The sequence below is a fragment of the Ralstonia sp. 1B3 genome (genome assembly GCF_036631435.1).
Window position 1 is genome coordinate 1 of sequence record NZ_JAPNUG010000016.1, and the last position, 54582, is coordinate 54582.

Consider the following 54582-nt stretch of genomic DNA (forward strand, 5'->3'; position numbering starts at 1 on the left):
CCACCGCGCAAACCTGCTGACTCGCAGCACAACCTCAAGCCTGGAGTGCAACCATGCAATGGAATCGCGCCTTCACCGACCTCATCCGCAACGGCCGCGCAGCTTACTGGGGCAACTGGACGCTCGCCCCCACCATCAAACCCGGCGCCGTCGGCTTTGTGTCGCCCGACACCGGCGACTTCACGCCCGTCAAACCGGAAACGCCGGGCGTGGCGATCAACACGCGCACCGTACCGAATCAATGGAAGCTGTCGACCAACAACGTCCACCGCACCGAGACGAACGTCAAGCTCGACGGCTCGGCCACCGATCCTGAAAGCGGCACCAAGATCAACGCGGGCGTGGAAGTGAAATGGGAGTTCTCGGCGGTCGGATCGATCGCCTCGGAATTCGGCATTGCTTCGGAGTCGTACATCAGCGACCTCACGCAGCTCACCCGGCCCGAGACGATCAGGTGGCTCGCCGAGCAGGCGCAGTCCGTCAGCATGGGTTCGGGCGGGAACATCGCGCAGGGCTTCGGCGTGGTGACCAGCGTGATCCTGGCCAACAGCGGACTGAACGTGGGCTCGCAAGACAACAACTCGTCGTTCTCGATCACGGGCTCGGCGGGCGCTGTGCATGACATGCTCGGCAGCGCGACGGGCAAGGGCTCGTTCGTGTCGGTCAACCAGACCAAGAGCGTCGACCAGCATCTGTGGCCGTTCGAGCCCGGCAAGCAGGCGCCCGCGCCCATTCCGGTGGCCTACACCTTTGCGTCGTTCGACGGCAACCTGCTGATCCCGAACTGGATCACGCGCCTGGGCGGCTTCGAGATCTACTTCAACAACAAGCCGGGCTGCACCTACGTCACGCACATCAAGCTGCGTTTCAACACGCCGCAAGGCCCGCGCAGCGATGAGTTTTCGCTCAGCGGCGGCATCTCGAAAACGGTCGCGAACATCCCGCTCAACGCTACCGATATCCAGGTCGACGTGAAGTTCCAGGGCGTCGTGAACAGCGACAACTATTCGTTCCGCTGGCCCAGCCCGCTCGGCCAATGGCTGACCGGCCGGCGCGAAATCGAGATGACCGGCGTGTGGCCGGGCCCGACCCACGCCGTCGAGAAGTAACGCCCAACAGCAGAAAGCAAAGCGGCGGATCGTCCGGGAGGGGACGTCCGCCGCGCTGCATCCGTGTGCGACGTGTGTCGCGTTACGCCGCCTGTTGGCGCTTGCGTTCGATATCCGGCAGGAACACCGTGAGCAAACCGATGAGCGGCAGGAACGAGCACAGGTGATAGACGTTGTAGATGTCGGTTGCATCGGCCAGCTTGCCGAGCACCGCAGCGCCGATGCCGCCCAGCCCGAACGCAAACCCGAAGAACAGCCCCGACACCATCCCGACCTTGCCGGGAATCAGCTCCTGCGCATACACGAGGATGGCCGAGAACGCCGAGGCCAGCACCAGCCCGATAATCACCGTCAGCACAGCCGTCCAGAACAGGTTGGCGTACGGCAACAGCAACGTGAACGGCGCCACCCCGAGGATCGACACCCAGATCACGACCTTGCGGCCCACGCGATCCCCAATCGGACCACCCACGATCGTGCCCACCGCCACCGAGAACAGGAAGAGGAACAGGAACAGCTGCGACGTCTGCGCCGACAGGTGGAACTTGGTGATCAGGAAAAACGTGTAATAGCTGTTCAGGCTCGCGAGGTAAAAGTACTTCGAGAACAGCAGCACGACCAGCAGCGTCATCGCAAACGCGACCTGCCCGCCCGACAGCTTGACCGCGGCATGTGCACGGCCACCCGCCTTGCGGCCATGGCCTGCGGCGCGTTCACGCTTGTACCAGCCGCCCACGTGATACAGCACGAAGATGGCGATCAGCGCAGCGATCGAGAACCACGCCAGGCTGTGCTGCCCATACGGCATGATGATGATTGCCGCGAGCAGCGGACCCATCGCGCTGCCCACATTGCCGCCCACCTGGAACAGCGACTGCGCCAGCCCATGACGTCCGCCCGACGCCATACGCGCCACGCGCGACGATTCCGGATGGAAGATCGACGAGCCCGTGCCTACCAGCGCCGCCGCCAGCAGCACCGTGCCAAAGTTGGGCGCCACCGACAGCAGCACCAGCCCCACCAGCGTAAAGCCCATGCCCGCCGCCAGCGAATACGGCTTCGGGTGCTTGTCGGTATACAGCCCGACCATCGGTTGCAGCAGCGAGGCGGTGATCTGATACGTGAGCGTGATCAGCCCGATCTGCGAAAAATCGAGGTGGAAATTGCCCTTGAGCAGCGGATAGATCGCCAGGATCAACGACTGCATCATGTCGTTGAGGAAGTGCGCGAAGCTGATGGCGCTGATCACGCCAAAGCCGGTCTTGTCGGCCTGCGCGGCGGGCGTCGCCGATGCAGCGGCCGTGCCGTTTGCGGTGGTTTGCATGATGTTTGAGGTCACGAGGTTGAGGCGAGGAAGCGCTCAATCTTGCGCCTAAACGGTGCAGGCGTGTTACCGCAAATTCGACAACGATTAGCGCAAACCGGACAATTTATTGTCGGGGCAGAAGCGTCACCCCACGCCGCGCCGGTTTCGCCAAAACACACGGCATCTTCCCGCAAACCCTTGCCCAGCTTGCCCTGGCAGGCAGCTAACGTGTTAGCCGTTTTCTCGCGCGGGGCTACTCCGTTCGGAGCATGGCCGCTCAGGAGACGCTTTCTATACTCGCCAGCATGGACTGCAGCACGACGCCAAAAACATCAATCAGGCGCCAGTGCCGACGGCCCGACGGAATCCGATGCGTGAGCCGCTTCACACGCCCGACGATCCGCAACCCGGACCGATGACCGGCATCGACGATGCCGCACATCGGCCGACATGGGAGGAGCCATGATGATCCTGCTAACGGGAACGCTATGCCGCGCGATGGGAGACCTTTTCTATCAGGCCCTGCTCGACGACCGGGTCGTCTGCTGCTTCGTCACGTCCGAAGCCGTGGATGTCACCGGCAACGCCACGCGCCCGCCGCCCGCTTCGTCCCCGTGTACCGACCCTCGGCTCGCTGACGTCTCTCGGTCAGCGAGTTATTGCGCGCCCCTCGTCCCGTAGGGCGCGCTCTTTTCTGCCGATGCCGTCAGCGCGGGGGCGCTGGCGGGTCACCCCGCACATCAACGCGTAACGCGTCAGCCGATCAATTCGGCGTCCGTCAGCTCGCGCTTCATATAGGCGTACAGCACAGGCGCGGCAATCACGCCGCCCACGCCGAACAGCGCCTCCATCACGATCAGCGCGAGGATAAGCTCCCACGCGCGCGCATCGATGCGGCTGCCGATGATGCGCGCGTTCACGAAGTACTCCAGCTTGTGCACCACCACCAGGAAGATGAGCGATGCGACCGCCAGCTCCAATGAGGCGGTCACGCTCATCACCACGATGGCCGTGTTGGAGATCAGGTTGCCCGCCACGGGGATCAGCCCCGCCACAAAGGTCAGCAGGATCAGCGATTTGGAATACGGCACGTGTTGCCCGAACAGCGGCAGCGCGCCCAGCAGGTAGATGGCGGCGAGCGCGGTGTTGAGCGCGGAGATCTTCACCTGCGCAAACACCACCGCCTCGAACGCATCCGTCAACCGGCTCAGCCTGCTCACCAATGCTGCAGCCAGTGGCTTGTGGTGCTCAGGGTCCAGCGTATCTGACCAGGCCACCATTGCACCAAGGATGAGCCCGACCAGCATCAACGCGCTGGCACGCAACCCGTCGATCCCGAGCGTCGACACCTGGTGGCCGTGCTCCTTGATCATCTGCACCAGCTGCACACGCAGCTCGGTCACCGACTGCGGCACGTAATTGACCACCGCTGCCGGTAGCGATTCGCGCAGGTTGTCGAGCACGTCGGCAATGCGCGTGAGCATGCCTTCGAGCCCATGTCCGTGCTCGACCAGGCGGCCGATCCCGATGCCGAGTCCGGCAAGAATGAGCGCGGCGATCACAAACACGCAGATCACCGCAATCGCCTTTGCGCGCAGAGACAGCGTGCGGCGCTCACGCAGGCGTGCCTCGAGCTTGCGTGCCAACGCATACACAAGAAAGCCGGCAATGGCGGCCGGCAGCAAATGCAGCCACAACACGGCCGCGATCATGGCCGCCACCAGCACGTAGCTGACAGCGTTGATGGTGCGCGCGTGTGCGTTGGGGGAAGCTCGGGGGCAGCATCGTCATGAAAACAGGCCGGCAGCAATGTTGATGGAGAGCGCGAGGATGCTCGTATTGAAGAAGAACGACAGCAGCGATTGCCCCAGCACCGCCCGCCGCATGGCGCCCGAACGGATGCTGACATCGGCCGTCTGGCTGGCGACCGCGATCGTAAAGGAGAAGTAGAGGAAATCCCAGTAATCAGGCTCGAGCTGATCATCGGGAAACCGCAGCGGCGGCTCGTGCGGCGCCCGGTAATACAAATGCGCGTAGTGCACCGTGAACATCATCGGCACCATGAGCCACGCTCCCAATACCGTGATGCCGGTAAACACATAGTGCGACGTCTGCGCATGCCCCGCCGACTTGGCTGTGGCCAGTTCAAACGCAATGGCCACCATGCTGGCCACCACGCCGAGGCAGACCACCGCCAGCACCGCAGAAGCGCGCTCGTCTTCACGGCGGGCAACGGCGCGGATGCGGTGCGGATCGGCGCGCAACATCATCACCGTGATCAGGATCAGGTACGCCCACACGGCGATGTCCCAGCCGAGCAGCAGGCGCGCGAGCCAACCATGCGCCGGTACGACGGCGACCGCGACGGCGCCCAGCGCGAACGCAGACAGCAGACGCGGCCGCGTTGCAGCGAAGCGGGAAAGCTGGGAAATCTCGGAAGACTTGTCTTGCGGGTTCACATGCGCCTCAGGTGCGTGCCTCGGGGGTGTTCACACAAGGCCGGCAACGCCAGCCGATGAGGCGACATGGTAGCCGCTTCAGCGCCGCATCAGGACGCCGAGAGCATGGAAGCGAACGAGCGCTTGCAGCGCTCCTGCAGACGCTCGTGCGTTGAGAGCTGCTCCGCGATAACGGTGGCATCCGGATACACGCGGCACATGCCGATCATGGCGGTCTCGAGCGACCCCTGCGAGCCGGCCTGGAACTGGAATTGCTCCAGCACGGTGTCATCGGCATCACGCACGGTGATCTGGAATGGGCCCGGGGTGACGGTCGCGCAGCCGGCCAGCATGGCGGCCGCAGCCAGCGCCAGGCACAGGTGGGAGCGGTTTGGACGACGTAAACGAGATCATCATGGCTTCCTGGTTGCGATGAGAGTGAGACGCAGCAAGGGCGACTCAGTTCGCAATCATTGCGCTTTCCGGTGACGCAAATAAAAACGCCCGCTGTGTGCGGGCGTTCTTGCGGAAGAAACCGGGCTCAGGCCACGGCGCCTTCGGTGTAAGGATCAAACTTGCTACCGGCCTTGGCACCCTCGGTGTAGGTGTCGAACTTGCCTGCGCGGGCCAGCGCACCTTCGGTGTACGGGTCGAACTTGCTGCCAGCCTTGGCGCCTTCGGTATAGGTATCGAACTTGCCGACACGGGCCAGGGCGCCTTCGGTGTACGGGTCGAACTTGCTACCAGCCTTGGCACCTTGGGTGTACGGATCGAACTTGTCGCCGACCTTTGCGCCTTGCGTGTACGGGTCGAACTTGTCGCCAACCTTGGCGCCATCCGAATACACGTCGAAGCGTTGGCCGACTTGCGCGGCGCCTTGCGTGTACACGTCGAACTTGGCTGCTGCCAGGGCCGGCACACTTGCCAGGGCGATCAGGGCAGCGATCAGGGTGCGTTGGGCTTTCATGATGTCTTCTCCAGATGGGCGCAGCGCGTCGGGCAGGTGATCCGGGCGTTTCCTGGATCTTCTTTTTCGCTGCGGCGCCGCATTCGATGAAGCCATCGTAGGCGAGCATGCTCAGACAATAAATGTCGCGACAGACAATTTATTGTTGCGATTTGTGAAATTACGGGAAAACCCGCATCAACAGTGGCTTTGCGGCCTGCAGCAACGACTGGCGGTTCGATTTGCGCAAACCGAGGATGTGACTTTTTCGCCTAAAGTCAGCGTTGTGCGGTCTTCGAACGCGTCGCATTGTTGCGTTCTGACGCATCGCATCATGGTTTTGGAACGCGCACAGATTGTCATTTCCCGATACAAACGCGCACAGGTTGGCGAAGGACTCTGTGTCACACTGCGCGGCATTCGCTTTCGAACTCGCCCACGATGAAACGCCTTCTGCTCGCTGTGTCCCTGCTTGGTGCTGCATGCATTTCCGGCTGCGGTGTGGTGGCCGCGCCGTGCCGCGTGGCATCGGCGGGCCTGAAGATGGTGCCGCTGGTCGGACATGTGGCGGCCGCACCCACCGACGCCTGCGCGGACATCATCGATTGATTGAGCCTGACCGGGCGCAGCAAGCTCGGTCGCTTCTCTATTCTCTATTGAGGCTTGGCGGCCTCCTGCTGCTGAGTCACCCAATCCTGCAAGTCTTTCAGTTGCCGAGCGTTGCTGTGGAAAGCTTCGGCCTCGCGCTCGTGCTGGGCTTCAACGTCAGAGAGGACAACGCCACTGGCGGCTTCATCAAGGAGGCCGGCGGCGGTGGGAAGCTCGGCGCGGTTGGCGGAGTTCCACATGCCGACAAAACGGCCAGGGATGCGGCAAGCAGCATCGTCGTGCACAACGATTTCATGGGGCACCTCACGGTCTCGGTAAAGGATGCGGTCTCGGAAGACGGTCTGGATGCGCGTCTGAGCTTGAGCGGCCTGATCAATCACCTGGGCGCTGACGTTGGCCTGGCGCGTTTCGGTTTGCGCTGCGGCCACCTTGGCTTGCAACGCGTGGGATCGCTCGGCCCGAAGCCGATGCAGATCGCCAGCCCCATAGCCGAGACCAAAGGTGAGCACCAGCGCCAGGAAGGCGCCGGCCCAGAAGCGCGGGTCGAGCAGGCTCATCACGTAGTCCCTCCAGTCAGCACAGCGCGAGCGCGCAACCACAGCGCGCGCCGATCATCCAGGCCATTCGTGCCGCCATTGATACGGCGCGTCAGCTGCACAAATGCGGCGTCGGTGTCCTGATCTGCAAAGCGGTTGAGCCCGTTGGTCAGCCAGAACCACGCGGCCGATGCCGTGGCGTGCGCGGGCGTCTCGAGCAGCTCGGGCTGCGCTTCCAGGTCGAGGCCCAACGCGATGCCGCAGGCACGGTAGTTGGCGCGTCCGGTGATCTGAATGAGGCCGCGCCCGAGATAGCGCTTGCCGTCGCCGGGTTGCGTGTTGCCGAGATCGGAGCGCCCTTCATAGCCGCGCTGCGCAGGTGTCGGCCCCCACAGTTCGCGCACGTAACGCAGTTGTCCCGATTCGTGCCCGACCTGGGCGAGGAACGCGGCGATGCGTGCGGGCGTGTTGATCTGTCGGAAGAGCAACACGTCTGCCAGGATGGGGGCGAACACATCGGCGCGCCCGCCGGCGTTGGGCATGACGACGCGCAGTTGCGCCGCGGTCAGAAGCGGTTCAGCCATGGTTTGCCTTATGCAGGGATTCGCGCACGTCGTCGACGACCTCGGCGAGGTCGGCATCGCGCCGCTTGTTGATGAAGTTGAAGACCCAGCGCACAAACGCCCAGCCGGGCAGACCGCAGACGAAATAGACGCCGCCGAGCGCCATGGCGCCGTTGGCCGAGCCGATCCAATGCGCCACTCCGAAGTACTGGATGACGGTGGCGCCGCCGCCGAGGCTGGCGATGACGGTCGAGATCAGCGCAACCGCCCACTCGCCGCGAGCGCGCGGCAACGTCATGACCATGACGACGATGGTGGCGAGCACAGTCGCAGCACCGGCCACGGCTGCGAACCCGCCAAGCGCCTTGAAGGCCGCCGCACCGGCAACCCCGCTGCGGCGGTGCTGGTAATGGGTTCTGACATGGTGTCTCCCGGAAATGAAAAAGCCCGCGCAAAGGCGGGCTGTGTTGCTGAGATGGATGTGCTTACCAGTCGATGGCCTGCACCTCTGCAATGCTGGTTGCAGCGTTGATCCTTGCGATCAGGTCGGCGTACTTCTGCTGCGCAGCGACGCGGTGAGCCAGCCAGTCCGCGTTGACCTGCTGGACTTGTGCGGCGGTGTGATCAGTCAACGACCAACCTTCTTCATCGCTGGACCACAGCGGTGTAGACCAACTCGGGGACTGACCTTCGGCACCGAGCGCCGCATTGAGGAAATTGCGCTGATCAGCATCCTGTGACGGGTACGTGCGAGCACTACCCAATGCCGAAGAAATGAAACCAGCTACCAACGCGGTTTCACAAGCGATGCGCATCTTCTCGATTTGCGCAGACTTAAGCGTTGCAAATCGTTCCGCCTTTCTTGCCCGATTTTCGACCCATCGACCATCCGTCCATTCCATAGTTGGATCAAAAGGCAGTGGCTCGCCGCCGCGCTTCAGGAATTCAAGATACTCCCGCCAGACCGGGTTATCACGGTCGTTGGGCACGGCATCCCCACGTGCGTAGACTCCATTTACCAAGAGCCCAAGCAAGGGCATTTCCATGTAAATGCTTTCCATGATTATGCAATCCTATATGAAGTGAACGCCATTCCGTTGCTACCGGGAGTAATCGTGACAGTTCCTTGCCCGGCGGGAGTACTACCGTTGTTCTTAAGCCCAAACCGCACGGTTGCTGTTCCGCTTGTAATCCGCAAGACCAACGGAGACTGGTCGTAGGACATCGCACCCGACTGTTGAATGTTGATGGATGTGCAGGTACCGCTCCCAGACACGAATTCTCCGAACGCCGTCATGAAGTAAGAGCCTGCAGCGTTTGAGAGCGTCCAACCAGTGTTGTAGGGGAAGATCAAATACACGCCCTTAGATTTGGAGATGTTTGGGGTGTATAGGGCGTTTGCTGTTCCTCCCTGAACAGCGGTAGCGAAATCGAAACCATTGCCCAAATCGAAGCTTGGCGCTTTGCTGGCACTCACCCAACCACCCACACCATCCGACACAAACTGCACCGCCTCGCCCGGATTGAGCGTGAGGCTGTTTGCGCTGCTGCCTTGGCCGAACGCCAGCGTATCGGTGCCATTGCGCGTGACGGTCGTCGAACCGCTCGCCTGCATGTACGTCACGCAGATGCTCGTGCCGTTGGGGCAGTTCGATGCGGGGGCAACGTGACGGTCTGGCCAGTGGCCGTGACGTTCACCAGTGCGCCGAGCGCCGCCGTGCTGAGCGTGCTCGATATGGCGACGTTCTGAATGCTGGAATATCGCTCACCAATGGCCGCAAGAAAGCCGCCCGTCGGTGCCGTTGGCGCGTTCGGATACGGGACGATGCTGGCGTTGGTGATCGTGCTCTGGCCGTTGGCCACCGTGACGACCGCCAGACCAACATAGCCGGCCGTCACCGCAGGCGTCGTCTGCGTGCCGGTGGCTGCGGCGGTGCCGGCCACGAGCTGCAACGACACTTGCCCCGCCCGCGTGGTCGGTTGCGCATTGCCACTGCCGCCCGGCCCGTTGAACGCTTGCGATGGATTCGCGCTGTTGTAGTACGGCAGCACGACGTTGTTGACGTCGCTCTCAAGATAGGCCGCCTGGATGAGGTAGTTCTGGCTATAGCCCGACGTGGCCGGCGCCGAGAGGACAAAGGACTGCGCGTCCATCAGGATGCCCTGCTTCAGGAGGCTGTGCGCAGCATCTTGCGGCAGCGCGCTGTACGGCGTACCGTCCACATTCGCGAGCTGGTAGATCTGCCCCGGGTTGACGGTTACGCTCATCGATGTGGGCGTGGTGGGCACGCAGCCCAGACCCGAGATGACGGTGGATGTGCCGAACAGATCGGCGCAGAGCTTTGCCAGCGCGATCATGGTCTGCCGGTTCGTGTTCAGCAGGTCCGTGGTTTGCGGCACCTGGCCGCTGTAGACGATCTGACGATCCAAGACTGTTCTCCAAAAGAAAAAACCCGGCGTAGTGCCGGGCTGTCGGTGGTTGGGAAAGCGTATGTGCGCACCTAGGAGCTGATGCGCGTCCAGATGATCGAGGCCGCGGGCCGCACCGATTCGATGGCGGCGTAGATGTCAGCGTCCGACACGGTGTTGCTGCTCATCGACGCGTCAACGTATTCGCCCTGCGACGGCGCGCTGTAGCCGGTGGTGACGATGCTGTAGCCGGCCACGTTGGGGATGCCGCTGCCTAGCGGCCGATACGCCTGCACAAAGGCCTGATACGTGAGCGAGACCTGCCCGTACGCACCCGCCATGCCGTAGCCGCTGTTCGGCGCATCGTAAGCGCCGCAGTCTGCGGGTCGGCTCGGTTCGATGATGGTCGGCGCGCGCCCGGTCAGATCGGTCAGCACGCGGATGATCGCGTTGCGCGTGCCGCGTTCACGAAACAGGTTGGCGACGATGTTGGCGCGAAACGATGCGTCGGACTGCCCGGCCCTGCGCTTGATCGACAGGCCGAAGAAATCCGCCGCAATCATGTCGAGCCAGCCATCGGAGGCGGTCAGGATGCGCGTCTGCTGCTTCGCATAGGCATACAGGCTGTAGACGTAGGCACCGCTGTAAGCCAGGCCCTGCAGCAACCCGTTGATGATCGGCGACTGCGCCGCATCGCCAAACCAGCGCGGCAGATACCCGCGTATGCGCGCGAAGATGTCTTGTTGGTCACCGGTTGCCATTACGTCACCGTGATCGAGTTGGCCGTGGTTTTGATGACCTGCAGGCTCGTGGCCGGCAGGTCTGCCGTGCTGCCGTTGAGCAGCGTATTCGTGACGTTGGTGACGGCCGGCGACGCGTCATACGCCACCTGCGCCAGTCGTGAATACGTCAACGCCGCACCCAACGGCAGGCTGTTGATGTAGTTCAGCAGCGCCGCCTGCACCTGCGCCGTGATCGCCTGGTGCGTGTAGCCTGCGGCGGTTGTAATGCTCATGGAGACCGTCGCGTTCACGACGACGGGCCCATACACATAGAACGTGCTGGTCACCGGCCGCACGGCATCCACGGCGTTGCTCACGCTGGCGAGCAACGTAGACGTGGGCGCCCCCGTGCCGTCATCCACGATCACGATGAAAGTCCCGTTCTGCGGCAACCCGGCATAGGTCTGGTTTTCCAGGATCACGTACGTCAACCCCTGCTTGACGCTGGCGATGGCCGAGCCGATGGCCGTTTTCGTGGCTTTTGACAGGCTCGCTACGTAAGCAATGAAGCGCGAACGGAACGCGGTGTCAGGCTCAGCATCCGCCCCATTCACGAACGTCGCTGCATTGCTGACGGTGTCCACTCCGGAGATCGCGCCGACGATCGTCGACACCGCCCCCGCCACCGCATTGCCCGCCGCACCGGGCGTCACAGCTTGCACCGGCACATTTACACTCGCCGTACCGGCTGCAATCACATAGCCGCCCAGCGTGGCGCTGTAGGCAGGGTTGGTCGTATCGACCACCACGTTGAACTGCTGCGTGCCGTCGCCCGTCTGTACCACAGCCGTGAGCGGCACCACCACTGCTGCGTGACCGTGAAGCGCGAGAACGTGACACTTCCCGTGGCCGGCACCGCGGCCAGGCGTGTCAAACCGAAATCGGCCATCCACGTATCGAGATCGGAACCGCTTGAGGTTGCCGCCCGGGTGATTGCCAGCACCTGCAGGATCAACCCTTGCAGCCATACCGTGACCGCTGCGTTGGCCTCAACGACGGCGCGCAGCACCGATCCGACGGTCAGGTCGACCAGCACCTTGGCGTAGCCCTGGATGGCGGCCACTTGGTTGCGCACGAGCGTCACCCAGTCTTGCGTCTGAATGGACATATCACTTGCTCACATTGAATTGAAGAGACACCGGCTCACGCGTGACTGCGCTGCTGTACAGAATGCGCACACTCACACCGCCAGCGATGGCCGTGACGTCAACCCGCGGCTCTGGGTCCTGCGCCACCCCGGCTTCCTGCAGAATTTGCGAGCGGATCAAGCCGCGCAGCGCCGGCACGTCGAGCGTCTCGCCGATCTTCTGCGGCAGGCCTGCGCCGTAGTCGGTGTGGAAGATGTAGTCACCCGGATTGGTGACTAGGCGCCGCACGATGCGCTGCTGCGTCCGCAGGTCTGCACTGGCGAGACCAAGGTCGCCGGTGGGCGACACAGCGATGTCATCGCCCACCCAGTGGTTCACATCGCTCAGAAGTTGTTGCGTCATGCCACGCTCCCTGTATTGCCGGACCCGGGCTGCACCCCGATATGGCGATGCGTGTCGTCGATGCGATGGCCATTCGCCGACACCTGGCCGCTGAACTGCGTATTGCCGCTGATGCTCATCGAGTTGCCCGTGCCGTTGTTGCCCGAGACGGCCATGCCCGCCTGACCCGTGATGGTTTGCGTGACCAACAGCGCACCGTCGATCTGCACAGGCCCCGTGTGGTTCCACTGCGGCGCCTGGCTGACGAGCGTGCCCGAACTGATGAGCGTGACCGTGCCGTCGTTGTGGAACTGCAGCCTGGAGCCCGATGCATGTGTCAGGAAGAACTCGCCAGACTGCGCACCTGTAGGCCGCGCCAGGTCGCTGAACAGGCGTGCACAGATGACGCCGTTCTCGATGTCGCCGCCCACGAACTGCACCTCCACCTGATCGCCCGGGCTGACCGGCGCATCGATGCCCCAGCCATTGCCGACCCAGGCAGTGGCAACGGGCATCCAGCCGGTCAGCGAGCGCGCTGGGTCGGCGGGGTCTTCAGGTTGGAGGCGTACACGCGCAGAGGCCGTCCCCGGGTCGTAGCTAGTGACGATGCCCATGCGGTTCTCTGCGCGATTCGACTGCGCCATCATCGCGGCGAGCACCATCTGGTTGCGAAGCTGTTGGATCATTGGCTCGTGTCCTTGTTGATGTTCTTGGCCGACACCTCCATCACATAGCCATCGGTCAGGCTCATGGTGCGTGTGACGCTGTCGATGAGGTAGTCCTGATCGAAGTTCGTGCCGGTGCCGGTCAGGCGGAGCGTGTCGTTGGTCGTCAGAAGATGGTCTGCGGGTAGGCGGGCGCGCAGCTTCATTTCGTGCTGTGCGACTTCGTCGTACTTCTGCCTGGCCAGGCGCTTGACTCCGGCTTGGTCGAGCCCGTTGCGCTCCACCGTGTGGGTCGGCTTTTGACCTTTGCCACCGCCAGGCGCGTTGCTGTAGCGGGCCGTGAACTTCTTGCCTTGCTTCGCATTCCAGGAACGCGCCTCCACCGTCACGCCCTTGGCAACCGTCAGATCACGCAACAATTGCAAGCTCGACACGTTGGCGGCCGGGTTACCTTTCTCCCCGATCGTCCATCGAAACTCGTAGGGCAACGCGGGCCCTTGCAAGCGAGGCCCGAAGTAGAGCGTCTTGCCACTCACCGCGCAGAGGAAGTCCTCCTCACGCGCCAACGCGGCCAGAAGGTCCCACTCCGTGCGTTGCGCCGTCAGGCTGACGTTGTCGTGCGCGTAAGACTTGCCGATCGGCCGCTTCGTCTCCGGGCCGATGGCCTGCAAGCCGTGTGCGGCCGCCAGTTTTTCAGCCACTTTCGATGCCGTCATGTTCTGAAACTGCAACGTCACCTTTTCATCGATAAACAGCGCAGTCAGATCGCGGCCGCTCAGCGTGAGTTGAGCCGAAACCGGATCCAGTTCGACGGTGTCGACACGGCCATAGATGAGGCTTTCAAGGTTGGCCTCGTCGTACTGCACGGGGTTCAACGGAAAGCCGGCGAAGATCTCGACCAGCAATTCAGGCTGACCGGAAAACCAGTTCGCATCGCGATCTGGCGGCAAGGCAGCTGTTGCGAACGTGACCTGGAACGTATCCGCCTGCTCGTACGAATTGCTCAGGACCGACCAGCTCACACACGCGGCGACACGTTCGCCGCCCACTTTGACGATGGTGCGGGGCTGCCGCACATCGGGTATCACGGGTAGCTTGTTCAGGCTCATAAGAAAAAGCCCCGCGTTGCGGGGCTGTCTGGTTGATGAAAGCGGCTCGCTAGGGCTTTGGCAAGCCGCCGGCATGGTCCTTGTTGGGTGGCACGATCAGGTTTTTCACACCTTGCACAAGCGGGTCCCACATGAGATCCGGGTTCGCCTTTGCCAGGCTCGTCCACGCCATCGCGTCGTTGTATTCCTTGGCCGCCATCTTCATGAGATCGCCACCAACCGTCACCACATGCTTGGCGCTCTTGTAGACGGACTCGATGTTCTTCTGCATGCGGCCGGCAACACGGTCAAGCTGAACCAGCACCGGCAGGTTCAATGCCGACGTCATCTGGCCAGCCAGCTTTTCCACCTGCTGCGATACCGGGTTATTCGGCAGGATGCCGCCCAGCGTCGTCACCTTTGTCAGCGTGGTATTGGCTGATGCGATCAGCGCTTGAGCACGATCACGCACCGCTGTCACTTGCTGCAGAACGTTGCTGAGTGTTGACTGCGCTGCGTTGGCAAAACTCGCAACGGTATCGATCGCCGCGTTGGCCGAATCGATCAGGCCAGACAACGTGCCGTCGCCAATCGCGCTACCCATGTCCGTCACGGCCGCGGCATCGCTCTTGATCTGGCCATCGATGCTCTGGTCTGCATCACTGCCTGCAAATTTCGACAGATCGCTCGCCACTTCGCAGGTGATCTTGTATGGGATCTTGTAGGCGCGCTGAAAATCCGCACGAAAGTCACGGATGACGACGGCGTAGTAGATTTCGGACCACTGCAGCAACAACGATGCGCCCCGTTCGCGCAGATCGTCCAACTGCCGCGCACGCGCCAACGCATCCTTGCCGAGCAGCCACCCAGACCATTCGACGGGGCCGCAGAACGCTCCCATCGAATCGATCACGCGCGTGCCGCCCACCAAGTCGTGCATTGCGAGTTTCTGCGTCCCACCAAACGGGATGCTTTCAGGGACTTCCAGTTCCTTGAACTGGAAGTTTCCGAGGTTAAGAGCGAAGTCGGGCATGGTCGATCAGAGTCCGGATGGCATGAGGTTCATGCCGGTATTGAAGTTGCTGGAGCCAGTCTGCGGCCGCGCCAGTTGGCCTTCGATCTGCTTCCAGACCACCTGGGCGACCGTACGGCCATCCATGGTCACATCGCCTTTGAGGTAGACGAGCTTGGGCTCGGCGACCTTCACGGCGGTGCTGGGCGCGCTTGCGCCATGGCTGGAGTCCGGCTTGGCGGCTGGCAATTTCTTGCCAGCGTCTCCGTGAAGTACGTCATACAGAAACGTGCCCAGCGTCGCACCCTTGACCCCGCTGACGCGTTCCATCAATGGGCTGATGACGTTGTCGTTGACGTAGCCACCGAGCTTGTAGCCGCCGTATGCCGCACTGATAAGGCCGCTACCCCGCCCCAGCACTCCCAGCGCCTTCGACGCAAGCGGCGATTCCATCAGCGTTCCTGCAGCGCTCAGCAGACCGCGGCCCAGTCCACCACCAGCGCGAAGCACAGACAGGCCAGCCCGCCCCACGCCAGCTCCCAGGCGAACCGCGCCGCTGGCTGCCGATTTCGCAATACGCGCCACGCCGCGTGCGAAACCACCGCTGCCCTTCACACCGCCGCCCGGCACAGGCACCGACAGCGTGGAGATGACCTTGTGCAGAAAAGCGAGTCCCGTGGCGAACGCCATGATCGCCTTCGTTGTGCCCGGAAACTCCTGTGCAAGGTGGGTGATGCGCTCAATCAGGCCATTGAACTTCTCCAACCCTGAAATCGCCAACGGCAAAACATGTTCGCCAAGCGCGATATTGAGGTTCGTCTTCTTGGCCTCGTAGTCCTTCAGCTTGCCTTCCAGCCCTTCGTTGTTTTTCTCGTAGAGCTTTGCTGCGCCAAGTCCTTTTCCGGCATTCGCGAGGTACAACCCGGCCCACTCCTTGTCACGCTGAAGCTGCTCCAGGATGTTCTTCTCGTCCTTCATGCCGAGCAGGTTGCCCAACTTCGTGTTGAGCGCATCTCCGCTGTATCCGCTCTTCTGCAGCGCCGGCACGATCACACTCGTCACGTACTGAAGCGGATTCTCGGTGAAGGCCCGCGCGTCCGCTATGCCGGTTACATCCACACCGGTGATGTGCCCAGCCTTGTCGCGATGCACAGCCTTCGGGTCCAGCAGCTTGACGCGTTCAAGCTCACGCGCGACCGTGGCGGGCATATTCCCTGCCACCCAGCCTTGGAGCGCCGACATGGCCTCAACGCCAGCCTTGGAGCCGCCATTGGCCTGCATGAACTGCTTCAGCCCAAACACCGCGGCCTCAGACTGCTTCAGTGCGCCGGACAGCTTGCCGCCCTGCATGGCCTCCAGGTAGTCCTTGGGCAGCACGCCACCGCCGCTCGCCAGCGCCGTATTGACGAGCATATTGAAGGTCTCTTCCACCTTCTTCGTATCGATCTTGCCGTCTCTGCCGATCACGCCGTCGCGCATCTGCGCGACCTTCAGCGCAGTCAGCGCCATGCTGTCGAGTTGCGCGCCGTCCTTGACGCCGGTTGCCGAGCCAAAGGCTGTCCGCGCCTGGGCCAGCAGTTTCGTCACGTCCTGCGCCTGGGTCGAACTCTGCAGAATGGTCTGTGCTCCACCAAACAGCTGTCCGACATCCGTGAGCGACATGCCCTTGATGTCGAGCCCTTTGAGGAACGTCTCGTTCGCCGCCGCAGCGCCGGCGTCAAAGCGGCTGATCCGTTCAAGTACTGCGTGGTACTTCGAAGCAGCATCCACTTGCTTGTCCCACATGTGGGCGGCTTCGTTGCCGGCCTTGAACAGGCCGCTGCCGAACTCGGTCAGTTTCTTGACCCTCTCCAGCCGGGTCTCCAACTTCTCCGCACTCTTGTTGACGGAGTCGAACTGCGCGGCGATCGCCAACAACCCGCGCGACACGTTATCGACCAACGCGATCTGTATCCCGATCTTGTAAGCATCGAGGCTCATAGGAATCCTTGTTCGTCTGTTGAGGCCACCGATCTCACGTGGGCGCGCTTGCGGCGGCAGCCAATGGGCGGCCCTCCAGCACCGCCGTCACCGCATCGCCCACACGCTGTTGCACAGCCTCGGCGCGCTCGTTTGCCACCGCACCCAAAGGGATGCGGTGGCGTCTGCACACTGCCCAGCTCCAGAACGACGGCCAGGTTGGCGTTGGAGCCGATGGCCGCCTCCAACCCCTTGACCTCTCGGCCGATGGAATCGCGCAGTGCATTCACCAGCGCCGCATCCGTGAGGCCGGCGGCCACCGCGCTTTCCGCCGCCTTGGCGCTGGCTGCCAACTCCAGTGCCGCAGCGGCCGCGTCCAGCCCCTGCGACAACGCTTGCGGCACGCGCGCCTCCAACTCGGTCAGGCGACGCGCCATCTCAGCTAACGAAAGGTTCATTCGCGCTCCTTGAAAGACATCGTCTTCAGGTCGAACTCCGCGCCGTGGAATTCACTGCATTTGATGGCCATCGCCTGCCGCATGGTGTCGTCCAGTGAAAACGCCACATCGAACGGAACACCGTTATGCACGAGCCACATTGCCTCGTGAAACGGGCCGTTCGTCAGGAGTTTTTAGCTCGGACTCCGATGTGGCAACGTTGATGAAGCTGGCCGCCACACCGCGCTGCGCGGCTTCGTTGCCCTCTTCGCCCAGGCGTTGATACAGCGCACGCAACTGGGCTTCCGAGGCTGGCGTCGGCACCGGTTCGCCATCGATGGCGCAGACGAACTTCAGATGCGCGACCTCGGCCAGGTACAGCATGTTCAGCTCGCTGCCGCCCGCGGCCTTGGCAAAGTCGAGGTTCGCCAGCGGGCTCGGTTTGCGCAGCGTGATCTTGCGGCCCAGTGCATCGTCAACCACCAGCTCTTTCGCGGCGGCCTTGATGATCTGTTCGGAGGAGTGATGGTCACGTTGGTCATCAGGACACCTTGATGCGGCGCGAAGCCACGAAGTTGACGGACTGCTTGATGGTGGCGTCGCCGGCGCGATTGCCTGCGTCCGCCAGCGTCATCAGCACACCGTCATAGCGGAACTGCGAGACCGAGCCGTTGGCCTCCTGGATCGTTTCGTAGATCTGCGCGGGGGCTTCGTTCAGGCCCGCGTAGTAGCCCGCTTCGAGCTGCGCAAAATAGTTGTCGAGCGTCGCGTCCTGGCGCTCCACGTCGAACGAACCCGACCAGCCGTCGAAGAAGCGCACATGGTCGGTGATGCCGTCCAGACGTTTGACGCGCACGTCGGTTACGTCCTGCTTGCTCTTGAATGCGGTGATCTTGTTCGGTTGCAGCGTGCCGCTTGCAGTCTGGATCACCAGCGTGTAGTCGCGACCGACGGAGTAGCCTTGAATCGGCATAACGTTCTCCAAAAGAAACGCCCCACGTCGTGCGGGGCGGGAAGATTGATTGATATGCGAGGAGGGGACGCGCTTGACGCGCGTATTACTGATTTGCCGTCGACGTGCGGATCACCGTGGCCTGCGAGCCTTCCACGTTCACCAGGAACTTCTCGATGACCGACAGGTAGACCACCTTCACGTCAGCCTGCATGTAGCCCAGCGCAACGCGGTTCATCGGATTGTTGTTGGCATCGATCTGCACCGAGAACGCCGGGCCGCCATTGACCGCGCCGATCATCCCCTGCTGCTCCATCGAGCTGAGGAAGTTCGACAGCGTGGCCGCGGCCTGCGCGCGCACCGTGGCGGACTGCAGCTGGCCGACGTACTTGCCCATGCCCGCGTTGATCGTGCTGGCGATGTAGTTGGTCATGCGCGTGTAGTTGTCGCCCTGCGTGAGCGCGTTCGAGCTGGTGTTGTGCCCCGCACGGCAACCGAAGTACGCACCGCCCGGCACCGGATTCGTCACGACATCGATGCCGGCCTGGATCAGTGCCTGCAATTCGGCCGAGCTGTAGCTCTGGTTGGCGAACGTCTTCTGCGTGCCCACCACGCCGTAGATCTGCTTGTTGAGGCTGCTGTTCTGCGGCGACAGGTTGGCAAGCAAGCCCGCAACAAAGCCTTGCGGCGACACCAGGCGCGTCACACCGTTGACGGTATCGAGCCAATACACCCAGTCGCCAAACAACAGCTTGAAGGCGTACGAATCGATGCCGGCGGTGCTCTTGGCCGTGACAGCGTTGGCGATGGTGTCGCCGCTCGGGCCCGTGCCGATCATGTAGATGCCTTCGGACAGACCGAACGCCACCTGGGTCGGCCAGGTCGTTGCGTCGGTGCAGTCGGCGAGCATGGCAATCGACACGCCCTGGTTGCGCAGCGCGTACATGCCCTTGCGCGGCACGGTGTCCTGACCGAGCAGCACGGCGCCGGTGATGGTGGCCGCGCCATCCGTACCGCCCGCCAGTTGCAGCGTGGCGGCCGTCGGTGCGGTGGTGCTGGCGCCTGCGGTGGCAGTGATGATTTGCGACGCGCCGCGCATCACGCTCACGCCGTTGTTGATGGCGTTGGCAATTGCGATCCACAACGCATTGCCGGTCTGACCGGCACCGATGTTGTCGAACACTTCGGGCGCCAGCGTCGGAGCGGCCACGGTCACCTTCCACGTGTTGGCGGCCGAACCTGCCGCCAGCGCCACCGTGACGGTGTTGCCGAGCGAACCCGTGTACTTGGCAGTGAAGGTCACGCCGTTCGTCTGCGCGACCACCGTGGCGGCGGTGTCGGTGCCGTCGGTCACGCGCACGCAGCGGAAGTTGTTGGCGCCCTGCTGAACCGCCACGGCCACGGCCGTGCCCATATCGTAGGTGCGGTTCTGGATTGCGCCGAACGTCTGCGCGTACATGGCCATGTTGCCGATCAGCGTCGGCGAGTTGACGGGGCCCCAGGTGGCCGTGCCCACCACGCCGAGCACGTTGGTGGGAACGCCGTTGAGCAGGGTGACCTGCGGCGGAACAATCTGGACGTACAGGTCCGGAACGATGAGTGCAGTGGTATTGATGCTGCCCTGCTGGACGATCGGCATGCGTGCCTCCGAGTGAGAAAAGCAAAAGGCCGCGCAAAGGCGGCCGGACATAAAAAAGCCGCCCTAGTCGAAACGGGCGGCACGGTTGGTTGACTTCGACTGCAATACGGCCACGGCTGCGCTACTGCACGAGTGTTCGAACAGGAAACTGCCCGTCCATCGCCGCGCCGGCGTTCACGTTCTCTACACCCGTCGCAATCTGATACGCCGTATCGGTCACGATGGTCGCGTACTCGACGGCATAGCGCAGGTCACGCCGGTAAATGCCATTGGCCGGATCGTCGTGTTGATGACCGCGCTTATAGCGAAGCGCGGCGCTCTGGTCCGGCAACGTCAATCGCACGATGCCCGAGAGCACTGCATCGACCTTGCCCGCGATGAGGTCGCGAGGCGCCGCGCCATTCGCCCACGTCGAGATCAGGAACGTGCGTTCTTGCCGGCGCGTCTCGCGCTGTACCGTGCCGATGCCACCCACGCGCGGCGAGATGTATGTCGCGTTCGGAATGGTGATCGACGAGCCAGCAGCCGTTGCCGGGCGGTCAACAGCCACCAGCGCAGCCAGCGCTGTCGCAATGCTGGCCGGTGTGTCGCTCGCCTGCACGGCGTAGGCATATGCGCGGCCGTCCACCAACAGCACAACGTTCTGCGGCGTGCTGACGGTGCCGTTCACCATGACCGTCTGTGCGGTCACGCTCAAGGCCAGCGTGTTCGCCGGCGGTGTGGCGACGGTCCAATCCGAGAACGCAGTGTTGGCGTGACGTTGATGACTCGTGATCGGAAAGATCGACACATGCGCCTTGTTGGCTTGCAGGTCGGTCTTCAGTTGCGTCATGTTGGGCCAGCCGCTGTAGACCACCACCGGATTGGCCGCGATCGACGGCTGGCTGGCGCCGTTCGGATAAACCACGCCGGTGACCAGCGTGACGAGTGCATTGGAAACGTCGGAGAGATCTGCCATAAGACAAGCGCCTTCATCGATGCGCGCTGCGATGCGTGATCGATCGAGTGAGTTGTATCCAGGATTGAGACAGCCGCGAACCGTTCGTCACCGTGTAGCGACATCGAGGCATGTATTGCGTGGGAATACGTCAGAGAGCGAAGCCGAGAAACAAAAAAGCCCGCTGCGTGGCGGGCTTTTTTTTGCGATGTCTGCGCTTTGTCTGGGTAAATCAATGCACCCCAGTGGGGTGCATGTCTCGGTCTGAACCGGTTACGCCGCGAGGGCAATCGAACATCTGGGAAACAGAATACGAAGGGGATATAAACCGTGCAAGTGGGCCGAAGAGAAAATTCCGAAAAATTTTCAGGCAGCCAGCGGAGCGGCCGTCACAGTCACGGCAGCGGCCGCTGCACGCACGGCCTTCGTCATCTGCGCGCGCGCAACTTCCGAATCGATGACGTGCGACATGATCGACTGCGCCTTCGCAAGCCGCACCTTCCAGTGCTTTAGCGTATGCGGCGACGCGCCGTACTTGCGCACGAGAATGCGGCACACCATCTCTGCCGGCATGCGATGCACGTAGTGATACTGCAGCAGCCGCTTGGCTACGGGGTCGGCAATCTTCTGCCACGCTTGCTCGACCAGCCAGCCGTCATTCACGTCGATGCTGACGATGGCTTGCGGCGCGCCGCATTCTGCATCGCGCATGGCGACGGCCAACCGTGCCCACGATGCGCAGTACTGCGGTTGCCAGCTCGGGTCGCGCACGACGCGACTCCAGTTCTCCAGACGGTCTTCGATGCCCATGTCCCTGTCCTCGTATGTTCGTGGCTTGTTGCCGATTTCGGGTTGCGTCACCCTCTCTCGCGCTGTCGCCGCACTTACGGAGGACAGCTCGAGAACGCGATGACGCATGCGTCTATTGGAAAACGCGTACCTGCTCAGGCACGGCGCGCACCGCGCGCACCGACTGCACCCAGCGGCCTGTGACGCCGCATTTGCGTTCCTCATCCAGCTCCAACCGCTTGGCGGCAATCAATTCGCTGCGGCGCGCAGAGACGCTGGATTTCTCAATGCGCAACGCCTGTGCGATTTCGGCAATCGTGGCGGTGCCGCTGCGGGCGACGTAGTCGGCGATACGGTCGCACTGCAGCTTGGCCGTGGACGTGGCGCGGTTACGTCGAAAAGCATCCATCGAAGTTTGGGGGACGGTCATGGGAAGAGGCTCCAGTCGGCGCGGCGTGGCGCGCGGATTGAACAAGATTCGGTTCGACCGAGGCCGCCTGCAGTAGGCAGAGGCGGGAAGCAGGTCGTGCAGAGAAGTTTAGATTGTTCTAAACTGTTGCGTCAAGACACTTCTAATACACAAATTAGAAATTTCTTGCTCTAATGCGACCCATGGACATCTACGACAACCGCCGCCAGTGGCTGACCTACTGGATCCAGACCCTCGTCAACGGAGACCGCTCGGCGTTCGAGCGTCTGTATGGGTATTCGCGCTCGCAGGTCGCGCAGTTCCTCTCGCGCAGCTACCAGGACGGCCGCAGCATCGGCGACATTGCCGCCCGCCGTCTTGAGAAGAAGCTGGGGTTTGCCGACCGGGTGATGGACACACCGTTCTCCGACGCGGCCGCGCAGGCTGCCGGCGGCAGCGCGGGCGATTTGGTCCGCACAAGCGCAGGCGCGTCGGCGCATAGCAAGGGCTTTCCCGCGCGCCCCATCACCACGTACAACAGCCTGGACGAACTGCCGAGCGAGACGACCATTCTCATCACGCATGTCGACGTGGCGCTTTCCGCGGGCAACGGCCGGGAAACCTGGCATGTTGAAGAGAAAGAACCGCTGCCGTTCCAGGCCGATTACGTCCGCAGGCTGGACGCCAGCCCCAAGCACCTCGTGGCGGTGAAAGTGCAGGGCGACAGTATGGAGCCGCGCCTGTTCGATGACGACACGGTGGTCGTCGACAAGGCGGACCGGCGCATCCCCACGGGCGGCGGCGTGTTTGCCCTCGTGTATTGCGGCGAAATGCTGGTGAAGCGGTTGTTCCGCCTGCCCGACGGCTCGATCCGGGTGGTGAGCGACAACAAGGAGAAGCACGATCCGTTCATCGTGACACCAGACCAGCTGGAACACATCGACATCGTTGGCCGCGTCAAATACCGGTCGGGCATGGGCGATTTTTGAGCGCCTGCACGCGCCCCCTCTCAACATGCAAACCCGCTTCGGCGGGTTTTTTCGTATCCGAAGGCGTATTTCTAAACACTCGAGGTAGACATTTCTTGACAAAATGTTAGAAATATCTAAAATGGCAGGACGAAAACGATCTGATCGCCCTGCGCTGAGCCAACCTAACGCAATCCGAATGACTGAAACCGAAACACTCGACCGTATTCTTGAAGCGACCCGCAAGGCATGGGGCCTGCCGGCCGTGCGACGCGGCGGCCCTTCCTTCGCCTCACAGGGCCCGCTGCATCAGCAGACAATCCAGCCAGCGGCCAAACTTGCAGCCCACGGCCTCCAGCACGCCCACCTCCCGAAACCCGCAGCGCGCGTGCAGCTTGGCTGAGCCTGGGTTTTCGCGGCCACCACCCACCACGGCCACCATCTGTTTGAAACCGCGCGTCTGGCATTCGCGGATCAGCGCCGCCAGCAGCAACGTCCCGACGCCCCGTCCCTGAGCGGCGGCGTCAAGGTAGATGGAGTCTTCCACCGTATGACGATACGCAGGCCGCGCACGATGCGGGCCGGCATACGCATAGCCGAGCAGCACCCCGCCGGCCTCCGCCACAACGTAAGGCATGCCGGCATCCTGCAATGCGTGAAAGCGGCGCGTCATCTCGGCCAGATCGGGGGCATCGATTTCGAAGCTGGCGGTGCCAGTGCGCACGTGATGTGCATAGATGCCGACGATGGCCGGCAGGTCCGCCACGGTCGCCGCACGAATGGCGACAGCACCGGGTTCGTGCACGGGAGCGGAAGCGTCGATGGGCATTGCAGAAGACATGGCGGCAGGATGTGGAAGCCGTGTGAAGCGTTCATTGTCACGCCAATTCCACATGAACCGCAGATCGCCGAGCGCATTCCGGTGACATGGCTATCGGGCGGCGCCGGAATGCGGTAACTTGGCAGACGCTTTCGCCCCGCCCTGCCCCCGCCGTCCCTGCCATGCATGACCTGTTTCCCCTGATCGCCGAATACGGCGCGTTTGCCGTATTCCTCAATGTGCTGCTGACGCAAGCCGGCGCGCCGCTGCCGGCCGTGCCGACGCTGCTCGTGGCTGGTGCGCTCACATTCCACGGCCCGCTCTACTTCATGGAGCTTGCGCCCGCCGCCGTGTCCGGCGCGCTGCTGGGTGACGGCCTGTGGTACTTCGCCGGCAAGCGCTATGGCCGGCGCGTCATGGCACTGCTGTGCCGCGTGTCGTTGTCGCCCGATTCCTGCGTGCGGCGCACGCGCACGCAGTTCGAGCGCTGGGGCGCGCCGATGCTGCTGATCGCGAAGTTCATTCCGGGTTTGTCGACCGTGTCGTCTGCGCTGCTGGGCACGATGCGCACGCCGTTCAGCACGTTTGCGCTGTACAACCTGATGGGCTCGGCGGTGTGGGCCACGCTGTGGCTGCTGCTGGGCCGCGTGGCGCACGACAGCATCGACCAGGCGCTGCGCCAGCTCGACGTGCTGGGCATGCGCGCCGTGCTGCTGATCGCGTTGCTGGCGGCGGTATATGTGGCCGCGCGCTGGCTGCAGCGCTGGCGCTTTCGCAAGATGCTGGAGATGGCGCGCATCTCGCCCGACGAGCTGCATGCGCTGATCGAATCAGGCGCGGCACCGGTCATCATCGACGTGCGCGCAGACAGTTCGCGCATGCTGCAGCCGCAACGCATTCCCGGGGCCATGCTGTACGACATGTCTGGCAGCAACCGCGCCATCGAGATCGACGGCCCGGATCGCGAGATCATCATCTACTGCGCCTGCCCCAACGAGGCGTCTGCCGTGATGCTGGCGCGCACGCTGATGGGCCGCGGCTTCAAGCGCGTGCGTCCGCTGCATGGCGGGATCGATGCATGGGTGGCACGCGGCTATGGCGTCGAGCACGTCGTGTCGGTCACGCCCGCCACACTGGCAACGGCGGAAGCCGGCGCCTGAGGCTTTCGGGCAAGCGCACAAAAACAAAAAGCGCACCTCGCGGTGCGCTCTCCCGTAAGTACGGCAAACATGCGGTGCGCCAGCCCCCGGCTCGGACACCCCGCATCGGTCCGTGTGCATCCGCCCGAAGACGGATGTGGCGAAATGATCCCCGTTTGATCCCTTCTTCGCCAGTCGGACTTGACCCCCTTGTTATTCATTTGCAACGCTGCCGCATCCAACATATGCGCGGCGTGTTCGCGTTGTTATTTCCCGTCCTTCTTTCGTTGCCTCGCGGCTGGCCATTTTGCATGGCACTCCTGCGTACTAACGGCAGGCTTGCATCAAACTTTAGGCACCGCCCGTCATCGTCAAGCAAATGTATCGATCGCGCCTTCGTGGGTCGAAACACGGCGCGGTGCCACCGTCTGCGTATCGGCGCGGTCTTGCGAGCCGCCGTTGCCATAACGGCCGCCGTTGCCACCGTTGCCCGAACCGCCACCCTGGTTTTGCGCCGACGCACCTTGCGATGCGTTCTGCTGCTGGCTGAAGTCGCCCGTGCTGACGGACGTTTGCGCAAGCTGCATCCCGCCTTGCTGCATGGCGTCGCGCAGGCGTGGCATGGCGTCCTGCACGAGTTCGGCCACGGCCTGGTGCTGGCAGACAAAGCTCGCGTTGACGGCGCCGTTGTCCACCTCCAGCTTGACGTGCATGCCACCCAGCTCGGCCGGATTCAGCTGCAGCTCGGCCGATGATTGACGATGCACCTGCATGAAGGCGAGCTGGCTGGCCATGCTGTGCGGCCAGGCGGCGTCGCCAAAGGTGGGCAGCGTGTGGATTTGCTGCGGCGTGATCGATGCACCTGCTGCAGCGCCTGCGTTGGCACCGCCCACCGCAAAGGTAGGCGCGGCCATGCCCGCGTCGCCGTTGGCGCGCGACAGCACACCCTGGAACTGCATACCGTTGCCCTGCGCGTTGGCCTGCGCGCCGGCGTTGTCGGCGTTGCCGCCATTGCTGGCGTGGCTGGTGGCATCGGCCACGGCTGCCGTGGGCGTCTGCGTGACGGTGTTGTGTGCGCTCAGGTCGTTGCGGCGCGGCAGGCCGTGGTCGGCATTGGCGCCCTGCGCAGACGACGTGCTGCCGAGCTGGCGCACGGCGGGCGGCGTGTTGTCGGCAACGGCACGCGTGCGGGCCATGGTCTGGGCCAGCGTGCCGCTGTCGGGCAGCGCGGTGGCCGGCGGCGTCGGCGTGTTTGCAGCGTTGCCCTTGGCGTCCTGCGCCGCCGGCAAGCCAGCCGGAGCAGCTTGTGCCGTCATGGCCGGGTCTGCGGGGCTCTGTACCGCGTTTTCAGCTCCGTTGGCCGCGGCGTTTGCGGCGGCCAGTGCGGCGGCGTCATTGCCGGACGATGTACTTGCTACCGGCGTCGCGGCCTTGGTAGCGGCGTTGGTATTCGGTTGGGCCGCAGGCTGGGCGACCGGCTGTTGCGCGGCTGCGGCCTGCTGCGCCGCCTGGCGTGCGGCCTCGATCTGGGCAGCCAGTTGTGCAGCCGGATCCACCACGGCCTGCTGTGCAGCGGTATCGAGATCCTTCGCGCCGGCAGGCTGGGCCGGCTTGGCGTTGACCGTATCGGCGGTGCTGGTGACAGGCGTGGTGATGGCCTGCTCCGGCGTGTTGTCGTCCGCCGGTTTGGCATCCTGATCGGTGCGCGCGGCGCCGGTGCGGGCGACGTCCTTGCGCGCGATATCGGCGCGGCGGCCGGCATCGTCGGCGGCGGATTGCGCATCGGCGCGACGGCGTGCGGCGTCCTGGGCCAGACGGTCCGACAACAGGTTGCCGAAGGTATCGGTGCCGGACGAGGAAGCCTGCGTCTTGTCAGCGGCGGCAGTATTGCCGGCCGACAGCATGGCGCCCAGGTCCTTGGCGGCGGTGTTGGGGGTGGCACTCAAGCCCACGTTGACTCCATCTTGCGACTGCGTGTTCGCGTTCGTCTTCAATTGCCGCCCTGCGCCGCACGCATGCGGATCACCTTGGCGGCGTGTTCGTCGTTGTCGCGCTGGGCGCGGCGTTCTTCGTCCAGGCGCTGCTCTTCAATGTGGCGCTGGCGCAGGATGTCGAACGACTGCTCGCGGCGCTGCTTTTCCAGCCAGTTGGCACGGCTCATTGCAAGCTGCTGCTCCAGCGCATTGATGGTGCCCTTCTGCTGGTGCACGGCATTGCCCAGACGGTCGATAAAGGCGGCGTAGTTGCGCAGGCGCGTAACATCCATGCCGCCTTCGGCGGTGCTCAGCATCTGCTGGTGGTAGTTGTTGCGGTAGTCGGACAGCAGCGCCAGCTTTTGCGTGGCGGCCTCGCGCGTGTTCATCAGGCGGCCGACTTCCTGCGTGGCTTTCTCGGTGTCCTTCTGGGCCAGTTCCAGCACGGTTTCGAGGCGGAACGGCTTGTTCATGGTGGTCATCGGTGGACCCTCCAGCTTCCCGTTACATCAACCCATCGGACGCAAATCCGGCGGCTTTAGCCTTCGGCTTGCGCAACGCTTGCGGCTTCACAGTGTCAAGCGGGCACATCACGCCAGCACTCCCTGCATCTTCTGCAGCGTGTGCTCGCGGCTTTCGTTCTCGAACATGCCCTGCTGCAGGAACGCTTCCATGTCGGGGTAGCGCGCGATGGCCTGGTCGGTCACCGGGTCGCTGCCGCGCGCGTAGGCGCCCACGGCAATCAGGTCGCGGTTGCGCTGGTAGCGGGCGTAGAGCTGCTTGAAGCGGCGCGCCGTGTCGAGCTGCTCGCGCGGCACGATGGCCGACATCACGCGGCTGATCGACTGTTCGATATCGATGGCCGGGTAGTGGCCCTGCTCCGCCAGCTTGCGCGAGAGCACGAAGTGGCCGTCCAGAATGGCGCGGGCCGCATCGGCAATCGGGTCCTGCTGGTCATCGCCTTCGGCCAGCACGGTGTAGAACGCGGTGATGGAGCCGCCGCGGCCGTTGGCATCCACCATGCCGTTGCCGGCACGCTCAACCAGCGCCGGCAGCTTGGCAAACGCCGAGGGCGGATAGCCCTTGGTGGCCGGCGGCTCGCCGATGGCCAGGGCGATCTCACGTTGCGCCATCGCATAACGCGTGAGCGAATCGACGATCAGCAGCACGTTGCAGCCGCGGTCGCGGAAGTATTCGGCAATCGTGTGGGCGTAAGCGGCGCCCTGCAGCCGCATCAGCGGCGAGGTGTCGGCCGGCGCAGCCACCACGGCTGAACGTGCCAGGCCTTCGTCGCCAAGAATCTCGTCGATGAATTCCTTCACTTCGCGGCCGCGCTCGCCGATCAGGCCCACCACCACCACGTCGGCCTGCGTGTAGCGGGCCATCATGCCCAGCAGCACGCTCTTGCCCACGCCGGAGCCGGCAAACAGGCCCAGACGCTGGCCCTGGCCAACGGTCAGCAGACCATTGATGGCGCGCACGCCCACGTCGAGCACATGCTCGATCGGCTTGCGCTTGAGCGGGTTCAGCGGTGCCGGGTTCAACGTGCCCCAGGCGAGATCTTCGTGCGCGCCCAGCGGCCCCTTGCCGTCGAGCGGCTCGCCGTTGGCGTCCACCACACGGCCCAGCAGGCGCGGGCCCACGGGCAGGAACTTGCTGTGCGAAATCGTCGGATCGGCGCCGTCTTCGCTCGACACCGGCAGGCGTTGCGGCTCCAGCGGGAACACGCGCGCACCGGGCACCACGCCCACCAGATCCGTTTGCGGCATCAGGAAGGCGCGCTCTTCTGCAAAGCCCACCACTTCGGCCAGCACGTGGCGACCATGCGGGAGTTCCACGCGGCACGCGCTGCCCACCGGCAGCTTCAGGCCAACGGCTTCCATGACCAGGCCGGCCACGCGCGTGAGCTTGCCGCACGTCACCACCGGGCGCGCCAGGCGCGCGCGCTGCGCGGTCTGCTGCAGGTGGGCTTGCCACATGCGAACGTTCGGATTGTCGGCGGCGGGCTGCACGATCTCAGGCGACATGGAGTGCGCCTCCTGCAACGCGTTCGGCTTCCGAGCGTTCGCTGGCAAGCCATGCGGTATCGCGGCCCAGCGCGCGGGTCAGTTCAGCCCAGCGGGTTTGCAGCGTGGCATCGGTTTCGCCAAAGCGGGTCTGCACACGGCAGCCGCCGCGCTCGATGGCGGCATCGACGATGAGCGTCCAGCCGGCCGCGGCCAGCTCGGTGCCCATCGTCTGGCGGATCAGCTCGGCATCATCGGCATGCACGCGCAACATGGCGGGCGCCGGGGCGGTCGGCGCATCGCCCAGTACTTCGCGAATCATCGGCAGGATGCGTTCGGGCTGCGCATGCAGTGCGCCGCGCAAAAACTGCTGCGCAAGTTGCAGCGCCAGATCCACCAGTTCTTCGGCAACGCTGCCGTTCAGTTGGTCGATCGCCTCGCGCACGGATTGCATGAGCGCGGCGATGTGTTTGGAATCTTCCTCGCCCTGGCGGCGGCCTTGTTCAAAGCCATCCTGAAAGCCTTGCGCAAAACCATCGCGGCGGCCTTCGTCGCGGGCGGTGGCAAGCTCCGCGTCAAGCGCGGCCTGCCATTCCTCTTCGGAAATCGGCGGCTCTTCGGGCTCGGGCGGCGGAGGCGGCGGCGCGGCTGCAGCAGCGGCCTCTGCGGCCTGCCGCCGGAAGTCGGTCGGCTCCCACGCCTGGTATTCGACCAGCGTGTCGCGCGGGATGATCGGCGGACGCGGCATCTCAGCGCCCCATCAAAACAAAGCGGCCCGCACGGTCAGACATAAGCGTCCTCCGCCTTGCGGCCGATGGTGATTTCGCCTTCGTCGGCCAGACGGCGCGCAACGACCAGAATTTCCTTCTGCTGCGCTTCGACTTCCGACACCTTGACGGGGCCGAGCACTTCCAGCTCTTCCTTGAGCATCGTGCCGGCACGCTGCGACATGTTGGCAAACACCTTGTCGCGGAACTCCTGCTTGGCGCCCTTGAGTGCCACCACCAGAACGTCCTGGCTAATCTCGCGCAGCAGCGTCTGCAGCGCACGGCCGTCCAGATCGATCAGGTTGTCGAACACGAACATCTTCTCGACGATGGCGTCGGCCAGTTCCGGGTCGCGCGAACGCACGCCTTCGATGACGGAGCTTTCCACGGCGCTCGGCACCAGGTTGAGGATTTCCGCTGCCGTGAGCACGCCGCCCATCGCGTTCTTCTTGCGGTGGTCGTTGCCTTGCAGCAGCTTGGTCAGCACGTCGTTCAGCTCGCGCAGGGCGCTGGGCTGAATGCCGTCGAGCGTGGCGATACGCAGGATGGTGTCGTTGCGCAGGCGCTCGGTGAAATAGGTCAGGATTTCCGAAGCCTGATCGCGGTCAAGGTGGACCAGGATCGTGGCGATGATCTGCGGGTGCTCGTTGCGGATCAGTTCGGCCACCGACGATGCATCCATCCACTTCAGGCCTTCGATGCCGCTGGTGTCACCGCCCGAGAGGATGCGGTCGATGATGTTGGCGGCGCGGTCGTCGCCGAGTGCCTTGCGGAAGACGGTGCGGATGTACTCGTTCGAATCCACGTCCAGCGGCAGGTCTTCGGCTTCAACGAAGAACGCGTCAAAGGCGTCGAGCACACGCTCGCGCGAGACGTTCTTCAGCGCGGCCATGGTCGCGCCCAGCTTCTGCACTTCGCGCGGGCCCAGGTGCTTGAGCACTTCGGCGGCTTCGCTTTCGCCCAGCGACATCATGAGGATGGCGCTGCGTTGGAGTCCTTCGGCGCTCATTCGTTACTCACCCATTGTTTGATGACGGCCGCGACGGCGCGCGGGTTGCTCTGCGCCACGCGGCGCATGGTCTCGAGCTTCTTCTCGAAGTCGTTGTTCTTGAGTTGCGGCAGCGCGTCCGGCAGCTCTTCGGATTCGGCGCCGGCAGCCGCCGGGCCTTCCAGCTCCGGCCCGGCCGAAGCCGCGGCACCGGTGATGATCGGGGCGTTCGGGTCTTCGCCTTCGCGGCCGACAAAGGTGGCCGTGGCCGCCTCGTCCTTCTTGCCCATCGAGCGGATCGCCGGACGGATCACGGCGAACACCAGGATCAGGAAACCGATGGCCAGTGCCAGATACTTGGCGCCCTGGATGCCGTACTGGATCATCTCCGGCTGCTTCCACAGCGGCAGGTCGTCCTTGGCCATCGGCAGCGTGCCCGAGAACTGGCTGTTGACCACGTTCACGGAGTCACCACGCTTGGCGTCAAAGCCCACGGCGTCCTTGACCAGGGCGTTGAGCTTGGTCATCTCGGCTTCCGACAGCGGCTTCCAGGTCTTGCCGTCGCCACGGTAGTTGACGACCACGGCCACCGACAGGCGGCGCACGGTGCCCACCGCGGCGCGGGTCCGGCGCACGGTCTTGTCGACTTCGTAGTTGGTCGTGGTGTCGCGGGTGCTCGACGAATTGCCGGTGGTCGCGGTGCCGCTCGAGTTGGCAGCCGCCGCTTGCTGCGGTTGACCGTTCGGGCCCGTTGCAGCCGGTTGCGAGGCCGGAGCCGGTGCGGTCGGCAGCATGCGCGGCGCGGTCGGCGGCTGGTTGGACAGCGCGCCGGGCACGCCGCCCTGGGCGTCGGCCTTGTTCTGCGTGGCCTCGGCGGTGTGCGTGCTGCGCACGGCGGCGTTCGCCGGGTCCTGGTTGGGACGATACGTTTCGGCCATCTGCTCAGTGTTGTCCAGATCGACGTCGGCCGTCACCTGCGCGCGCACGTTGTCTTCGCCCACCACGGGGCCGAGGATGGCTTCGATGCGCTTGATATAGCCCTGCTCGACGTCGCGCACGTAGCTCAGCTGCGTCGGGTCGAGGCCCGAGGCGTTGTCCTGGAACGACGACGACAGCAGGCGGCCGGACTGATCGACCACCGTCACGTTGGCCAGCGGCAGGTTCGGCACGCTGCTCGACACCAGGTGGCCAATGGCCTGCACCTGCGAGCGGTCGAGCATGCGGCCCGGATACAGCTTGAGCAGCACCGAGGCGCTCGGCTTGGCCTGCTCGCGCACGAACACCGACGGCTTGGTCATCGCCAGATGCACGCGGGCGGACTGCACCTCCTGCATGGCCTGGATGGTGCGGGCCAGCTCGCCTTCCAGGGCGCGCTGGTAATTGACTTGCTCGGCAAACTGGCTCGTGCCGAATTTCTGGTTCTCCATCAGCTCGAAGCCGGCCTGACCGCCCTTGGGCAGGCCTTGCGAAGCGAGCTTCAGACGGGCTTCATGCACGCTCGCCTCGGGCACCATGATGGCGGTGCCGCCTTCGGCAAAGCGGTACGGCACGTTCATTTGCTGCAGTGCGGCGATGATCGCCCCGCCGTCGCTGTCGGACACATTGCTGTACAGGACGCGATAGTCCGGCGCGCGGCTCCACAGCATCGCGGCGGCAATGACGGCCACCAGCGCGGCACCGCCGATCATCATCAGCAGGCGCGGCGACAAACGGCCGAGCGGGCCCAGGGCGCCCAGCGCACCTGCACCTCCCGCTTTCTGGCGCGTCATCGCGCCCTGGCCCACCGCCGGCATATCGACCGTACCGAGCGTGTCGGCGACAGCAACCGAATCGGCTGTCGTTGGCATCCCAAATCTCCTGACTGACTACGTTGCTTGAGCGCTCGCCCAACGTCTGGGCATGGCTCCGTGGTTGCCATTATCGGCAGCGGGTGCGCAAGCAAATTGCCAAGAAGAGGGCGTTTTCCCGTTCTTTTGGGCGCTTGGGAACGGCGGCCGGGCGGCTACCTTTGCATCACCGTGGCGCCATGGCGACCAGCCGGCCGAGGCGGAAAACGCCCAGAAAAGCCGGCCCAGGCAGTCAAGCAACGGCGCCGCAAGCAAGTCAGAGCAAAAGAGGAGTTGTCTTCACATGGATATTACGAACGCCAATTCAGTGGTCTCGCTGATGAACAGCGTGCTGGCGCCGTCCAAGACGGTGGGCGGCATTGGGGCGGGCGGTTCCGGCACGGGCGAAGACGCCAAGGTCAGCGTCGACTTCGGTGCGGTGCTCAAGTCGTCGCTGGACCGGGTGGATGCGTCGCAGCAGAAGGCCGAATCCGTCTCGCGCAGCTTCGAAATGGGCAACAACGACGTGGATCTGCATGACGTGATGCTCTCGCTGCAAAAGGCCAACATTGACATGCAGACCGCGGTGCAGGTGCGCAACAAGTTTGTCTCGGCGTACCAGAGCATCATGAGCATGTCGATCTAACGTCACTTTTCACGCTTTCCTTTTTTCGCGCCGCATGTCCAAACACGCCAAACACCGCGCCAAGCCCGCCAAGAGCAGTCTTGCGCTGGTCGTCATCGCCCGCGACGAGGCCGCGTGCATCGAGCGCTGCCTGATGAGCGCCAAGCCGCACGTCGACCGCATGATCGTGTTGGACACCGGCTCGACCGACGACACCGTGGCGATCGCCAAGGCGTGCGGCGCCCAGGTGCACCATTTCACGTGGGTGGACGACTTTTCAGCCGCCCGCAACGCCGCGCTGGACGCCGCCAATGCGGACTGGAACCTCGTGCTGGACGCCGACGAATGGATCGAAGCCGGCACGGACGAGCTGCGCGACGCCTGCACCTTCGGCCCGTTGCTGGGCGTGGTGTGCATCCGCAGCGGGTTTGAAGTCTCGGGCAAGGTGGAGCAATCCAACAGCTGGATTGCGCGCCTGCTGCCGCGCGGCGTGCGTTACAAGGGCCGCATCCACGAGCAGCCCGATGCCGACCTGCAGCGGGTTCGCCTGCCGCTGGTGATCGGCCACGACGGCTACCTCGACGTCAAGCTCGAGAAGAAGCGCGGGCGCAACCACACCCTGCTCCAGCTGGAGCTGGCCGCGCGTCCGGACGATCCGTACGTGCTCTACCAGCTCGGCAAGGATTTCCAGATCAACCAGGGCGACGCCGCCCAGGCCGCAGAGTATTACCGCCGCGCCGTGGCGACGGCACCGAAGCAGTCGCCCTATCGGCACGACCTGTGTATCTGCCTGCTGGCGTGCCTGAGCCAGACCGGACAACTCGACGAAGCCATCACCCTGGCCGGCGAGTGGATGGACGAATGGTCGGGCTCGCCGGACTACTTCTACCTGCTCGGCCACCTGATGTTTGAAGCCGCCGCCAAGCACCCGGCCCAGGCCGAGAAGCAATGGCTGCCGATGGCGGAAAACGCCTTCCTGAAGTGCCTGGAGATTGGCGAGCAGCCCAAGCTGGACGCCGCCGTATTCGGGCGCGGCAGCTTTGCCGCCGCAAAGTACCTGGCGCTGACCTACCGCGCCCTGGCCGACACGCTGGCCATCAAGTCGAACCAATATTCCGACCTCGCGCGGCAGATGCAGGAACGCAGCGCAGTCGCCGCCGCATGAGCACGCAATCATGAAGACAGTCATCCTGGCCGGGGGCCTCGGCACGCGCATCAGCGAAGAATCGCACCTGCGGCCCAAGCCGATGATCGAGATTGGCGGCCGCCCGATCCTGTGGCACATCATGAAGATCTATGCCGCCCACGGCATCAACGACTTCATCATCTGCCTTGGCTACAAGGGCTACGTCATCAAGGAGTATTTCGCCAACTACTTCCTGCACATGTCGGACGTGACGTTCGATATGTCGAAGAACGAAGTGACCGTGCACGAGCGCCATGCCGAGCCGTGGCGCATCACGCTGGTCGACACGGGCGAGCAATCGCAGACCGGCGGGCGCCTGAAGCGCGTGGCCGCCTATCTGGACCCGAACGAGCCGTTCTGCTTCACCTACGGCGACGGCGTGTCGGACATCGACATCACGAGCAAGATCGCCTTCCACCGCGCGCACGGCAAGATGGCCACCGTGACGGCCGTGCAGCCGCCGGGCCGCTACGGCATGCTCCAGCGCGACGGCGCACGCGTGACCGGCTTTACCGAAAAGCCGCCCGGCGACGGCGGCAGCTGGATCAACGGCGGCTTCTTCGTGCTCAATCCGGCGGTGATCGAATACATCGCAACCGAAGACACGCCGTGGGAAGGCGCGCCCATGGCACGCCTGGCCGAGATGGGCGAACTGAACACGTTCGAGCACCACGGCTTCTGGCAGCCGATGGACACGCTGCGCGACAAGAACAGTCTGGAAGCCCTATGGCAAGCAGGGAGTGCACCGTGGAAAAAGTGGTGACGCTCGACCCGCGTGCGTGGGCTGGCAAGCGCGTCTTCCTGACCGGTCATACGGGCTTCAAGGGCAGCTGGCTGGCACTGTGGTTGCGCCAGCTTGGCGCCGATGTTTACGGCTACAGCCTGGCGCCCGAAACGCACCCGAATCTCTTTACGCTGGCCGAGGTGGAATCCGCCATGGCCGGCCACACGCTGGGCGATATCCGTGACGCGGATGGCCTGCGTGCCGCGATGACCGCGGCGCGACCCGACGTCGTCTTTCACCTGGCCGCGCAACCGCTGGTGCGCGCGTCGTACCAGGACCCGGTCGGCACGTACGCCACCAACGTCATGGGCACCGTGAATGTGCTGGAAGCCGCGCGCGCATGCGCCGGCCTGTCGGCCATCGTGGTGGCGACCACCGACAAGTGCTACGACAACCGCGAATGGGCCTGGGGCTACCGCGAGACGGATGCACTTGGCGGCCATGATCCTTACAGCGCGTCCAAGGCTTGCGCCGAACTGGTGGCCGCAAGCTACCGGCGCGCCTTCTTCGCCAACGGCCCGCTGCTGGCCACCGGCCGCGCTGGCAATGTCATCGGCGGTGGCGACTGGTCGGAAGATCGCCTCATTCCCGATGCCGAGCGCGCGATGCGTGCCGGTACGCCGCTGGTGATCCGCTCACCGCACGCCACGCGGCCGTGGCAGCACGTCCTGGATTGCCTGCATGGGTACCTGGTGCTCGCGCAACGGCTGCTGGCCGGCGACGCCGCGTGCGCAACCGCCTGGAACTTCGGCCCGGACAGCGCCGCCACACGCACGGTCGAACAGGTCTTGCGAGGCTTGCAGCAACATTGGCCCGCACTGATCTGGCAACTGGACGCCAATGCCGCCACCGGCAAGCACGAGGCCGGCATGCTGCATCTCGACGCCAGCCGGGCACGCCAGCAGCTAGGCTGGCAGACAGCGTGGCCGTTCGAAACTGCGCTGGAACAGACCGCCGCGTGGTATCGGCATCTGCATGAAAAAAGCGCGGATGCGCGCGCGCTGTGCGACCAGCAGATCGACCGCTTCACCGCCGCCGCATCTGCTGCCACACGCAGGAGCGCCGCATGAGCCGCTTCACCATCCAACCGACGCCGCTGGCCGGCGTGGTCGAGATCAACCGCAAGGTGATCGGTGACCATCGCGGCTACTTCACGCGCTTCTTCTGCGCAGACGAACTGGCCGCCGCCGGCTTCGACAGCCCGATCGCGCAAATCAATCACTCGTATTCCGCCAAGCGCGGCACCGTGCGCGGGCTGCATTTTCAGTACCCGCCGCATGCCGAGATCAAGCTGGTGAGTTGCGTGCGCGGCCGTGTGTTCGACGTGGCCGTTGACCTGCGCGCAGGCTCGCCGACGTTCCTGCAATGGCATGCGGTGGAGTTGTCCGCCGACCGCCACAACAGCCTGCTGGTGCCGCGCGGGTTTGCCCACGGCTTCCAGGCGCTGGAAGACGATTGCGAGCTGCTGTATCTGACCTCGACGCCGTACGCGCAAGCCGCTGAAGACGGGCTCAACCCGACCGACGGCCGCCTGGCCATCGCCTGGCCGCTCGACATGACCGAATGCTCCGACCGGGACCGCAACCATCCGCCGCTGACCGACGCGTTTGCGGGCATCACGTTGCGTGTCCAGAATCCTGAACTGCAGGAACAGCCATGACTCAGAAAATTCTGTACTCCAAGCCGTCGATCACCGAGCTGGAAGTCGAATACGCCACCGACGCCGCACGCAACGGTTGGGGCGACCAGTGCTACGCCTACATCAGCCGTTTCGAAAAGCAGTTTGCGGAATTTGTCGGCACGCAGTACGCCATTGCCACCTCAAGCTGCACCGGAGCCATGCACATGGGCCTGGCCGCGCTCGGCATCGGCGCCGGCGACGAGGTGATCCTGGCCGACACGAACTGGATCGCCACGGCATCGCCCATCACTTACGTGGGCGCGACGCCAGTGTTTGTCGACATCCTGCCGGACACCTGGTGCCTGGACCCGGCGCTCGTGGAAGCGGCCATCACGCCGCGCACGAAGGCGATCATCGCCACGCACCTCTACGGCAACCTGTGCGAGATGGACCGCCTGCTCGACATCGGCAAGCGCCACGGCATTCCGGTCATCGAAGACGCGGCCGAGGCGGTGGGTTCGCGCTGGCACGGCCACGCAACGGGATCGCAAGGCATCTTCGGCACGTTCTCGTTCCATGGCACCAAGACCATGACGACGGGCGAAGGCGGCATGTTCGTCACCAACGACCGCGCGCTGTACGACCGCGTCATGACGCTGAACAACCATGGCCGGGTGCCGGGCGGCAAGCAGTTCTGGTCCGACTTCATCGGCTTCAAGTACCGCATTTCCAACGTGCAGGCCGCCATCGGCTGCGCGCAGCTCGAGCGCATCGACGCGCTCGTTGCACGCAAGCGCGAGATCTTTGCCGAGTATCAGGCGCACCTGGCGGCGTTGCCGGTTTGGCACTGAACCCCGAGGCGCCCGGCACGCTCAACAGCTACTGGATGCCCACCGTCGTGTTCGACGAAGCGCTCGGCATTACGCGCGACGGGCTGCTGGCCGCGTTCTCGCGGCGCGGCATCGATGCGCGCGTGTTCTTTATCCGCTGAGCCAGACGGAGTTGTTCGGCACGTCCGAGGCCACCGGGCGCCACAACGCGCCCAACAGCTACGCGATTGCCGAGCGCGCCATCAACCTGCCGTCGTATCACGACATGTCGAGCGAGAACATCGCGACGGTGTGCAACGTGGTGCTCGATCTCGTGAAAGCCCACCAGGAGACGCTGACATGCCTGGCATCCTGAGCCCCGACCAGATCGAGACCTTCCAGCGCGACGGCCTGCTGATCCTGCGCGACTTCTACGCGCCGTCGCAGATCGAGCCGATCCAGCGCGCCAGCTACGACATCATCGGTCTGGTGATCGACAAATACCGCCTCGACATCGAGCGCGCGCCGTTTGCGCCGGAACGGTTCGACGACGGTTATCAGGCCGTCATCAAGGCCAATCGCAAGTACGGCGCCGAGGTGTACGACGCCGTCAAGCAGATCCCCGCGTTTGTCCGCCTGCTAGGGGACGAGCGCCATGAGCAGCTCGTTCGCGAAGTGCGCCCCGGCGCGCTGCCGGGCATTGCGCACGCGGGCTCCGGCATCCGCATCGACAATCCGCGCGAAGAGAAATTTCGCGCCAACTGGCATCAGGAATACCCGGCCCAGTTGCGCAGCCTGGACGGCGTGGTGTTCTGGAGCCCGCTGGTCGAAATCACGCCCGAGATCGGGCCGGTGGAGTTCTGCCCCGGCTCGCACGTCGAAGGCCCGCTGCCCGTCTTCAGCGCCGACCCGGACAACGCCGGCAAGCAAGGCGCCTACGCATTGCTGATCAAGGACGAGGCCAGCTACCTCGCGCGCTATCCGCACGTGCAACCGCCTCACCAAGCCGGGTGACCTGGTGATGGTCGACTTTCTGGTGCTGCACGCCTCGGGACACAACACGAGCCAGCGTTCGCGCTGGTCGATGCAGTTCCGCTACTTCAATTTCTGCGAGCCGACCGGGCGCTCGCACGGTTGGAAGGGTTCGTACGCCAACGGCGTCGACTTCCGTACCGTCCACCCTGAACTCTCCGTGGAAGCCTGACCATGACTCAAGGTGCACTGCCCTGCAACGTCTGCCAGCAGCCGCTGGCCGAGCCGATTTATCGCGCGGCGCCGCAAAGCTCGCTGTCTTCCCTGCGTCGTGCCATGGACGGCACGCTGGAAGTGTTCTGCTGCGCCGCGTGCGGCCACATCCAGACCGCCGAGCTGTGCGACAACGGCAGCTTCTACGACACCGAGTACGACATCCTCGTCAACAGCGAGGAAGAAGACCAGATCTACGCAGTCGAGAACGGCCAGAAGATCTTCCGTGCCGACCACCAAGTCGCCACCTTCCAGCGCAAGCTGGCCTTGCAAGGCGCGCTGCATGAGGGCGCGCGCGTAGTCGACTTCGGCTGCGCAAAGAGCGCCACCATGCGCCTGCTCAAGCAGCAGCGCCCCGACGTGAACGTCCATCTGTTCGACATCAGCGACCGCTACGTCGGCTTCTGGGAAAATTCCTGAGCCCCGGACAATGGGCGACGTACACGATCCCGCCGGCATGGCAGCGTTCGTTCGATGTCGTCAGCCTCGTTCTTCTCGCTCGAACACATCCCCGACCTGACGACGGCGCTGCGCAACATTCACGGCTGCTGCGCGATGGCGGCGCCAGGCGATGATCGTCCCGAACACGTTCACCAACTCGGTGGATTTTCTGGTGGCGGATCACGTCAACCACTTCACGCACACGTCGCTGCAGACGCTGCTGGCCAACCACGGGTTTGACTTGCTCGAAGCCGATGCGCAGAGCCACCGTGGCGCCTTCGTCGTGACCGCCGTGCGCCGTCCTGGCGACAGCAAAGTCGCGCCGGTGCTCGATGCGCAAGCATTGGCCGACACGCAAAGCGCCGCTCGCAAGCTGGCCTTCTGGCAACAGGCCTCCAGCCACCTGACGACTTTGAAACGCAGCACGGCAGCGCCCCGCCGTCATTTACGGCGCGGGTTTCTACGGTGCCTACACCGCAAGCAACCTGCAACAGCCGCATGCCCTGCGCGCGTTTGTCGATCAGAACCTGTACCTGCAAGGGTCCTCCCTGGCGGCAAACCGGTGGTGGCGCTGGACAGCATTCTGGACGAAGTTGAAGTGGTGTACCTGGCCGTGAATCCGGTCATTGCCGATGAAGTGCGGCACACCGTGGAAGCTGCGTATCCGAATCGCTTCCGCTATTTCCGCTTCAGCCATGATCGCGCGCGGCCTCCGTCCGGAATGGCGCGAGCGACATCCTCAACTGCTGCCGCTGCGCAACGATGTGCGACGCAGCCGCACTGCGACGCGTCCGCGGCCGAATCCGCCGCGAGCGTGCGCGACTGGCTGATCGCGAAATCGAAGCAGAGCGACCTGGTGCTCTTCGTCATTGCCAGCCAGGCAGACAGCGTGCTGGGCTACCGCAGCTGAACCACATCGATGCGGTCAACCGACACGCTTCGCTTGGCATTGCCTGGCGTCGTCCGCGCAAGGCAAGGGCCATGGGCGGGCCGCATGCGAAGCCGCGTTTGCCTACGCCAGCGAAACGCTGTGCCTGCGCAAGATCACGCTGGAAGTGCTGGCCGAAAACACGCGCGCCATCGCGCTGTACGAAAAGCTCGACTTCCGCACCGTCGGCACGTTGGCTGGCCACTACCTGCAAGACAACCGCTGGCACGACGTTGTCCTGATGGAACGGATGCTGTCGTCATGAAGGTCGTGATCACACAACCGATGCTGTTCCCGTGGGTCGGTCTGCTCGAACAGATCATGCTGGCCGACGTGCTCGTCAATTACGCCGACGTACAGTTCTCCAAGGGCAGCTTCACCAACCGCGTGCAGATCAAGGAGCCGGCCGGCACGCGCTGGATGACGGTGCCGCTGGAGAAGTTCCACCTGGGCGCCCGCATTGATGAAGTCAAACCGGCTGCCAACGTCGACTGGCGAGCGCAGCATCTGCGCATGCTGGAGCAGGCCTACGAGGCCGCGCCGCATGCAAGCGACATGCTGGCGCTGGTGCGCTCCGTGTACGAAGCCGACTACACCAACATGGGCGCGCTGGCACTGGCGTCCATGCGCGCGGTGTGCCGTTATCTGGGCATCGACCTGGACAGCAAATTTGTCGACGCGCCTGAACTGGACATTCCCGGCCGCAACACCGACCGCGTGCTCGCCATCGTGAAGAAGCTGCACGGCGACACCTACATCACCGGACACGGCGCCAAGAACTACCTGGCCCACGCCGATTTCGAGCAGCAAGGCGTTGCCGTCGAATACATGAACTACGCCATGCGGCCGTACACGCAACTGCATGGCGCGTTCACCCTGTTTGTCAGCAGCCTGGACCTGATTGCCAATCATGGCCCGGCCGGCAAGCAGTACATGTGCCCTCAGACCCTCCACTGGCGCGAGTTCATCCAATGAGTGAAATCGAAGCAATCCAACCCGAAGCGCCGCAAGACGTGGCGCCCGTGAAGCAGGCGGAGGCCATCCAGCAGGTTGCGCTGAGCGTCTGCATCCCGACCTACAACCGCGCCCGCTATCTCGAGAATCTGCTTGCAGAACTCGTCTCGCAGATCGGCGAGCTGAAGTTCAGCTATGAATTGCTGATCGGCGACAACTGCTCGACGGATGCCACCGAAGAAGTCGTGGGCCGTTATCAGGACAAGCTGAACATCCGGTATTTCCGCCGCCCGTCGAACCTCGGCTCGGCAGAAAACCTGAACCAGCTCTATCGCAGCGCGCAGGGCAAGTACGTGCTCTACCACGCCGACGACGACCTGCCGATCCTGGCCGAGATCAACAACAACATCGACATCTTCGAGCGCAACCCGGGCGTGGATGTCATCTTTGCGCCGTGGTTCATTCCACGACCTGCCGACGCGGCAGGACGTCACGATGTTCTATCGCCAGGACGACAACTACCTGATCGAGCAGCACGACTACGCCAAGCTGCTGGCGCTGGTGTTGTCGCACCACCTCTTTCCGGAGATCTACCTGGCGCGCCGCGAGGTGATGGACCGCATCTACTTCAGCGCGCCCGAGCCGGCGTTCTACGCCTTCGTGCATGCGGCGGAAATGCTCGGCTCCAGCGCGGTGTACTTCAGCAAGACGCCGTTCTATCGCTCGGTCTCGCGCTACTTTGCCGACGAGACCCGCGCACAGGCCGGCAACGAAGAAGTGAAACACGCGTGGGACCGCTATCGCGGCGGGCTGGAATACCTGTTCGGCAAGTTCTCGCACACGCTGCCGGCTGCCGAGCGCCCCGAATGGCTGAACGCCATCAACCAATTCGTGCTGGCACGCATGAAGGTGGCGCTGCGCCTGCGCACGCATGAAGGCGGCCACTGGATCGACAACTACTACATCGCCAACCGCGTCCGCGCGCTGGGTGAAGTGTCCGATCTGCCGGCACCGTATGACCTGTACCGCGTCAATGCCGCGTTCGAATACGTGACCAAGCTCGATCCGTTCAAGCCCGAGCCGCCCAAGTACGCCACGCTGCGCCGCGCGCCGCTTCAGGTCTTCCACCACGCGCACGGCTTTGCCGACACCGCGTTTCTGGTGCTCGACGACGATGACGCCATTCCGCATCACACCATCGTCGTCACGCCGATCCCGATGAACCTTGCGGTGCCGGCCGGCCGCGAAGTCCGCTTCGTGTCGGAACTCGAAACCCTCGCCAAATTCCCCTGAGTCACTGGTCACGCCCACATGGATCTCTCCAACGCCCATTCCGTGGTCTCGCTGATGAACAGCGTGCTGGCGCCGTCCACTGTCGGCGGCAGCACCGCCAGCGGCGAAACCGGCAAACCCAGCGTCGACTTCGGCTCCGTGCTCAAGTCGTCGCTGGACCGCGTCGACGCTTCACAGCAGAAGGCCGAATCCATCTCCCGCAGCTTTGAGATGGGCAACAACGACGTCGACCTGCACGACGTCATGCTCTCGCTGCAGAAGGCCAACATCGACATGCAGACGGCCGTGCAGGTGCGCAACAAGCTGGTCTCGGCGTACCAAAGCATCATGAGCATGTCGATCTGACATCACGCTGCCCCGCTCTTTTCCCCGTCGCGGAGGAGGGCTCACGGTCCCTCTTGTCATTTATATTGCACGCAATATAATTGCATCATCGATTTCTAGATCGATCTCCCGGCCGTCATGTCGCCGACCGGGTTTCCCAACAAGAGGACCCGACCATGAAGACGCTTTACCAGACCCAAGTCACCGCTGAGGGCGGCCGCGCCGGCCATGTTCGCAGCGCCGACGGCACGCTCGACCTGCCCCTCTCTGCCGCGCGAGCTTGGCGGCGCAGGCGGTGCGGCTACAAATCCTGAGCAACTGTTTGCCGCCGGTTATGCCGCCTGCTTCGAAATGCAGTGCTGCATGTAGCACGTGCCAAGCAGATCAAGCTGGCGTCGACCTCGGTCACGGCCACGGTCGGCATCGGCCCGCGGGAAGACGGCGGCTTTGCGCTGACGGTGTCGCTGTCGGCCACCCTGGGCGGCGTCGATCAGGCGACGGCTGAAGCGCTTGTGGCGGCCGCGCATGGCGTATGCCCCTATTCGCATGCCGTCCGTGGCAATATTGACGTCCAATTGAACACGGTCACGCGCTGAGCCCTTTCCGGGCCGATGCGGCACTCGCCGCTCGGGCGCCAGGCCGTTCCCCCCGGGAGTTTTCCGTGAACGACGTGCTGGCGCTCGATCAGCAGCTCTGCTTTCCTTTGTATGCCGCCGGCCACTTGCTGACGCGCCTCTACCGCCCGCTGCTCGATGAACTGGGCCTGACCTATCCCCAGTACCTGGTGATGCTGGCGTGCTGGCAGCAGGCGCCCTGCGCAGTGGGTGACCTCGGCCGCACGCTTTACCTCGATACGGGCACCCTTACACCGCTGCTCAAGCGGCTCGAAGAACAAGGCCTCGTCACGCGCACGCGCGATCCCGATGACCAGCGCCGCGTCGTCATCGAGTTGACCGAGGCGGGCCGCGCCCTTCGCGAACGTGCCGCCAAGGTGCCCGAAGCCCTGGCCTGCAAGATTCCGCTGGAATTGGATGAGATCGGCGCCACGCGCAACGTGCTGCGCAAGCTGCTCGACGCATTGGCCACAGCGGACGACCGCGAATGAGTGCACCGTCCGCTTCCGCCGACCTGGCGCTGGTTGTCATCGCCCGCAATGAAGCCGCCAGCATTGCGCGCTGCCTGCTCAGCGCCAAGCCGTTTGTCGATCGCATGGTGGTGCTGGATACGGGGTCGACTGACGAAACCGTCGCCATTGCGCAGTCGTGCGGCGCACTTGTCAGCCACATGGCGTGGACGAACGACTTCTCCGCCGCGCGCAACACGGCGCTGCAGGCGGCCAATGCCGACTGGAACCTCATCCTCGACGCAGACGAATGGCTGGAAAGCGGCGGCGAGCACCTGCGCACGCTCGGCGGCGCAGAGCCGTCCGTCGGGGTGGTGTGCGTCAAGAACGATACCGATGCAACCGAATCCGCCAGCCAGTTGATTGCGTGATTCCGCGGCCGCTGCCGCGTGGCGTGCACTACACGGGGCGCATCCATGAGCAGCCGGTGTCGTCCTTGCCGGCGACGCGCGTGCCGGTCGTGGTGCGCCACGACGGCTATACCGCGGCCAAGATGCAGAAGAAAGGCGAGCGCAATACGCAGCTGCTGCTCGATGAACTCGCGCATCGGCCGGACGATCCGTATGTGCTGTATCAGCTCGGCAAGGAAACCGAGCTGCATCACGAAGACTACGCAAAGGCCGTGACGTACTACGCGCGCGCCTTCAGCCTGGCGCCGGCAGATGCGCCGTACCGCCGCAACCTGGCACTGCGTTATGTGTACAGCCTGGGCAAGGCCGACCGCGTTGACGAGGCACTTGCGCAAGGCGACGTCGCTATCCAGACGTGGCCGGACTTTCCGGATCTGTGCTTTGCGCTGGGATTGGTGTTGCTGGATGCGGCGGCCAAGCACCCTGACGAGGCAGGCGTGCGGTGGCTACCGTTGGCAGAACAGGTCTTCAACCGCTGCCTGGAGATCGGCGATCAGCCGGAGATGGACGGCAGCGTCATCGGCCGGGGCAGCTTCCTCGCTGCGCAGCAACTGGCGATCGTGTACCAGATGCAGAGCCAGGCGCTCGCACGCAAGTCCGAGCACTATCTGACGCTGTCAAAACAGCTGCAAGACGCGTCGCCTCAATAACGCGCCATGCTGCCGTAAGCGTTGCTTGCGGTGGTGGCGCGGCGTGCCGTGTCGATGCGCTTCTGCAGGCGGTCCAGGCGCGGATACACCATGGCGCGCACGCGTGCGTCATCTTCCAAAATGCGCACGAGCAGCGTGCGCTTGCGCTCCACGTCGGCACGCGAGAGCTGCGGGTGCGGCTCGGAACGGCGCAGCGCATCCACATAGGCGGCACTCTCGCGTTCCAGCGTACTGACGACTTCCCAGTTACCCACTTCGGCCGCGCTGACCATTTCAGCGGTCAGGCGCGCAATGGCTTCGTAGCAGGTGAACAGACTTTCGCTGTCCTTGATCGGGATGTTGCGGTGCATAGTGGCTCCAGTTGGGCCGAATTCAGTCAAAGGTCGCCTGACTACAAACGACCGGCAATCAGCTCACAACGCTCAGGTGGCTGCTTGCCACGGCGGCAGCCGGTTGGCCGGTCTGGCCGATGGCGAGCCACGCATCCTGCAGCGGGACCAGCAAGGCATCCACCTCGGCGAGGATCGTCAGATCGTTGTTGCCGTTGGCCACCAGCAGGCGGCGCAGCATGTAGTCGTACAGCGTGTTCAGTTGCACGGCGATGTCGCCGCCGCGCTGGTGATCGAGGCTGGCCTGCAGGCCCTGGCCGATGATCGAGATGGCCTTGTCGAAAGCCTTCACCTTCGCCAGCACGTCGCCGCGCTGGATGGCGGCGCTTGCCAGATTGATGGCGGCGCGCGCGCCTTCAAACAGCATGGCGATCAGGCGGTGCGGATTGGCGTCAACCACGGACGTCTCGATGCCGACTTGCGCATAGGCACCGATGGCACGGCGTGCAGCGTACATGGAAAAGGTCCTCGCTGTAGTCTGTTTTGTTATGGGTTGTGCTCTAAACCTAAACCCGGCTTAGTTGTTGCTCGACGTCTGCTTCGCAATGGCCGCGAGCTGCGTCGTCAGGTAATTGCTGGTGTTCGTCATGCTGGCCACCGCCGCGGACAGCGCGTTGAACTGCGTGTAGTACAGCGCCTGCTTGTTGTCCAGGCGCGTCTGCATGGCGGTGATCTGGCTGGCAAGCGAGGTGAGCGAACTGTTGATCGCGTCGGTCTCGTTCTGCACCATGCCGCTGGACGACAGCAGGTTGGTCATCACCGTGTTGAGCTGGGCGGCGTAACCGCGCTGTACCGTGACCGTGCCGCGGGCGCCGAGCGGGCCGCCGGCAATTTGCACGCTCAAGCCGTCGGTGGCGGAACCGGCGATCCCATACAGGTTCTGCCCCGAACTGGTCGCGGCCACGCCGTTGATGGTGCCCTGCACATCCACACCGTTGGCGGCGGTGGGGCTCGCGCCGAAGAGCGACGAAGCGCCCGCACCCGATACCGAGACCGCCGACACCGAGCCGAACTGGCTGTCGGTAATGCTCAGCACACCGCTGGCATTGGCCGACACCGAGGCGGTCACCTTGGCGTTCTGCAGCGTGGTCGATGCGTTGATCTGGCTTTGAATTTGCGCAGCCAGCGTCGTCGCGGTGTAGCTGCCGGCCGCCAACGTCACGTTGACGGACATCCCGCTGATGTTGAACGCGAGCGTGTCGTTCACACCCGCCGTAATGGTCGTGTTGGCGGCCGCCGAACCCGTGAGCGTGCCCTGCGTGGCCAGCTGTGTCACGTTGACGGCGTAGCTGCCGGCCTGCGTGGAATTCGAGAACGTCGGCACGCTGACGAGCGAATCGGTGGCCGTGCCGGTACCGGCAAACAATCCGGCCACCTGGCTGGGCGACTTTGCAATGGCGGCCGACAGCTTGGTGTTGTCGACCGACAGCGTGCCGTCGGAATTCATCGTCACGCCGACGCTGCCGAGGGACTGGTAATTGCCGTTGCCGACCGCCTGGCCCAGCACGTCGGTAATCTGGTTGATGAGCGTCTTGGTACTCACATCGCCCGCGAGCGGACCGTTGTTGGCGCTATTGGCGGTGTCGATCTTGGTGAGCGAATTCAGTTGCGTGCGCAGCGCGTTGTAGCCGTTCACGAAGTTCGTGACGGCGGTGGTGGTGGCGGTCGGATCGTTGGCCACCGTCACGTTCGTGCTGCCCGTCTTGGACAGCGTGAACGACGTGCCATCCACCACGTTCGACAACGTGTTGGTCGGGCTTTGCACGGCAATGCCGTTGATGGTGGCCAGGGCGTTCTGGCCCGTGGTCACCTCGGTCATGTTCTGCGTGCCGGCCGGGTCTTGCGAGAGCAGCGATTGCAGCGTCGCGTCGCCCGACACCGAAATCTTCATCTCCGAGCTGGAGCCCCTGCGGTGGACGTCAGCACCAGGCGGTACGGGTTGCCGCTGCCGTCGTTCACGATGCTGGCCGAGACCCCCATGTTGGCCGAGTTGATCGCATCACGGATGCCCGCCAGCGTGTTGTTGGACGAATCGATCGTGATGGAGCCACCGGCCAGGTTGCCGTTCTGCGTGAAGGTCGAACCGGTGTATTTCCCGCCCGAGAACGAGCCGCCCGACACCGAGCCGAACGAGAACGAAATCGTGGTCGACGCGCCGCTGCCGATGGCCGTCGTGGTGGACGTCTGCCCCTGCGCCGCCAGCACCTGCGATTGCGCAAGCTGCGTGACATTGACCGCGTAGGAACCCGCAGGCGCCGAGCCCGTCACCGACGCACTCAGCATCGACGAGTCGTAGCCGCTGGCCTTCATCGCGCTGTAATTCGACGCGCTGGTCAGATTGGACAGCGCGGTCTGGAAGGTCGACAGCGCACTCTTGAGCGAGCCCACGGCCGACAGCTGCGTCTGGTACGAGCTTTGCTGCGTCTGCAGCTGCGTCAGCGGCTGGCTTTCCACCTTCATGAGGCTGGTCACCAGCGAATTGACGTCGATGCTCGTCCCGATGCCGGGAATGGAGATCGGCGGAACGTAGTTGCTGGTTGAGGAGGTGGTAGTGGTAGTCGCCATGATCGGGTCCGATAAGCATCTGCGCCGGCGGAAGTCTCTCTACACAACGGCACGGGCTGCAGCTTCTTTAGGGCAGGTTATGCAGGCGCCACCCACGAAAAAGTGGGGTATCCGACCAACGAAAAAAGGCCGACGCCCCGAGGAGCGCCGGCCCTTGGCCCAACCGCCGGAGCGGCCGGACTGCATCCAACTTACTGATTAGCCCTTCAGCAGGCTCAGGATGCTGTTCGGTGCCGAGTTGGCTTGCGCCAGCATCGCCGTACCCGCTTGCTGCAGGATGTTCTGACGGGTCATGTTCGACGTTTCCGAAGCGTAGTCGGTATCGACCATGGCCGACTTGGCAGCCGACAGGGCGGTGTTCGACGAGGTCAGCGTGTTGATCGTCGAGCTCAGACCGCTTTGCTGTGCACCCAGGTCAGCGCGAGCTGCCTTCAGGCTGGCCAGGTCGGCGTCGATCTTGGCCTGGGCTGCCGTTGCGTTGGCGGTCGAAGTCACGCTCGTGCTCGACAGCGTACCGAAGCTGGCCAGGTTGGCGTTGGTCACGGTAGCGACGTCGGTCGCCGAGTTCTGGCCGTACTGGAACGTGGTCGAGGTGACCGAGCCGTCGAACAGCTTGGCGCCGTTGTAGTTGGCGTTGGTCTCGATGTTCTTGTTGGCCGTGGCCAGCTGTTGGTATTCCTTGTCCAGGTTGGCCTGGTCGGTGGTCGACAGACCGCCGTTGTTGGCTTCCACAGCCAGTTGGCGCATACGTTGCAGGTTGTTTTCAACCTGGCCCAGGTACGAGTCGGCCGTTTGCAGGTACGACTGTGCGTTGTTGGCGTTCTGGATACCTTGGGTTTGCGAGTTCAGCGTGGTGGTCAGGCTGGAAGCCACAGCGTAAGCAGCGGCATCGTCCTTTGCGCTGTTCACGCGCAGGCCGGTCGACAGACGTTGCAGCGACGTTTGCAGAGCGGACTGCGATTGCGACAGAGCTTGCTGCGTTTGCAGGGACGAGATGTTGGTATTGAGGCTGAGGGACATGACGGCTCCTAAGTTTCCCGATGGTTTGTTGCCCGTGTTTGCTAATTCCGGCTAGGCCGGGCAACGTGACCTGCAACTTGAAGGGGATCAGGTCTGCGTTGTACTCAGGTTATCGGTGGCCTCTGAGGAAAGTTTAGGGTCGCCTTGACAAATTTGTGCGTCGGCGGCGGTTTGGGCTTGCGGGCGCCTGATGTCCGGCACCCCTCCAAAAGAGGCGGTGCGCCTGCTTCTTGGCCTGCAGGGCCTCGGCTATACTCGTTCGACCAGTTCATAGGCGCCAGCATCCTTCTCTATATAGAGCGCCACACACGGCACAGATGGGGAGTTGCAAGCCCGCCAGTTCGGCCCAACAGCCTGCCGGTGGAAAGAAGAGCTCGAAGCGAGCCCGCGTTTGACCCGCAACACCCACCATGCTCAATGTCCTGATCGTCGAACCGCACGATATTGCCCGTGTCGGCCTGCGCCAGATCCTCAAGGATTCGCGCCTGGCCCGGCAGATCGAGGCCGTACCGGATCTGCGCGATGCGAATAACGACCTGCTCGCGCAGCGCGAGTGGGACGTCATGCTGTTCTCGGTGGAATCGGCCACCGGCGACGAATTCCAGACCATCAAGACCGTGCGCCAACAACATGCGCGCCTGGCCGTGCTGGCACTGGGCCGCCACCCCGAAGCGCTGCTTGCCGTCCGGGCGCTCAAGGCAGGCGCCGCCGGCTATCTGCCGATGGACGCCAGCCAGCCGCAACTGCTGGCCGCCGTCAACGCCATCTCCAAGGGCAAGAAATACCTGCCTTCAGACTTGGTAGAAGTCCTGGCCGACAACCTGAACGTCGACTGGGACAAGCCCCGCCACGACATCCTCTCCGACCGCGAATTCCAGACCCTGCGCATGCTGGGCTCCGGCCGCACGCTGGGCGAGATTGCCGAGGCACTGCAGATCAGTGTCAAGACGGTCAGCGTGTATCGGGGGCGCGTGCTTTCGAAAATGAAGCTGCGCAACAACGCCGAGCTGACCATGTACGTCGTCAGCAACGGCCTCCACCCTAGGGCGCCCTGCAAAGCAGCTGCGCGGCCGATCTTGGCCTTGCGATGCTCGCCGTACACGTGTACGGCTGCGCTTCTCACGCCAACCTCGGGGCGCTCGCTACGCTTTCCGGGGCACCCTAAATGGACTCGATATTTATAGAAACCGGGGGACGCGCTCGCCGTAGCGGCGGGCGTTTTCGCGCACGAGGTCCTGCACGGCTGCCGGCTCCAGCGGCCGCGTGAGCAGATAGCCCTGAAACTCGTCGCAGCCGACTTCGCGCAGGAATTCGAGCTGGCCGGTGGTCTCCACGCCTTCGGCCACGGTCTTCATGCCCATGGCCTGGGCCATCATGATGATGGCCCGCGTGATGGCCGCGCGCTCGGCCACATGCGGCAGGTCCTGCACGAACGACCGGTCGATCTTCAGCGTATCGATCGGGAAGCGGTGCAGATACGACAGCGATGAATATCCGGTACCGAAATCGTCCAGCGCCAGCGATACGCCCATCGCGCGCAGCTCGGTCAGCAGCGCATGCAATGACGGATCGTCGCGTATCAGGATGCCTTCGGTCATCTCCAGTTCGACCGCATTGCCGGGCAAGCCGCTGGTCGATAGCGCGCCACGCACCATCGCACTCAACTGCCCCGAGCTGAATGCCTGGCCCGAGAGGTTGATCGACATGCGCAAGTCCGGCAGCCCGATGCGGCGCCAGCGTGCAAGCTGGTCGCAAGCGGCACGCAGGATCCACCGGTCGATCTCGACGATCAGGCCGGTTTCTTCGGCGTCCTGAATGAACTGGCCGGGCATCATGCGGCCGAAATCGGCCGAGTTCCAGCGAATGAGCGCTTCCACGCCGACGATGCGGCCACTGCGCACATCCACGCGCGGCTGGTAGTCGGCATAGAACTCGTTGCGGTCGCTCGCGCGGCGCAGGCCCGATTCAATGCGGAAGCGGCGCGACACACGGTCGTCCAGATCGCTCGTAAAGGTCTGGAAGTTGTTGCGGCCGCGCTCCTTGGCCAGGTACATGGCGGCGTCGGCCTTGCGCAGCAGCGTGTGCGGGTCGTCGCCGTCGTGGGGTGCCACGGCAATGCCGATCGATACCCCCAGGTACAGCTCCTGCCCCTCGATATGGAACGGCGCGCTGATGGCCGACAGGATGCGCTCTGCCACGCGCCGCGTGCCCAGGCCGTCGAGCGCTTCGAGCATGACGACAAATTCGTCGCCGCCCAGGCGCGCCACAGTGTCGGCTTCACGCGCGCAGGCCTGCAGGCGGGCCGCGACTTCGCGCAGCAGCATGTCGCCAAACTGGTGGCCCAGCGTGTCGTTGACGTTCTTGAAACGATCCAGGTCGAGGAACATGACCGAAACGCGCGAGCGGTTGCGCCGCGCGATCGCCAGGGCATGCTCCAGGCGGTCTTCCAGGGCGGAGCGGTTCAGCAAACCCGTCAGCGTGTCATGCGTGGCCAGATGCCGGATGCGCTGCTGCGCTTCGCGGATCTGCGTGATGTCGACCAGCGACACCAGCACCGAATACGGCGTCGCACCCGCTTCGACGCCCGCGGGGAGGCCGTCATCGAGTGGCCGCCGTCGGCATACAGCGGCGTCCAGTTGCTGGAAACCCACACCGTGCGGCCATCCACGCAATGCATTCCGAAAATCTGGTTCAACTGCGGCTGGCCTTCCGCGATCACTTCCTGGTCCGGCCAGCCGGCTTCATGAATGGACGCATCAAATTCATCAACGGCAGCGTTCACCACCGTGGGCAGCAACCGTCCCACAAGGTCTTCCACCGGCAAACCGAGGAGCCGCGCGGCGCTCGGATTGGCATAGGTCACCCGGCGGTCTGCCCCGCACACAAGGATCCCCTCGGTCAACGCGTTGACCATCGACAGCAGATCCAGCTTCGGGCAGAAGCCCGGGGCTCGCCGCGCGCAGGACAGTCGGCCGGCAAGCCATCGGCATCGACAAGCGCAAGGTCAATACGGGTGGAAAAGGGCAAGGAATTCAAGGCGGCTTCCGCAAGGCAACGCAGGTATGCAGGGCCGGGACGTGCCGGCGCGTTCCTTCATTACAACGGCAGGCGCGGGCAAATCTTTCGGGCCAACGTCACTTTTGCGGGGAGCCGGTCGGCTGGGCGGTCGGCCAAGCGCCTGGCGCAACGCAATGAGCACAAATAAGTGGATTATTAATCACTCATAGAAACCGAGCCGCCCCGCGCCGCACATCGCAAACGCCCGAGATAAGCGGGATTGACCGCGTTTCTTGCTGGAATGAGCTGGACAGAGCTGGGGAAGAATGCAATCCGAGAACCCGACTCTGTGCACTGCGTTGTTTTACGGTGTCTTGCGCAACCCGAGCCGGGAAAGCCCACCCCCTTAGTCCCCGAGTGATCCCCATGGCCGAAGCCGCTGCCGCCACTACCGCCCCCGCCCCAGCAAAGGGCGGCTCCACAAGCTGCTGCTGATCATCCTGATCGTGCTCCTGCTCGTCGGCATGGGCGGCGCCGCCGCCTGGTTCTTCCTCGGAGGCGGCAATCACGCCGCATCCGGCCCCGCCGCACCGCCCAAGCCGAAACAGCCGGTGTTCGTGGCCATGGAAACCCTGACCGTCAATCTGCAGCCCGAAGAGGGCAACGACCGCTATCTGCAGATCGGCATCACGTTCAAGAGCTTCGACAAACATGCCGAAGAAGAGATCAAGACCTATACGCCCGAGCTGCGCAGCAAGGTCCTGATGCTGCTGGCCAGCAAGACGCCCACGGAGCTGTACCCGGCGGACGGCAAGGTCAAGCTCGCCAAGGAAATCGTTGAACTCTGCGAACACGTCTTCAAGGCTGTCGGCAAGGAATCGCCGGTGGCAGACGTCTTGTTCACCAACTTTGTGATCCAGTGACATGCTCAAGGAAGAGTTTCTTTCCCAGGAGGAAATCGACGCGCTCCTGAAGGGCGTGTCCGATGACGCGGACGACGACCCCGTCGAAGCCGCCGACCCTCGGGCATACGCTCGTACAACCTGGGCTCGCAGGAGCGCATCGTCCGTGGGCGCATGCCCACGCTGGAAATCATCAACGAGCGGTTCGCGCGCAACTGGCGTATCGGGCTGTTCAACTTCATGCGGCGCAACGCGGAAATCTCCGTCGGGCCGGTGAAGGTGCAGAAGTACAGCGAGTTCATCCGCAACCTGGTGGTGCCGACCTCGCTCAACCTCGTGCACGTCAAGCCGCTGCGCGGTACGGCGCTGTTCGTGTTCGACCCCAACCTGATCTTCCTGGTGGTCGACAACCTGTTCGGCGGCGACGGCCGCTTCCACATGCGCGTGGAAGGCCGCGACTTTACCGACGTGGAACAGCGCATCATCCAGCGCATGCTTCAGCTCGTGTTCGAGCATTACGCCAAGGCGTGGCAGCCGGTCTACCCGATCGATTTCGAATTCCTGCGCATGGAAATGCACACCGAATTCGCCAACGTGGCCACGCCCAATGAAGTGGTGGTCACCACCAGCTTCAGCATCGAGCTGGGCAACAACGGCGGCGACGTGCACATCTGCATGCCCTACACGATGATCGAGCCGATCCGCGACCGGCTCACATCGGCCATCCAGGGCGAAGCGCTGGAAGTGGACAAGCGCTGGCTGCGGCTGCTGTCGCAACAGGTGCAGACCGCCGAGGTCGAGCTGATTGCCGACCTCGCCACGGCCAAGGTGCAGGTGTCCGACATCCTGAACATGAAGGTGGGCGACGTCATTCCGCTGGAGCTGGATGACAGCGTGACCGCCAAGGTAGACGGCGTGCCCGTCATGGAATGCAACTACGGCACGTTCAACGGCCAATACGCGCTGCGGGTCAACCGCATGCTGAATATGAGCGGCAGCGAGGCTGCCACGGAGTCTGACGATGACAACTGAACCGACCATGAACCCCGAAGCCAACGCCGACGACATCGATGTCGAGATGACGATGGAAGAGGCCATGGCCCTGGAAGCCGCGCAACGTGCTGCGGCCAACCCGCCGGCCGCCGCGCCCGCCGCCGAATCCAGCCCGGTGTTCAAGCCCCTGACGGCCGACGGCCTGGGTAGCGCGCAGCGCAACGACATCGACATGATCCTGGACATCCCCGTGCAGTTGACGGTGGAGCTGGGCCGCACCAAGGTGCCCATCAAGAATCTGCTGCAGCTGGCACAAGGTTCGGTGGTGGAACTCGACGCATTGGCCGGTGAGCCGATGGATGTACTTGTCAACGGCTACCTGATCGCCCAAGGTGAAGTGGTGGTCGTCAACGAGAAGTTCGGTATCCGCCTGACCGACATCATCACGCCGTCGGAACGTATCCGTAAGTTGAACCGTTAAACCAGGCAATTCCGCCGTCCATCGGCACCCTGACAGCAACCAGTGCTCCCCCCGGGCAAGGTGTTGAAATGAACCATGCAGTCGATTGGGCCCGCACGCTAGGCGGGCTGTTTGTAGTGTTGGCGATGATCGTGGCGGCCGGCTGGCTGCTGCGCCGTCTGCAGCAGCGCGCGGGCATGGGCCCCGCAGGTTTGGGCCGGCGCCGCAGCCAGGTGATCACCGTGGTCGCGCAGCAGATGCTGGGCGACCGCGAGAAGGTCGTCGTCGTCGATGTGGAAGGCACATGGCTCGTGCTGGGCGT

61 protein-coding genes and 8 pseudogenes (1 of these 69 only partly in view) are annotated in these 54582 nt (G+C 63.9%); 29 read left to right on the plus strand and 40 right to left on the minus strand.

Annotated elements, in window-relative coordinates; all coding sequences use genetic code 11:
- The first annotated feature begins 53 nt into the window (after positions 1 to 53).
- Positions 54 to 1109 (plus strand): hypothetical protein, encoded by a 1056-nt coding sequence (locus tag OWR21_RS04265; protein WP_147215462.1) that lies wholly within the window; start codon positions 54 to 56, stop codon positions 1107 to 1109.
- Positions 1110 to 1191: 82 nt separating this feature from the next.
- Here the strand turns inward: OWR21_RS04265 and OWR21_RS04270 are convergent, their stop codons facing one another.
- Positions 1192 to 2433: an MFS transporter gene (locus OWR21_RS04270; RefSeq protein WP_332394653.1), complete on the minus strand. Its 1242-nt coding sequence runs from the start codon at positions 2431 to 2433 to the stop codon at positions 1192 to 1194.
- 259 nt (positions 2434 to 2692) lie between these two features.
- Complete coding sequence (locus OWR21_RS04275; RefSeq protein WP_332394654.1) at positions 2693 to 2857, minus strand: hypothetical protein; 165 nt, start codon at positions 2855 to 2857, stop codon at positions 2693 to 2695.
- A 20-nt stretch (positions 2858 to 2877) separates the two neighbouring features.
- Between OWR21_RS04275 and OWR21_RS04280 the strand changes: the two genes are divergently transcribed.
- Complete coding sequence (locus OWR21_RS04280) at positions 2878 to 3096, plus strand: hypothetical protein (RefSeq protein WP_004631476.1); 219 nt, start codon at positions 2878 to 2880, stop codon at positions 3094 to 3096.
- A gap of 74 nt (positions 3097 to 3170) precedes the next feature.
- On the opposite strand, the gene OWR21_RS04285 is transcribed toward OWR21_RS04280, so the two are convergent.
- The 4 genes from OWR21_RS04285 to OWR21_RS04300 all read right to left on the minus strand — a co-directional run bounded on the left by OWR21_RS04285 (position 3171) and on the right by OWR21_RS04300 (position 5820).
- Positions 3171 to 4127: an AI-2E family transporter gene (locus OWR21_RS04285; protein WP_332394694.1), complete on the minus strand. Its 957-nt coding sequence runs from the start codon at positions 4125 to 4127 to the stop codon at positions 3171 to 3173.
- Positions 4128 to 4202: 75 nt separating this feature from the next.
- Positions 4203 to 4874 carry a DUF1345 domain-containing protein gene (locus tag OWR21_RS04290; RefSeq protein ID WP_081785375.1) on the minus strand — a complete coding sequence of 224 codons (672 nt, stop codon included), beginning with the start codon at positions 4872 to 4874 and terminating at the stop codon, positions 4203 to 4205.
- 89 nt (positions 4875 to 4963) lie between these two features.
- On the minus strand, positions 4964 to 5206 hold the full coding sequence (locus OWR21_RS04295) for a hypothetical protein (RefSeq protein WP_332394655.1): 243 nt from the start codon (positions 5204 to 5206) through the stop codon (positions 4964 to 4966).
- Positions 5207 to 5394: 188 nt separating this feature from the next.
- Entirely contained in the window at positions 5395 to 5820 is a 426-nt protein-coding gene (locus tag OWR21_RS04300) for a hypothetical protein (RefSeq protein ID WP_027679922.1), read from the minus strand.
- 420 nt (positions 5821 to 6240) lie between these two features.
- On the opposite strand from OWR21_RS04300, the gene OWR21_RS04305 reads away from it, so the two are divergent.
- The gene (locus OWR21_RS04305) at positions 6241 to 6408 is read left to right on the plus strand and encodes a DUF6726 family protein (RefSeq protein ID WP_175402352.1); all 168 of its coding nucleotides are present in this window, start codon (positions 6241 to 6243) and stop codon (positions 6406 to 6408) included.
- 44 nt (positions 6409 to 6452) lie between these two features.
- Here the strand turns inward: OWR21_RS04305 and OWR21_RS04310 are convergent, their stop codons facing one another.
- From OWR21_RS04310 to OWR21_RS04415, 22 genes are all read right to left on the minus strand, one after another.
- A complete protein-coding gene (locus tag OWR21_RS04310) occupies positions 6453 to 6968 on the minus strand; it encodes a hypothetical protein (RefSeq protein WP_332394656.1) in 516 nt (171 codons plus the stop codon).
- Positions 6965 to 7528, minus strand: a complete 564-nt coding sequence (locus OWR21_RS04315) for a glycoside hydrolase family 19 protein (protein WP_316901104.1) — start codon at positions 7526 to 7528, stop codon at positions 6965 to 6967. Before OWR21_RS04315 ends, OWR21_RS04310 begins: the two co-directional genes overlap by 4 nt.
- Positions 7521 to 7832: a hypothetical protein gene (locus OWR21_RS04320; protein ID WP_332394657.1), complete on the minus strand. Its 312-nt coding sequence runs from the start codon at positions 7830 to 7832 to the stop codon at positions 7521 to 7523. The genes OWR21_RS04315 and OWR21_RS04320 overlap by 8 nt, the downstream gene beginning before the upstream one ends.
- Before the next feature lie 160 nt (positions 7833 to 7992).
- The gene (locus OWR21_RS04325) at positions 7993 to 8568 is read right to left on the minus strand and encodes a DUF4376 domain-containing protein (RefSeq protein WP_316901107.1); all 576 of its coding nucleotides are present in this window, start codon (positions 8566 to 8568) and stop codon (positions 7993 to 7995) included.
- A gap of 2 nt (positions 8569 to 8570) precedes the next feature.
- Positions 8571 to 9131, minus strand: a complete 561-nt coding sequence (locus OWR21_RS04330) for a hypothetical protein (protein WP_332394658.1) — start codon at positions 9129 to 9131, stop codon at positions 8571 to 8573.
- Complete coding sequence (locus OWR21_RS04335) at positions 9128 to 9937, minus strand: hypothetical protein (RefSeq protein WP_332394659.1); 810 nt, start codon at positions 9935 to 9937, stop codon at positions 9128 to 9130. Before OWR21_RS04335 ends, OWR21_RS04330 begins: the two co-directional genes overlap by 4 nt.
- A gap of 71 nt (positions 9938 to 10008) precedes the next feature.
- Positions 10009 to 10677 (minus strand): hypothetical protein, encoded by a 669-nt coding sequence (locus tag OWR21_RS04340; protein WP_332394660.1) that lies wholly within the window; start codon positions 10675 to 10677, stop codon positions 10009 to 10011.
- On the minus strand, positions 10677 to 11498 hold the full coding sequence (locus OWR21_RS04345; protein ID WP_332394661.1) for a baseplate J/gp47 family protein: 822 nt from the start codon (positions 11496 to 11498) through the stop codon (positions 10677 to 10679). Before OWR21_RS04345 ends, OWR21_RS04340 begins: the two co-directional genes overlap by 1 nt.
- Entirely contained in the window at positions 11393 to 11806 is a 414-nt protein-coding gene (locus tag OWR21_RS04350) for a hypothetical protein (protein WP_332394662.1), read from the minus strand. Before OWR21_RS04350 ends, OWR21_RS04345 begins: the two co-directional genes overlap by 106 nt.
- Before the next feature lies 1 nt (position 11807).
- On the minus strand, positions 11808 to 12188 hold the full coding sequence (locus OWR21_RS04355) for a phage tail protein (RefSeq protein ID WP_147215481.1): 381 nt from the start codon (positions 12186 to 12188) through the stop codon (positions 11808 to 11810).
- Positions 12185 to 12853 carry a phage baseplate assembly protein V gene (locus OWR21_RS04360; protein WP_332394663.1) on the minus strand — a complete coding sequence of 223 codons (669 nt, stop codon included), beginning with the start codon at positions 12851 to 12853 and terminating at the stop codon, positions 12185 to 12187. Before OWR21_RS04360 ends, OWR21_RS04355 begins: the two co-directional genes overlap by 4 nt.
- Entirely contained in the window at positions 12850 to 13941 is a 1092-nt protein-coding gene (locus tag OWR21_RS04365; protein ID WP_332394664.1) for a phage late control D family protein, read from the minus strand. The genes OWR21_RS04360 and OWR21_RS04365 overlap by 4 nt, the downstream gene beginning before the upstream one ends.
- A 49-nt stretch (positions 13942 to 13990) precedes the next feature.
- The gene (locus OWR21_RS04370; RefSeq protein ID WP_332394665.1) at positions 13991 to 14953 is read right to left on the minus strand and encodes a hypothetical protein; all 963 of its coding nucleotides are present in this window, start codon (positions 14951 to 14953) and stop codon (positions 13991 to 13993) included.
- Positions 14954 to 14959: 6 nt separating this feature from the next.
- Positions 14960 to 16846: a phage tail tape measure protein gene (locus OWR21_RS04375; RefSeq protein WP_332394666.1), complete on the minus strand. Its 1887-nt coding sequence runs from the start codon at positions 16844 to 16846 to the stop codon at positions 14960 to 14962.
- Positions 16847 to 16908: 62 nt separating this feature from the next.
- Positions 16909 to 17349, minus strand: coding sequence for a hypothetical protein (locus OWR21_RS04380; protein WP_332394667.1), 441 nt, complete (start codon positions 17347 to 17349; stop codon positions 16909 to 16911).
- Complete coding sequence (locus OWR21_RS04385) at positions 17346 to 17480, minus strand: hypothetical protein (protein WP_260803557.1); 135 nt, start codon at positions 17478 to 17480, stop codon at positions 17346 to 17348. Before OWR21_RS04385 ends, OWR21_RS04380 begins: the two co-directional genes overlap by 4 nt.
- Complete coding sequence (locus tag OWR21_RS04390) at positions 17473 to 17811, minus strand: hypothetical protein (protein WP_332394668.1); 339 nt, start codon at positions 17809 to 17811, stop codon at positions 17473 to 17475. The genes OWR21_RS04385 and OWR21_RS04390 overlap by 8 nt, the downstream gene beginning before the upstream one ends.
- Before the next feature lie 58 nt (positions 17812 to 17869).
- Positions 17870 to 18301: a hypothetical protein gene (locus OWR21_RS04395; protein WP_027679910.1), complete on the minus strand. Its 432-nt coding sequence runs from the start codon at positions 18299 to 18301 to the stop codon at positions 17870 to 17872.
- A gap of 85 nt (positions 18302 to 18386) precedes the next feature.
- Positions 18387 to 19919, minus strand: coding sequence for a phage tail protein (locus OWR21_RS04400; protein ID WP_332394669.1), 1533 nt, complete (start codon positions 19917 to 19919; stop codon positions 18387 to 18389).
- A gap of 121 nt (positions 19920 to 20040) precedes the next feature.
- On the minus strand, positions 20041 to 20877 hold the full coding sequence (locus OWR21_RS04405) for a hypothetical protein (RefSeq protein WP_332394670.1): 837 nt from the start codon (positions 20875 to 20877) through the stop codon (positions 20041 to 20043).
- Positions 20878 to 21222: 345 nt separating this feature from the next.
- Complete coding sequence (locus OWR21_RS04410; protein ID WP_147215502.1) at positions 21223 to 21666, minus strand: hypothetical protein; 444 nt, start codon at positions 21664 to 21666, stop codon at positions 21223 to 21225.
- A 112-nt stretch (positions 21667 to 21778) separates the two neighbouring features.
- Positions 21779 to 22075, minus strand: coding sequence for a hypothetical protein (locus OWR21_RS04415; protein WP_147215504.1), 297 nt, complete (start codon positions 22073 to 22075; stop codon positions 21779 to 21781).
- 182 nt (positions 22076 to 22257) lie between these two features.
- Between OWR21_RS04415 and OWR21_RS04420 the strand changes: the two genes are divergently transcribed.
- Positions 22258 to 23043 carry a S24 family peptidase gene (locus OWR21_RS04420; RefSeq protein ID WP_186829297.1) on the plus strand — a complete coding sequence of 262 codons (786 nt, stop codon included), beginning with the start codon at positions 22258 to 22260 and terminating at the stop codon, positions 23041 to 23043.
- A gap of 271 nt (positions 23044 to 23314) precedes the next feature.
- Here the strand turns inward: OWR21_RS04420 and OWR21_RS04425 are convergent, their stop codons facing one another.
- A complete protein-coding gene (locus tag OWR21_RS04425) occupies positions 23315 to 23863 on the minus strand; it encodes a GNAT family N-acetyltransferase (RefSeq protein WP_332394671.1) in 549 nt (182 codons plus the stop codon).
- A 161-nt stretch (positions 23864 to 24024) separates the two neighbouring features.
- Here OWR21_RS04425 and OWR21_RS04430 point away from each other — a divergent pair, with 161 nt between their 5' ends.
- Positions 24025 to 25002: a DedA family protein/thiosulfate sulfurtransferase GlpE gene (locus OWR21_RS04430; protein WP_332394672.1), complete on the plus strand. Its 978-nt coding sequence runs from the start codon at positions 24025 to 24027 to the stop codon at positions 25000 to 25002.
- 350 nt (positions 25003 to 25352) lie between these two features.
- On the opposite strand, the gene OWR21_RS04435 is transcribed toward OWR21_RS04430, so the two are convergent.
- From OWR21_RS04435 to fliF, 6 genes are all read right to left on the minus strand, one after another.
- The gene (locus tag OWR21_RS04435; RefSeq protein ID WP_332394673.1) at positions 25353 to 26933 is read right to left on the minus strand and encodes a flagellar hook-length control protein FliK; all 1581 of its coding nucleotides are present in this window, start codon (positions 26931 to 26933) and stop codon (positions 25353 to 25355) included.
- 38 nt (positions 26934 to 26971) lie between these two features.
- Positions 26972 to 27436 (minus strand): flagellar export protein FliJ, encoded by a 465-nt coding sequence (fliJ, locus tag OWR21_RS04440; protein ID WP_004631467.1) that lies wholly within the window; start codon positions 27434 to 27436, stop codon positions 26972 to 26974.
- A 108-nt stretch (positions 27437 to 27544) separates the two neighbouring features.
- Positions 27545 to 28981 carry a flagellar protein export ATPase FliI gene (fliI, locus tag OWR21_RS04445; protein WP_316874601.1) on the minus strand — a complete coding sequence of 479 codons (1437 nt, stop codon included), beginning with the start codon at positions 28979 to 28981 and terminating at the stop codon, positions 27545 to 27547.
- On the minus strand, positions 28971 to 29708 hold the full coding sequence (gene fliH / locus OWR21_RS04450; RefSeq protein WP_332394674.1) for a flagellar assembly protein FliH: 738 nt from the start codon (positions 29706 to 29708) through the stop codon (positions 28971 to 28973). The genes fliI and fliH overlap by 11 nt, the downstream gene beginning before the upstream one ends.
- Before the next feature lie 35 nt (positions 29709 to 29743).
- Positions 29744 to 30736, minus strand: coding sequence for a flagellar motor switch protein FliG (fliG, locus tag OWR21_RS04455; protein ID WP_027679900.1), 993 nt, complete (start codon positions 30734 to 30736; stop codon positions 29744 to 29746).
- Complete coding sequence (fliF, locus tag OWR21_RS04460; protein ID WP_316874605.1) at positions 30733 to 32562, minus strand: flagellar basal-body MS-ring/collar protein FliF; 1830 nt, start codon at positions 32560 to 32562, stop codon at positions 30733 to 30735. The genes fliG and fliF overlap by 4 nt, the downstream gene beginning before the upstream one ends.
- 283 nt (positions 32563 to 32845) lie before the next feature.
- On the opposite strand from fliF, the gene fliE (OWR21_RS04465) reads away from it, so the two are divergent.
- From fliE (OWR21_RS04465) to OWR21_RS04555, 19 genes and pseudogenes are all read left to right on the plus strand, one after another.
- Positions 32846 to 33187 carry a flagellar hook-basal body complex protein FliE gene (gene fliE / locus OWR21_RS04465; protein ID WP_316874606.1) on the plus strand — a complete coding sequence of 114 codons (342 nt, stop codon included), beginning with the start codon at positions 32846 to 32848 and terminating at the stop codon, positions 33185 to 33187.
- Between the two features lie 34 nt (positions 33188 to 33221).
- Positions 33222 to 34331 carry a glycosyltransferase gene (locus tag OWR21_RS04470; protein ID WP_332394675.1) on the plus strand — a complete coding sequence of 370 codons (1110 nt, stop codon included), beginning with the start codon at positions 33222 to 33224 and terminating at the stop codon, positions 34329 to 34331.
- 10 nt (positions 34332 to 34341) lie between these two features.
- Complete coding sequence (gene rfbF / locus OWR21_RS04475) at positions 34342 to 35115, plus strand: glucose-1-phosphate cytidylyltransferase (protein ID WP_332394676.1); 774 nt, start codon at positions 34342 to 34344, stop codon at positions 35113 to 35115.
- Positions 35079 to 36206 (plus strand): CDP-glucose 4,6-dehydratase, encoded by a 1128-nt coding sequence (gene rfbG / locus OWR21_RS04480; RefSeq protein WP_442968596.1) that lies wholly within the window; start codon positions 35079 to 35081, stop codon positions 36204 to 36206. Before rfbF ends, rfbG begins: the two co-directional genes overlap by 37 nt.
- Positions 36203 to 36796 (plus strand): dTDP-4-dehydrorhamnose 3,5-epimerase, encoded by a 594-nt coding sequence (gene rfbC / locus OWR21_RS04485; RefSeq protein ID WP_332394678.1) that lies wholly within the window; start codon positions 36203 to 36205, stop codon positions 36794 to 36796. Before rfbG ends, rfbC begins: the two co-directional genes overlap by 4 nt.
- Complete coding sequence (locus OWR21_RS04490) at positions 36793 to 37608, plus strand: DegT/DnrJ/EryC1/StrS family aminotransferase (protein WP_332394679.1); 816 nt, start codon at positions 36793 to 36795, stop codon at positions 37606 to 37608. The genes rfbC and OWR21_RS04490 overlap by 4 nt, the downstream gene beginning before the upstream one ends.
- Complete coding sequence (locus OWR21_RS04495; protein ID WP_332394680.1) at positions 37562 to 37942, plus strand: DegT/DnrJ/EryC1/StrS family aminotransferase; 381 nt, start codon at positions 37562 to 37564, stop codon at positions 37940 to 37942. The genes OWR21_RS04490 and OWR21_RS04495 overlap by 47 nt, the downstream gene beginning before the upstream one ends.
- Positions 37927 to 38580: a phytanoyl-CoA dioxygenase family protein gene (locus OWR21_RS04500; protein ID WP_332394681.1), complete on the plus strand. Its 654-nt coding sequence runs from the start codon at positions 37927 to 37929 to the stop codon at positions 38578 to 38580. The genes OWR21_RS04495 and OWR21_RS04500 overlap by 16 nt, the downstream gene beginning before the upstream one ends.
- 4 nt (positions 38581 to 38584) lie before the next feature.
- The gene (locus tag OWR21_RS04505; protein WP_332394682.1) at positions 38585 to 38770 is read left to right on the plus strand and encodes a hypothetical protein; all 186 of its coding nucleotides are present in this window, start codon (positions 38585 to 38587) and stop codon (positions 38768 to 38770) included.
- A gap of 2 nt (positions 38771 to 38772) precedes the next feature.
- Entirely contained in the window at positions 38773 to 39231 is a 459-nt protein-coding gene (locus OWR21_RS04510; protein WP_332394683.1) for a hypothetical protein, read from the plus strand.
- A gap of 151 nt (positions 39232 to 39382) precedes the next feature.
- The gene (locus OWR21_RS04515) at positions 39383 to 40162 is read left to right on the plus strand and encodes a hypothetical protein (protein WP_332394684.1); all 780 of its coding nucleotides are present in this window, start codon (positions 39383 to 39385) and stop codon (positions 40160 to 40162) included.
- The gene (locus tag OWR21_RS04520) at positions 40122 to 40445 is read left to right on the plus strand and encodes a GNAT family N-acetyltransferase (RefSeq protein ID WP_332394685.1); all 324 of its coding nucleotides are present in this window, start codon (positions 40122 to 40124) and stop codon (positions 40443 to 40445) included. The genes OWR21_RS04515 and OWR21_RS04520 overlap by 41 nt, the downstream gene beginning before the upstream one ends.
- Positions 40442 to 41155, plus strand: coding sequence for a WbqC family protein (locus OWR21_RS04525; RefSeq protein ID WP_332394686.1), 714 nt, complete (start codon positions 40442 to 40444; stop codon positions 41153 to 41155). Before OWR21_RS04520 ends, OWR21_RS04525 begins: the two co-directional genes overlap by 4 nt.
- Positions 41152 to 41541: pseudogene (locus OWR21_RS04530) on the plus strand (glycosyltransferase family 2 protein); the annotation flags it as partial. The gene OWR21_RS04525 and the pseudogene OWR21_RS04530, both read left to right, overlap by 4 nt.
- 88 nt (positions 41542 to 41629) lie before the next feature.
- Positions 41630 to 42427, plus strand: a complete 798-nt coding sequence (locus OWR21_RS04535) for a hypothetical protein (RefSeq protein ID WP_332394695.1) — start codon at positions 41630 to 41632, stop codon at positions 42425 to 42427.
- 18 nt (positions 42428 to 42445) lie between these two features.
- Positions 42446 to 42772, plus strand: a complete 327-nt coding sequence (gene fliE / locus OWR21_RS04540) for a flagellar hook-basal body complex protein FliE (RefSeq protein ID WP_027679887.1) — start codon at positions 42446 to 42448, stop codon at positions 42770 to 42772.
- A 155-nt stretch (positions 42773 to 42927) separates the two neighbouring features.
- Positions 42928 to 43347, plus strand: a pseudogene (locus OWR21_RS04545) (organic hydroperoxide resistance protein).
- A gap of 65 nt (positions 43348 to 43412) precedes the next feature.
- Positions 43413 to 43856, plus strand: coding sequence for a MarR family winged helix-turn-helix transcriptional regulator (locus OWR21_RS04550; protein WP_027679885.1), 444 nt, complete (start codon positions 43413 to 43415; stop codon positions 43854 to 43856).
- Positions 43853 to 44934, plus strand: a pseudogene (locus OWR21_RS04555) (glycosyltransferase). The gene OWR21_RS04550 and the pseudogene OWR21_RS04555 overlap by 4 nt, the downstream one beginning before the upstream one ends.
- Here OWR21_RS04555 and OWR21_RS04560 read toward each other — a convergent pair.
- The 4 genes and pseudogenes from OWR21_RS04560 to OWR21_RS04575 all read right to left on the minus strand — a co-directional run bounded on the left by OWR21_RS04560 (position 44928) and on the right by OWR21_RS04575 (position 48908).
- Entirely contained in the window at positions 44928 to 45284 is a 357-nt protein-coding gene (locus OWR21_RS04560; protein ID WP_027679883.1) for a flagellar protein FliT, read from the minus strand. The pseudogene OWR21_RS04555 and the gene OWR21_RS04560 sit on opposite strands and share 7 nt — an antisense overlap.
- Positions 45285 to 45342: 58 nt before the next feature.
- Positions 45343 to 45780, minus strand: a complete 438-nt coding sequence (gene fliS / locus OWR21_RS04565; RefSeq protein ID WP_332394687.1) for a flagellar export chaperone FliS — start codon at positions 45778 to 45780, stop codon at positions 45343 to 45345.
- Between the two features lie 60 nt (positions 45781 to 45840).
- Positions 45841 to 47888, minus strand: a pseudogene (gene fliD, locus OWR21_RS04570) (flagellar filament capping protein FliD).
- Between the two features lie 198 nt (positions 47889 to 48086).
- On the minus strand, positions 48087 to 48908 hold the full coding sequence (locus OWR21_RS04575) for a flagellin N-terminal helical domain-containing protein (RefSeq protein WP_102065407.1): 822 nt from the start codon (positions 48906 to 48908) through the stop codon (positions 48087 to 48089).
- Between the two features lie 410 nt (positions 48909 to 49318).
- Here OWR21_RS04575 and OWR21_RS04580 point away from each other — a divergent pair.
- Positions 49319 to 49945, plus strand: a pseudogene (locus OWR21_RS04580) (LuxR C-terminal-related transcriptional regulator); the annotation flags it as partial.
- Between the two features lie 141 nt (positions 49946 to 50086).
- Here the strand turns inward: OWR21_RS04580 and OWR21_RS04585 are convergent.
- Positions 50087 to 51944: pseudogene (locus OWR21_RS04585) on the minus strand (EAL domain-containing protein).
- A 387-nt stretch (positions 51945 to 52331) separates the two neighbouring features.
- Between OWR21_RS04585 and fliL the strand changes: the two are divergent.
- The 4 genes and pseudogenes from fliL to fliO form a co-directional block, all read left to right on the plus strand.
- Positions 52332 to 52828, plus strand: a pseudogene (fliL, locus tag OWR21_RS04590) (flagellar basal body-associated protein FliL).
- A gap of 1 nt (position 52829) precedes the next feature.
- Positions 52830 to 53839: pseudogene (gene fliM / locus OWR21_RS04595) on the plus strand (flagellar motor switch protein FliM).
- The gene (fliN, locus tag OWR21_RS04600) at positions 53829 to 54281 is read left to right on the plus strand and encodes a flagellar motor switch protein FliN (RefSeq protein ID WP_316874628.1); all 453 of its coding nucleotides are present in this window, start codon (positions 53829 to 53831) and stop codon (positions 54279 to 54281) included. Before fliM ends, fliN begins: the two are co-directional and overlap by 11 nt.
- Before the next feature lie 68 nt (positions 54282 to 54349).
- On the plus strand, positions 54350 to 54582 hold the 5' portion of the coding sequence (fliO, locus tag OWR21_RS04605) for a flagellar biosynthetic protein FliO (RefSeq protein WP_332394689.1). The gene runs 169 nt beyond the window's last position; 233 of the gene's 402 nt are visible here — the first part of the coding sequence; it begins with the start codon at positions 54350 to 54352; its stop codon lies beyond the right edge, outside the window.

Excerpts from the sequence above, each read along its gene's own strand:
- fliE (WP_027679887.1), top strand. The coding sequence starts at position 42,446 with ATGGATCTCTCCAACGCCCATTCCGTGGTCTCGCTGATGAACAGCGTG.
- fliN (WP_316874628.1), top strand. The coding sequence starts at position 53,829 with ATGACAACTGAACCGACCATGAACCCCGAAGCCAACGCCGACGACATC.
- OWR21_RS04500 (WP_332394681.1), top strand. The coding sequence starts at position 37,927 with ATGCCTGGCATCCTGAGCCCCGACCAGATCGAGACCTTCCAGCGCGAC.
- OWR21_RS04425 (WP_332394671.1), bottom strand. The coding sequence starts at position 23,863 with ATGTCTTCTGCAATGCCCATCGACGCTTCCGCTCCCGTGCACGAACCC.
- OWR21_RS04355 (WP_147215481.1), bottom strand. The coding sequence starts at position 12,188 with ATGACGCAACAACTTCTGAGCGATGTGAACCACTGGGTGGGCGATGAC.
- OWR21_RS04515 (WP_332394684.1), top strand. The coding sequence starts at position 39,383 with ATGATCGTCCCGAACACGTTCACCAACTCGGTGGATTTTCTGGTGGCG.
- fliE (WP_316874606.1), top strand. The coding sequence starts at position 32,846 with ATGGATATTACGAACGCCAATTCAGTGGTCTCGCTGATGAACAGCGTG.
- OWR21_RS04340 (WP_332394660.1), bottom strand. The coding sequence starts at position 10,677 with ATGGCAACCGGTGACCAACAAGACATCTTCGCGCGCATACGCGGGTAT.
- rfbC (WP_332394678.1), top strand. The coding sequence starts at position 36,203 with ATGAGCCGCTTCACCATCCAACCGACGCCGCTGGCCGGCGTGGTCGAG.
- OWR21_RS04395 (WP_027679910.1), bottom strand. The coding sequence starts at position 18,301 with ATGCCGATTCAAGGCTACTCCGTCGGTCGCGACTACACGCTGGTGATC.
- OWR21_RS04525 (WP_332394686.1), top strand. The coding sequence starts at position 40,442 with ATGAAGGTCGTGATCACACAACCGATGCTGTTCCCGTGGGTCGGTCTG.
- OWR21_RS04560 (WP_027679883.1), bottom strand. The coding sequence starts at position 45,284 with ATGCACCGCAACATCCCGATCAAGGACAGCGAAAGTCTGTTCACCTGC.
- OWR21_RS04490 (WP_332394679.1), top strand. The coding sequence starts at position 36,793 with ATGACTCAGAAAATTCTGTACTCCAAGCCGTCGATCACCGAGCTGGAA.
- OWR21_RS04575 (WP_102065407.1), bottom strand. The coding sequence starts at position 48,908 with ATGTCCCTCAGCCTCAATACCAACATCTCGTCCCTGCAAACGCAGCAA.
- fliG (WP_027679900.1), bottom strand. The coding sequence starts at position 30,736 with ATGAGCGCCGAAGGACTCCAACGCAGCGCCATCCTCATGATGTCGCTG.
- OWR21_RS04415 (WP_147215504.1), bottom strand. The coding sequence starts at position 22,075 with ATGACCGTCCCCCAAACTTCGATGGATGCTTTTCGACGTAACCGCGCC.
- OWR21_RS04535 (WP_332394695.1), top strand. The coding sequence starts at position 41,630 with ATGTTCTATCGCCAGGACGACAACTACCTGATCGAGCAGCACGACTAC.
- fliI (WP_316874601.1), bottom strand. The coding sequence starts at position 28,981 with ATGTCGCCTGAGATCGTGCAGCCCGCCGCCGACAATCCGAACGTTCGC.
- OWR21_RS04380 (WP_332394667.1), bottom strand. The coding sequence starts at position 17,349 with ATGAACCTTTCGTTAGCTGAGATGGCGCGTCGCCTGACCGAGTTGGAG.
- OWR21_RS04325 (WP_316901107.1), bottom strand. The coding sequence starts at position 8,568 with ATGGAAAGCATTTACATGGAAATGCCCTTGCTTGGGCTCTTGGTAAAT.
- OWR21_RS04265 (WP_147215462.1), top strand. The coding sequence starts at position 54 with ATGCAATGGAATCGCGCCTTCACCGACCTCATCCGCAACGGCCGCGCA.
- OWR21_RS04295 (WP_332394655.1), bottom strand. The coding sequence starts at position 5,206 with ATGCTGGCCGGCTGCGCGACCGTCACCCCGGGCCCATTCCAGATCACC.
- fliS (WP_332394687.1), bottom strand. The coding sequence starts at position 45,780 with ATGTACGCTGCACGCCGTGCCATCGGTGCCTATGCGCAAGTCGGCATC.
- fliH (WP_332394674.1), bottom strand. The coding sequence starts at position 29,708 with ATGCCGCGTCCGCCGATCATCCCGCGCGACACGCTGGTCGAATACCAG.
- OWR21_RS04405 (WP_332394670.1), bottom strand. The coding sequence starts at position 20,877 with ATGGCAGATCTCTCCGACGTTTCCAATGCACTCGTCACGCTGGTCACC.
- OWR21_RS04280 (WP_004631476.1), top strand. The coding sequence starts at position 2,878 with ATGATGATCCTGCTAACGGGAACGCTATGCCGCGCGATGGGAGACCTT.
- OWR21_RS04400 (WP_332394669.1), bottom strand. The coding sequence starts at position 19,919 with ATGCCGATCGTCCAGCAGGGCAGCATCAATACCACTGCACTCATCGTT.
- rfbG (WP_442968596.1), top strand. The coding sequence starts at position 35,079 with ATGGCAAGCAGGGAGTGCACCGTGGAAAAAGTGGTGACGCTCGACCCG.
- OWR21_RS04365 (WP_332394664.1), bottom strand. The coding sequence starts at position 13,941 with ATGAGCCTGAACAAGCTACCCGTGATACCCGATGTGCGGCAGCCCCGC.
- OWR21_RS04360 (WP_332394663.1), bottom strand. The coding sequence starts at position 12,853 with ATGATCCAACAGCTTCGCAACCAGATGGTGCTCGCCGCGATGATGGCG.
- OWR21_RS04300 (WP_027679922.1), bottom strand. The coding sequence starts at position 5,820 with ATGAAAGCCCAACGCACCCTGATCGCTGCCCTGATCGCCCTGGCAAGT.
- OWR21_RS04430 (WP_332394672.1), top strand. The coding sequence starts at position 24,025 with ATGCATGACCTGTTTCCCCTGATCGCCGAATACGGCGCGTTTGCCGTA.
- fliJ (WP_004631467.1), bottom strand. The coding sequence starts at position 27,436 with ATGACCACCATGAACAAGCCGTTCCGCCTCGAAACCGTGCTGGAACTG.
- OWR21_RS04350 (WP_332394662.1), bottom strand. The coding sequence starts at position 11,806 with ATGTCCATTCAGACGCAAGACTGGGTGACGCTCGTGCGCAACCAAGTG.
- OWR21_RS04285 (WP_332394694.1), bottom strand. The coding sequence starts at position 4,127 with ATGATCGCGGCCGTGTTGTGGCTGCATTTGCTGCCGGCCGCCATTGCC.
- OWR21_RS04410 (WP_147215502.1), bottom strand. The coding sequence starts at position 21,666 with ATGGGCATCGAAGACCGTCTGGAGAACTGGAGTCGCGTCGTGCGCGAC.
- OWR21_RS04305 (WP_175402352.1), top strand. The coding sequence starts at position 6,241 with ATGAAACGCCTTCTGCTCGCTGTGTCCCTGCTTGGTGCTGCATGCATT.
- OWR21_RS04270 (WP_332394653.1), bottom strand. The coding sequence starts at position 2,433 with ATGCAAACCACCGCAAACGGCACGGCCGCTGCATCGGCGACGCCCGCC.
- OWR21_RS04510 (WP_332394683.1), top strand. The coding sequence starts at position 38,773 with ATGACTCAAGGTGCACTGCCCTGCAACGTCTGCCAGCAGCCGCTGGCC.
- OWR21_RS04370 (WP_332394665.1), bottom strand. The coding sequence starts at position 14,953 with ATGCCCGACTTCGCTCTTAACCTCGGAAACTTCCAGTTCAAGGAACTG.
- OWR21_RS04275 (WP_332394654.1), bottom strand. The coding sequence starts at position 2,857 with ATGTGCGGCATCGTCGATGCCGGTCATCGGTCCGGGTTGCGGATCGTC.
- OWR21_RS04315 (WP_316901104.1), bottom strand. The coding sequence starts at position 7,528 with ATGGCTGAACCGCTTCTGACCGCGGCGCAACTGCGCGTCGTCATGCCC.
- OWR21_RS04470 (WP_332394675.1), top strand. The coding sequence starts at position 33,222 with ATGTCCAAACACGCCAAACACCGCGCCAAGCCCGCCAAGAGCAGTCTT.
- rfbF (WP_332394676.1), top strand. The coding sequence starts at position 34,342 with ATGAAGACAGTCATCCTGGCCGGGGGCCTCGGCACGCGCATCAGCGAA.
- fliF (WP_316874605.1), bottom strand. The coding sequence starts at position 32,562 with ATGCCAACGACAGCCGATTCGGTTGCTGTCGCCGACACGCTCGGTACG.
- OWR21_RS04420 (WP_186829297.1), top strand. The coding sequence starts at position 22,258 with ATGGACATCTACGACAACCGCCGCCAGTGGCTGACCTACTGGATCCAG.